This window comes from Curtobacterium sp. P97, assembly GCF_023712445.1.
Taxonomy (GTDB): domain Bacteria; phylum Actinomycetota; class Actinomycetes; order Actinomycetales; family Microbacteriaceae; genus Curtobacterium.
Genome location: NZ_JAMAYF010000001.1, coordinates 230,685 through 285,434 on the forward strand (window position 1 = coordinate 230,685; position 54,750 = coordinate 285,434).

Sequence of the window (54,750 nt, forward strand, 5' to 3'; positions counted from 1 at the left end):
GTGTTCTTGAAGACCGACAGGTTGATGCCGGCGGGGAAGGAGGCGATGTCCTTCGCGCCCTCGGGTGCCGGGAAGGGCACCACGCCGAAGTCGTCGGCGGACATGCCGTTCGACGTGATCGTGGCGTTCGCGTTGTTCTGCGTCAGCATCATCGCGGCCTTCTTGTTCGCGAAGTCCGACACCGCCTGCGTGCCGTTGTCGTACTGCGCGTTCGAGGTGTTGACCGCCTTGTCGGACTGCATCAGGTCGAGGTAGCGCTTGATGCCGTCGACGTTCGCCTTCTGGGTGAAGGTCGGGTTGCCGTCCTCGTCGAACCACTCGCCGCCGTTCTGCGCCGAGTTGATGAAGGCGAAGTGCGCGTTCTCGGTGTACGAGCCACCGGCGATGGTGAAGCCGTACTTGCCGTCGGTGGTGAGCTTCTTCGCGTCGGCGGTCAGCTCCTCCCACGTGGTGGGTGCCTCGAGGCCGGCGTCCTTGAACATCTGCTTGTTGTAGTACAGGCCGTAGGCGAGGCCGTAGAGCGGGACGCTCGTGACGGTCTTGCCCGGAGCACCACCGGTGGACAGCGCGACCTTGCCGAACTTGTCGGCACCGCCGATCGCCTCCATCTCCGAGTCACCGAACTCCTGGAAGGCGCCGGTGGCCTGGAGCGACGTCGCCCAGGTGTTGCCGATGTTGACCACGTCCGGGCCCTGGCCCGAGGTGACGGCGGTGGTGATCTTCGTCTGCAGGTCGTTCCAGCCGATGACCTGGAGGTCCACCTTGATCCCGGTCTCCTTGGTGAACTTCTCGAGGACGGGGGTGAGCACCTCCTTGTCGTTCTGCAGGGACGTGCCCTGGTTGGACGCCCAGTACGTGAGCGTCTTCGAGTCGCCGGAGGAACCGGACGACCCGGAGGAGCAGGCCGCCAGGCCGGTCACGGTGAGTGCCGCGGCCGCGGTGATGGCCAGTGCGCGGATGGCAGTGCGCATGACTCTCTACTTTCTCGTCGTTGAGATGGTGCGAAGGGGTGTACGTGTCGGGTGCTGCTGTGTGCGTGCCGGTCGACGTCGCCGTCACCGGCGTGCGGGGTCGTCCCGATGCCCTGCCCGGGTGTGCCGTCGTCCGCGGACGGACGCCGGCGCGTCCGGTCAGGACAGGGTCGACTCCGCCGGGTCCCAGCCCTCGGGGAGGGTCGGGGAGGGTGCGACGGTGCTCTCCACGAGCACCGTCTCACCACGTTCTGCCGCCTCGGCGATGGAGACCATCACGTCGAGGACGTGGAAGGCGAGGTCGCCGGGGACCCGGTTCTCCTCACCCGCACGGAGGGAGCGGGCCAGGTCGACCACGCCCGTCCCCCGCGAGTAGGTGGACCCGACGGCGGGGATCGTCTCGGGCTCGTCGGCACCGAGCACGTACAGCTCGGTGTCGCCGTCGAAGTCGTTCGGGTCCGGGAACACGACGGTCCCCGTCTCCCCCGCGATCTCGACGAAGCCGGTGCGGCCACGGTCGGACTCGAACGAGAACACGCTCTGCGCGCTCCCGCCGTCCTCGAACTGGATCAGCGCCGAGTGGTTCGTCGGCACGTCGACGGGGAACTCCGTCCCGGCCTTCGGACCCGAGCCGATCGTGCGGGTGGCACGGGACCTCGACGCGGTGGCGGTGACCTTCGCGACGGGGCCGAACGCCTGCACGAGCGTGGTGATGTAGTACGGGCCGATGTCGAACAACGGGCCGGCGCCGTCCGCGAACAGGAACTCGGGGCTCGGGTGCCACGACTCGGGCCCGGGGCTCTGGAAGAGGGTCAGACCGTTCAGCGGCGTGCCGATCCGACCGTCGCGGATCGTCCGGAGGGCGGTCTGCAGTCCGGCGCCGAGGAACGTGTCCGGCGCGACGCTGACGGTCCTGCCGGCGGCGCGCGCCGCGTCCCGGAGCTCGGCCGCGCTGGAGCGGTCGAGCGCGTAGGGCTTCTCGCCCCAGACGTGCTTGCCCGCGGCGAGGGCGCGGAGGGCGACCTCGACGTGCGCGGCCGGGATGGTCAGGTTCACGACGATCTCGACGTCGTCGTCGGCGAGGAGCTCCTCCACCGATCCCGATCCGGCGACGCCCCACTTCTCGGCCTGGGCGGCGGCACGTGCCTCGTCGATGTCGGCGATGAACCGGACCTCGACGTCGGGGAAGACCGTGAGGTTCGACAGGTACTGGTCGGAGATGACCCCGGCCCCGATGACGCCGACCCCGACCGGGCCGGTGCGGTGCGCGGCGTCGTCGGACTGCTGCGCGCCCGCCGCGGTCGTCGTGTCGGTCATGCGCGGACCCCCTGCAGGAACGTGTACGAGTCGGCGACGGCCTGGAACACGTCGCCCTCGTGGCCGTCGAGCTCGACGACGTGCTGGGCGTCCGGCGCCGCGGCGACGATGTCGCGGATCGGCATGACGCCGTTGCCCACCGCGACCTGCTTCTCGTCGTCGTGCGAGCCGTCGCCGTCCTTGACGTGCAGGAACTGCACCTTGTCGCCGTACTTGCCGAGGATCGCGACCGGGTCGTCGCCACCGACCGTCACCCAGTAGGTGTCGAGCTCGAGGACGACGTCGTCGGACAGCGCGTCGGCGAAGACCTCGTAGGCGCTCACGCCGTCGATGCGGTTCGAGAACTCGAACGCGTGGTTGTGGTAGCCGAGCACGAGTCCGTGGTCGGCGGCGCGGGGAGCCAGTGCGCTGAGTTCGCGGGCGACGGCCTCGACGTCCTCGCGGGTCGTCCAGCGGGCCTCGTCGATGTGCGGGTCGATGAGCGTCCCCAGCCCGACCGTGACGCTGGCGTGGAGGATGCGCTCGAGGTCCTGCTCCCCAGCGTCCAGCAGACGGGCGTGGCCGCTCGGTGCCTGCAGGCCAGCGGCCGCCAGGGCGTCGCGCAGTTCCTCGGCGCGGTCGACGAAGCCGAAGGCCTCGACGTTCGTGTAGCCGATGGACGCGATGCGCTGGAGCGTGCCCGGCAGGTCCGCCGAGAGGGCGTCCCGCACCGTGTAGAGCTGGACCGACAGGGGTTGTGTCACCAGGGGTTCTCCTCGTCGAGATGGTGGATCGTCAGTGATCGAGCGTCACACTATGGCCGCTTCTGTCGGCGGTCAAGCAGAAGTTGCGAAGTCCTCGACAGTCTTCGTTGCGTGGCGCGTTCGATGTGTGCTTCACTCCCGACATGATCGACTTCACCCGGACGGCAGCGTCGCCGCCGGTCGGAGCGAGCGAACTCTTCCAGATCCTCCGCGACGGTGTGCCGCGGACCCGGGCGGAGCTCGCCGCCCTGACGGGACTCGCGCGCTCGACGATCGCCGTGCGCCTGGACGCCCTCGTCGACGTGGGGCTCGTGGGCCCCGTGGAGACCGCCGCGTCGACCGGCGGCCGTCCCCCCGCCCAGGTCGCCCTCGTCCCGCGCGCACGCCTCGTCGTGGCCGCCGACCTCGGTGCCTCGCACGGGCGGGTCGCCGTGACCGACCTCGTCGGGGCCCCGCTGGCGACGCGGGAGGCCGCGATCGACATCGCCGCCGGCCCGGTCCCCACCCTCACGTGGCTGGTCGAGACCGTCGACGAACTGCTCGACGAGGTCGGTCGGCGGCGCGACGACGTCGTCGCGATCGGCATCGGCGTCCCCGGCCCGGTCGAGTTCTCCACCGGGCGCCCGGCGAACCCGCCGATCATGCCGGGCTGGGACGGCTTCGACGTCCCCGGATGGTTGCGCGGCCACGTCGCCGCGCACGTGCTGGTCGACAACGACGTGAACATCGCCGCGCTCGGCGAACGGGCGTACGGCTGGCCGGACCTGGACCACCTGTTGTTCGTGAAGGTCGCGACCGGCATCGGCTCGGGCATCGTCTCCGACGGGCAGCTCCGCCGGGGCGCGCAGGGCACCGCGGGCGACATCGGTCACGTGCGCGTGTCCCGCGCGGGCGACGTGCCGTGCCACTGCGGCAACACCGGCTGCCTCGAGGCCGTCGCCTCCGGCCCGGCCATCGCCCGCGCCCTGCGGGCGAAGGGTCACGACGTGCACACCAGCGGCGACGTCATCGACCTGGTGAACCGTTCGGAACTCGACGCGATCGGGGCCGTCCGACAGGCCGGCCGGGACATCGGCGAGGTCCTCGCGACCTGTGTCTCGCTCGTCAACCCGTCCGTGATCACGCTCGGCGGCTCCATCACCCGTGCCGGGGAGCACCTGCTCGCCGGTGTCCGCGAGGTCGTCTACGCCCGCTCGATGCCCCTCGCCACCGAGCACCTCGTGATCGCGCAGTCCCGTGCGGGCTCCGTCGCCGCACTGCAGGGCGCAGCCGTGCTCGCCCTCGACTACGCGCTCTCTCCCGCCGGCGTCGACGAGCTCGTCGCCCCCGCCGAGGGCCGTCAGCTCGTCTCCTGAGGGCGGACGCCGCGCGCGTCGGTTCGCGCCGTGTCGGCCCGCGGGGTGACAATCGTCCGGTGACGATCGTGCAGCCCACCCTGTGGGGCGACCTGGACCCCGGTCTGGAGGCCCTCCCCGCCTCCGCCGCGCCGGCCACGTCCGCCGTGCGGTCGGCTGCACGCGACGCTGCTCCCGTCGGTCGTCCTGCCGCGGGCCCGCGATCCGCGCCCGGTGGCCACGACGCGTTCACCGCGCTCCGCGGGCACACCGAGCGGATCGTCGCGCACTCGTCCGACCGGGTGGCGTGGCTCCGCGCCCGCGCGATGGGCATCACCGCGACCGACGTCGCACGGCTCGCGTCGCTGCGCGCGGTCGAGACCGTCGTCGCCGAGAAGCGGTACGGCTCCCGGTTCTCGGGCAACGCCTGGACCGAGCACGGCAAGGACCGTGAGCCCGTGATCGCCGCCTGGGTCGCGGCCACGCACGGCATCGAGCCGTCGGCCCACCTCTTCCACGCGAGCGCGAACCGCGCGCACCTGGCGACCCCGGACGGCGTCGGCCACGACGCGTCCGACCGACTCGTGCTCGCCGAGATCAAGACCACGGGCAAGGGCTGGCGGAGCATCCCCCGGCACTACCTGCGCCAGGTCTGGTGGCAGCAGTACGTCCTGGGGGCCGACCGCACCCTGTTCGTGTGGGAGCGCCACGACGACTTCGTGCCCGTCGCCGACGAACCCGAGTGCCGGTGGGTCGACCGCGACGACGACCAGATCCGCGGGCTCGTCCAGCTCGCGGACCTCGTGCTCGACAAGCTCCGGACGTTCCGGGTCTAGACCCGCAGCAGACGCAGCCGGCTCATCCCCACCACGAGGATCCCCATGAGCCCGATGAACACCGCGACGCCGAGGCAGTACAGCGCCACGACGCCGTAGCCCTGCGCAGGGTCCAGGAACGGGTACGGGACCCACCCGTCGGTCGCGCCGCGGACGAGCACCACGACGAGCCAGACCGCCGGGTAGACCAGGAACCACCAGACGTGCCGGAGGAGCAGCCGCGCCCGGTCGGAGAACACCAGCCAGTCGAGCACGGCGTACAGCGGGATCACCTTGTGCAGCACGTCGTTCGACCACGGCACCGTGTTCGACACCGAGGCCCCGACGAGCAGCGTGTTGTAGACGACGCCCGTCGTGGCGATGTACACCGTCGCCGCACCCCGGAACCCGGTGAGCAGCAGGTTGCTGCGCTGCCGTCGCGCTGCTGCCACGAGGGTCAGCGCGAAGGCCACCGCGACGATGAGGTTCGACTGGATCGTGAAGTAGCCGAAGAAGTTCCAGAACCGGTAGTCCGGCGTCCGGGAGGTCACGAGCCACTGCGCGAGGACCGCAGCGACGACCGCGATCACGGCGACGAGCCGGAGGGAGTTCACGAGGGTCCGCACGAGGCCACGGTATCCGGTCGGACCCCCGGGAACGCAGGAGGACCCGCACCGATCGGTGCGGGTCCTCCTGGCCTGATCAGTCGATCAGATGGCGTTGACGTCGAGCGGGATGCCCGGTCCGAACGTCGTCGAGACGGCGCCCTTCATGATGTAGCGGCCCTTCGACGCGGACGGCTTGAGGCGGACGATCTCCTCGAGCGCGGCCGAGATGTTCTCGTCGAGCTGCTCCGGCGTGAACGAGGCCTTGCCGACGACGAAGTGCACGTTGGCGTGCTTGTCGACGCGGAACTCGATCTTGCCGCCCTTGATGTCGTTGACGGCCTGCGCCACGTTCGGGGTCACGGTGCCGGTCTTCGGGTTGGGCATGAGGCCACGCGGGCCGAGCACCTTGCCGAGACGACCGACCTTGCCCATGAGCTCCGGCGTCGCGACGGCGGAGTCGAACGCGGTGTAGCCCTCGGCCACCTTCGCGATGAGCTCGTCGCCACCGACCTCGTCGGCACCGGCGGCGATGGCGGCCTCGGCCGCAGCGCCCACGGCGAAGACGATGACGCGGGCGGTCTTGCCCGTGCCGTGCGGCAGGATGACCGTGCCGCGGACCATCTGGTCGGCCTTGCGCGGGTCGACGCCGAGCTTCAGCGCGACCTCGACCGTGGAGTCGGTCTTCGCCGAGCCGGTCTCCTTCGCGAGGGCGACTGCCTCGGTCGGGGTGTAGAACTTGTCGGCCTCGATCTTCGCGGCCGCGGCCTGGTAGGCCTTGGACTTCTTCGCCATGGTGTTCTCCTCAGGAGCTACGTGGTTGACGAGCCGGCGAGGCTCTCCCACGGAAAGGGGTCGGGGTGTGTGGGGCGCTGAGGCTTACGCCTCGACCGTGATGCCCATCGAACGAGCGGTGCCGGCGATGATCTTCGCGGCCTGCTCGATGTCGTTGGCGTTCAGGTCGGCCTGCTTGGTCTCGGCGATCTGACGGACCTGGTCCATCGAGATCTTCGCGACCTTGACCGTGTGCGGGGTCGAGGACCCCTTCTGCACACCCGCGGCCTTCTTGATCAGCTCTGCGGCCGGCGGCGTCTTGAGGACGAACGTGAACGAACGGTCCTCGTAGACGGTGATCTCGACCGGCACGACGTTCCCGCGCTGCGACTCGGTCGCGGCGTTGTACGCCTTGCAGAACTCCATGATGTTCACGCCGTGCTGACCGAGCGCAGGACCGATCGGCGGGGCCGGGTTGGCGGCGCCCGCGTTGATCTGCAGCTTGATGAGGCCCGTGACCTTCTTCTTCGGTGCCATGTTGTGCTTCCTCCTGGAATCGAACGCACGGGGATCCGTGCACTCTCCCGCTGGCCCGGCGGATCCGGACCGCGGTGAAGCCCCGCATGCCACAGCATGCGGGGCCAAACCTCAGTAGCGTACTACAGCTTGGTGACCTGGTCGAAGCTGAGCTCGACCGGGGTCTCGCGCTCGAACAGCGAGACGAGGACGGTGAGCTTGCCGCTCTCCGGCTTGATCTCGGAGATCGAACCCGGCAGGCCCGCGAACGAGCCTTCCTTGATGGTGATCGTCTCGCCGATCTCGAAGTCGACCTCGGCCTGCGGCTGCGCCTGTGCGGCACCGCCGGACTTCGCGCCGCCCTTGGTCGGTGCGGCCTCGGCGACCTGCACGAGCGACTTCAGCATGCCGAACGCCTCGTCGAAGCGGAGCGGCGTCGGGTTGTGGGCGTTGCCGACGAAGCCGGTGACACCGGGGGTGTGGCGGACGACCGACCACGAGTCCTCGTTGAGGTCCATGCGGACGAGCACGTACGAGGGGATCCGGACGCGGGTGACCAGCTTGCGCTGCCCGTTCTTGATCTCGACGACGTCCTCCATCGGGACCTCGACCTGGTAGATCGAGTCCTCCATCGACATCGAGATCATGCGGTTCTCGATGTTCGACTTCACGCGGCGCTCGAAGCCCGCGTAGGAGTGGATGACGTACCACTTGCCCGGCTTCATCCGCAGTTCGGCCTTGAAGGCGTCGTACGGGTCGACCTCGGCGGGCTCGTCGTCGACCTCGTCGGCGTCGAGGGCCTCGTCCGCGGCGAGCGTCTCGTTCGCCTCGGCTGCGGAGGCGTCCTCGAGCTCGGTCTCCTCCTCGTCCTCGACCGCCTCGACGGCGGCCTCGGCCTCGTCGGCGGAGTCGATGTCGAGCGCGTCGTCGACGACGGCGTCCGCCTCGGGGTCGCGGGACTCGGCCAGCGCCGTGAGCGCCTCGTCGATGGAGGTGTCCACCGTGCCGTCGTCCGGCTCGTCGCTCGTCCCGAGGGACTCGGCGTCCTCGTCCTCGACGGAGATCGCACGCTCCTCGGCGGACTCGACCGAACGGCCCTCGGCGGTCTCGACGTCGCCTTCCTGGTTCTCCTCGACCTCGGAGGACTGCTCGGCAGCCGTGGCGAGGTCGATGTCGTCGCGGGAGTAGTCAGACACTGCGGTTCTTTCCGTTCGGTGGTGCGGATCGGGTGAGTGGCCGGAGCGGTTCGCGTCCGTCGCCGTCTCGGGCGACCGTACTCCTGTCGGGGTCCGGCCAGGTGAACGGACGCAGCAGACCAGCCGTCAGGCCGGTCGGCGACGGGTCAGGCCGTGGGACCGTTGCCGAAGACGTAACCGACGCCGAGACCGAAGACGAAGTCGAGGATCGACACCAGGATCATCATCACGACGACGAAGACGAGCACGACGCCGGTGTAGCTGAAGAGCTCCTTGCGAGTCGGCGTGACGACCTTGCGGAGTTCGCCGATGACCTGGCGGATGAAGAGGACGACGGCAGCGATCGGGCCACCACGCTGAGCACGGTCGGCCTTGGCCTTCGCGACGACGTCGTCCGCCGTCGTCTCCATGTCCTTGCTCGCCACCTTCACACCTTCCAGACTTGCAGGGCGGACAGGACTCGAACCTGCAACCTGCGGTTTTGGAGACCGCTGCTCTACCAATTGAGCCACCGCCCTGTAGGGGTCGGAACCCCCTGGGGCACGTCCCGTCACCGTTCCGTGCGCCGGTGGTCGAGTGTACGGGAGTCCGTCACACGCTGTCCACTCGGCCGCTCCCCCCGGCGTGCCGCGCCGGTAGGCTGGCGGCCGTGAGCACCGCAGCCCCCGGCCCCGGCCCCGAGTCCACCGCCCCCGAGACCGCGACGGACTCCGTCGCCGCGACCTCCGACCGTCCGCGCATCGCGTCGCGCATCGCCGCGATCGCCGAGTCCGCGACGCTCAAGGTCGATGCGAAGGCCAAGGCGCTCAAGGCCGCCGGTCGTCCGGTGATCTCGTTCGCGGCGGGCGAGCCGGACTTCGCGACGCCGCAGCACGTGGTCGACGCCGCCGTCCTGGCCGTCCAGGACCCCGCGAACCACCGCTACACGCCCGCGACGGGCCTGCCCGAGCTCAAGCGGGCGATCGCCGAGAAGACCGCGCGCGAGTCCGGCGTCACCGTCGACCCGTCGCAGGTCATCGTCACCAACGGCGGGAAGCAGGCCGTCTACCAGGCCTTCCAGACCATCGTGGACGAGGGCGACGAAGTCCTGCTCCCCGCCCCCTACTGGACCACCTACCCCGAGGCGATCCGCCTGGCCGGGGGCACCCCGGTCGAGGTCTTCGCGGGCAGCGACCAGGACTACCTCGTCACGGTCGAGCAGCTCGAGGCAGCGCGCACGCCGAAGACCAAGGCGCTGCTGTTCTGCTCCCCCTCGAACCCCACCGGCTCGGTGTACTCGGCCGAGCAGACGAAGGCCATCGGCGAGTGGGCGCTCGAGCACGGCATCTGGGTGATCAGCGACGAGATCTACCAGGACCTGGTCTACGACGACGTCGCCTTCACGGGCATCCTCGGCGCGGTACCGGCCCTCGCCGACACCACCATCCTCGTCAACGGCGTCGCGAAGACGTACGCCATGACCGGGTGGCGCGTCGGGTGGTCCATCGGCCCGGCCGACGCCGTGAAGGCCGCGTCCAACCTGCAGTCGCACCTGTCGTCGAACGTGGCGAACGTGTCGCAGCGTGCCGCGATCGCAGCCCTCACCGGCCCGCAGGAGCCCGTCGCGGCGATGCGCGAGGCCTTCGACCGCCGCCGTCGCGCGATCGTCCAGGGGCTCAACGCGATCCCGGGCTTCGTCACCCCGACCCCGAAGGGCGCCTTCTACGTCTACCCCGACGTCACGGCGCTGCTCGGCCGCGAGTGGGCGGGTTCGACCCCCACGACCACGCTCGAGCTCGCGGACCTGATCCTCGAGCACGCCGAGGTCGCGGTCGTCCCGGGCGAGGCCTTCGGCCCCTCCGGCTACATCCGGATGTCCTACGCCCTCGGCGACGACGACATCGCCGAGGGCGTCCGGCGCCTGGCGGCGTTCTTCTCCGCGTAGGCCCCGTCGCGTCTCGCGAGACTGCGATGGCCGGGAGGCCCGGCGTGCGTCCGTCGGTCAGCTCGCGCCGAGCAGGTCCCCCACCACGACCGGCTCCGGGACCAGCGAGACGCCGAAGCGGTTCAGGACGGTCACCTGGACGTACCGCGCGAGCTCGGCGACCTGGGCTGCGGTGGCACCCCCGCGGTTGGTGAGCGCCAGGGTGTGCTTCGACGAGATCGCGGCGTGCGACCCGGGGACCGCGTACCCGCGGTGCACCCCCGCGTGCTCGATGAGCCACGCGGCGCTGAGCTTCACGTCGTCGCCGGCCGGCCAACGAGGGGCCTCCGGCGGCAGCGTCTCGGCGAACCCGGCCGACACGATCGGGTTCGTGAAGAACGAGCCGGCGCTCCACGTGTCCGGGTCGGCGTCGTCGAGCACCATCCCCTTGGACGACCGCAGGCGCAGCACCGTCGTCCGGATGGTCATCGGGTCGACCGGGGTGCCGAGTTCGACGCCGAGCGAGCCGGCCAGCTGGGCGTAACGGACGGGCACGCCCTCGTCCACGGTGGCGCCGAGCCGGAACTCGACCGTCAGCACCACGCCTCGTCGCCCGTGCTTGAGCGTCGAGGTGCGGTAGCCGAGCGCCAGCTCGGCCGCGTCCACCCACGCGCGTTCCCCCGTCGACGCGTCGAGGAACTCGATGCGGGAGAGCACGTCGGAGAGCTCGACCCCGTAGGCGCCGATGTTCTGCACGGGGGCGGCACCGACCGTGCCCGGGATGCCGCTGAGGGCCTCCAAGCCGGTCCAACCGTTCTCGACGGTCGTCGCGACGAACCGGTCCCACGGCTCACCGGCCGCGACGCGGACGGTGACGCCGTCCTCGTCGGGCTCGGCGTCGACACCGCGCGTCCGGACGAGCACGACGGTGCCGGCGAAGCCGTCGTCGGCGACGAGCAGGTTGCTGCCGCCACCGACGACGAGCCACTCGTCGTCCTGCCACGCGGTGTGCGCGTGCACGACGAGCTCGTCGGTCGTGTCCGCGACCAGGAGCGTCGCCGCAGGACCTCCCACACGGAACGTGGTGAGGTCGGCCAGTCGCGTCGACACGCTCAGCGGAACACCACCGTGACCTGCGCCTTGCCGAGCACGGTCTGCCCGGCGGCGGTCACGGTGAGGTCGATGCGCTGCGGACGCCCCTGGTCGTCGACGGTGCCGACCTTCGCGACGACGCCGACGGTCGCGCCCTCCTCGGGGTCGACGACGACGGGGCGGGTGAATCGGACGCCGTAGCGCTGGACCCAGCCGCGGTCGCCGAGCCACTCGGCGACGGGCTGGACGGCGAGCCCCATCGTCAGCATGCCGTGCGCGAGCACGCCGGGGAGCCCGACGGAGGCGGCGACGTCGTCGCGGTAGTGGATCGGGTTGAAGTCGCCCGAGGCACCGGCGTAGCGGACGAGCGCGTCGCGGGTGAGGTGGACCTCGCGCTCGGCGACGACGGTGCCGACCTCGAGCGCGGTGGCGGGTGCGGTGGTCATGCGTCGTCTCCTCGGACCACGAGGGTGGAGGTCGCGGTGACGACGTGCTCCCCCGAGGCGTCCTGCATCGTGCTCTCGGCGGTCACCATGGCGTTGCCGCCGAGGGTCTTCACGCTGGTGACGGTGAGCGTGGCGGTCAGCTCGTCGCCCGCGACGATCGGCCGGTCGTAGGTGAAGGACTGCTCACCGTGCACGACGCGGGAGAAGTCGATGCCGGCGTCCGGCTCGGCCAGGAGCTGGGCGAGCGTCGCCTCCTGCACGACGACGGCGAAGGTCGGCGGGGCGACCACGTCGGTGTAGCCGGCGGCGCGGGCGGCGTCGGGCTCGTGGTGGACCGGGTTCGTCGCGAACACGGCGCGCGAGAACTCGCGCACCTTCTCACGACCGACCAGGTAGGGCTGGGCCGGCGGGAACGTCCTGCCGACGAGCTCGGGGTTCACTGACACGCGTGGGAGTCTACCGAGCACGCTCGACACACGCCCTCTCCCTGAGCATGCATCGGCTATGCTCGCCGCACGGTGTCCGGGGGGACGCCGGGTACGACTCCGGGGACGGGGAGGGACTCATGGAGCACACGACGCAGTACGCGGTCCACACGGGCGACCGGTGCACCGCCATGGAGGTCGCCGGCGCGGCACTCCGACAGACCGGGCACCGGGTCGAGTCGACCGGGGGCACGATCACCGCGACGATCGGCAACCGGCTGCTGACGATCCTGCTCGGCGCCCTCGTGCACCCGGCGCGGGAGTTCCGGCGGTACGAGCTCTCGACGACCGTCACGGGGACGTCGACCACGATCACGCTCCGGCACGCCCAGCACGCCACGGCGGTGTCCGGGGGCGGCATCGGCGCGGGGCGTCGGCGGAGCGCCCGGCAGCAGGTGGAGGCGACGCTCGAACGGGCCCTCCGGGGGGCGGGAGTGCTGACCACTCCCCCGCGCTGAGGCGATTGCGGAACGTCACAGCGCGGCAGGGGCGGGCACACCCGCCGAGAACGGGCGCGCCTGATGAGGACAGTCGTACCTGGCGAGAACGGGCGTACCTGGTCTGCCAGGAATCCTCGGCATGCTCGATCCCACTCGGTACAGCGCCCGCGATGGGAAGGATCGGGCGGAGCGACGGGCCTCGGATCAGACCGATGACGCCCCGAGCCGACGCGCCCCGAGACCGACGCAGCCCGGGAACGACGCGCCCCGGGAACGACGAAAGCCCGGCGATCTGGCCGCCGGGCCTGTGGTAGCGAGGACGGGACTTGAACCCGTGACCCCACGATTATGAGTCGTGTGCTCTAACCAACTGAGCTACCCCGCCGGAGATCCGGAGCGACAACAGCTCCGGGTCGGAGCCCCGAGTCAGGATTGAACTGACGACCCCTTCCTTACCATGGAAGTGCTCTACCACTGAGCTATCGGGGCGAGTGCCGCTCGGCGGCACCAGACGAGCGTAGCAGACGTGCGACGGTGGTCGGGAACCGGACGTGTCGCCCGGGCGTGCCGCCGCTCCTCCGCTAGTTCGCGTTGGCGCGGAGCCAGGTCAGCGGGTCCACCGGGACGCCACCGACGTGGATCTCCAGGTGCAGGTGCGGACCGGTCGAGTTCCCGGTCGACCCGACCTCGCCGAGCTCGTCGCCGACGGCGACCTCCTGCCCGGTGACGACCTTGAACGTGCCGTCCTTCATGTGGCCGTACACGCTGACGAACTGCTTGCCGTCGACGTCGTGCTGCACCCACACGTCGTTGCCGAAGCCGCCGTCGTGCGCCTGCACCTTGATGACCGTGCCCGCGGCGACGGAGCGGATCGGGGTCCCCTCGCCCGGGGCGAAGTCGACGCCCATGTGGTTCGTCGAGCAGAACGAGCAGCCCTCGACCTGACGACCGCCGAAGCCCGACGTGATCGGCACCCCGGTCAGGAACGGCCACTGGATCGAGCCGTTCGGGTCGTTCGAGAATGACGACGCGTCGACGTTCTTGTACTGCGTGGCGGACGTCACCGAGTACTGGTCGCGGGTGGTCTCGGCGTCCACGGCACCGTTGCCCACGCTGAGGGACTGTGCTCCGCCGGTGGCGGTGGCGCGAGCCGCGGTGGTGTCCGCCGGCGGCACCCAGAGCGCCTGCGCCGGCAGCGACGTCGACACGACCAGCCCGGCGGCGAACAGCAGTGCACCGACGGCGGTGACCCGCGAGGCGTTCCGGCGGAAGGCGTCACCGCGCGTGCTGCCCGTGGACACCGACGACGCCGAGGCGCTGCTGATGTGTCGGGTCGCACGGTCGACGCGGACGGCCGGGGCGGTGCGCCGTGCACGGCCGCGGCCGGCCTCCGGAGCCCTGCCGCCGGACGTCGGGGCGGTCGCGGGACGTCGCGCTCCCGACGGACGGACCGCATCGACGACCGGGGTCGGGGCGCGCGCGGCGTCCGCCGCCGGTGCGACGTCGGGCGAGACCGGCGCGGGCGGCGTGACCGCTCCGGCGGACGGTGCCGGCCGGACCGGTGAGGCCGGCGCGAGGTCGATCGGGGAGACCGGGGCTGCGGGCGTCGTCGGGGCGACGAGCTCGTCGAACGACGGCGCGTCGACCGGGGACTGCGGAGCCGCTGCGGAGCGCGGGGTGCTGGTCGCAGCCGCTCGACGCTCGGCCTCGATGCGTGCGCGTCGCGTCAGGTGCACGACCGGCTCGGTCTCGGTGCGGGTGGGCGTCTGCGCAGTCGTGGAGGCGTGGGGCATGTGTTCGAGGCTGATCCTGATCGGGGCACGGGGCGCTCGTGTGTAACGAGCAGATAACGGGACTGGAGCACGCTAGCAGGGGCCGTCGCGCACCGCCAGTCGTCTGCACGACCGTGCACCGTCCGCGAGCGGTGCCCCACCGGACCCTGCCGGCGCCCGGCGAGTGCGCCTCCGGGCCGTCAGTCGGCGAGCACCTCGGACTCGAGCCGACGGACCAGGGACTCCAGCTGGTCGGCGACGGCGGGGGCCGCGAACAGGAAGGAGCGCGTGCCGCCGGCCTCCCAGATCCGGACGCTCGCTCCGGCCTCGGCGGCGACGAGCGACCCCGCCGCCATGTCCCACGGGTTGATGCCGCGCTCGTAGTACGCGTCGACGGTGCCGGCCCCGACCGCGCAGCAGTCGAGCGACGCCGCTCCCGCGCGACGGACGTCCCGCACCTCGCCGATCAGGCCGGCCAGCACCGCGACCTGCTCACGCCGACGGTCGGCGGTGTAGCCGAAGCCCGTCGCGACGAGCGTCTCCGCGAGGGACGACGGGGTCGACACGCGGAGCGGGACGCCGTCGCGTGTCGCGCCCTCGCCGGACACCGCCCGGAACACGGTGCCGGTCGCCGGCGCCACGACGATCCCCGCGAGCGCCTCCCACTGCGTCGGGTCCGCGCTCCCCCGCACGACGCCGATGCTCACCCCGTACTGCTCACTGCCGTAGAGGTAGTTGACCGTGCCGTCGATCGGGTCGACCACCCAGGTGATCCCCGTGGACCCGGCACCGGAGCCGGACTCCTCGCCGTGGAAGGCGTCGTCGGGACGCGCCTCGGCGATCCGCGTGCGGACGAGGTCCTCGACCTCCCGGTCGGCAGCCGTGACGACGTCGACGATGCTCGACTTCCGGTCGGCGACCTCGACCCCCTCCGCTCGTCGGCGGGCCGCGAGCGCTGCTGCCTCACGGGCGATCGACTCGGCGAGGTCGGCGAACTGGGCGGGAGCGAGGCTGTCGGGCATGGCACCAGCCTGCCGGATCACGCCCCGGAAGGACGCCAGGCCGGGAACGGCAACAGCCCCGTCCGGATCGGACGGGGCTGTTCGCTGTGGCAAGTGAGGGATTCGAACCCCCGAAGGCTACGCCGGCTGATTTACAGTCAGATCCCTTTGGCCGCTTGGGTAACTTGCCGTGTGCGCACCCGACCGGTGTGGTCACCAACCGAAGGCGCGCTGAAGAGCATACCGGACGTCGGAGGGTGCTCGTGACCACCGAACCGGGATCCCGTCGCGCCGTTAGGCTGTCCCGCATGGCAGACAGTTCCTTCGACGTGGTCAGCAAGGTCGACAAGATGGAGGCGGAGAACGCCCTCAACCAGGCCGCCAAGGAGATCGAGCAGCGGTACGACTTCAAGGGCGCCGACGCCTCGATCGCGTTCAGCGGCGAGGACGTCCTCATCAAGGCGAACTCCGAGGAGCGCGCCAAGGCCGTCCTCGACGTGCTGCAGACCAAGGCGATCAAGCGGAACATCTCGTTGAAGAGCCTGGACGCCGGAGACCCCTACCCCTCGGGCAAGGAGTACCGCATCGAGGTGAAGTTCAAGAACGGCATCGAGCAGGACGTCGCCAAGAAGATCGGCGCGTTCCTCCGCGCGAACGCCCCGAAGAGCGTCAAGAGCCAGATCCAGGGCGACGAGCTCCGCGTCTCCTCCAAGAGCCGCGACGACCTGCAGAACACGATCCAGCTCCTCAAGGGTGAAGAGTTCGACGTGCCGCTGCAGTTCATCAACTTCCGCTAGCGCCGCGCCCGTGGAGCACTGGCTCGGCGTTGCGGTCACCGTCCTCCTGGTCCTGCTGGACCTGGCGATCCGCGTCTTCTCGATCATCTACGTCCCCTACAACCGGAAGCCGCAGACCGCGACGGCCTGGTTGCTCGCGATCTTCCTGATCCCCTACATCGGGTTCATCGTCTTCATGGTCATCGGGTCGACGAAGCTGCCGAAGGCACGGCGCGAGAAGCAGACCGAGATCAACGCGTACATCCTCGAGCAGACCGAGGGCATCGAGCGTGTGCGCCGCGACCACCCGTGGCCGCTGTGGCTCGAGTCCGTGACGAAGCTGAACCGCGAGCTGGGCGCCATGCCCCTGGTCGGCGGCAACTCCGCCGAGCTCTACTCCGACTCGTACGAGTCGGTGCAGGAGATGACGCGGGCGATCGACCAGTCCCGGCGCTTCGTGCACGTCGAGTTCTACATCGCGACGATCGACGACACCACCCGGCCGTACTTCGAGGCGCTGGCCCGTGCCCAGGCACGCGGTGTCACCGTGCGGTTCCTGCTCGACCACTGGGCGAGCCGCGGGTACCCGGGCTACAAGGACACGCTCGCGTTCCTCGACCGGGCGAACATCGAGTGGCACCTCATGCTGCCGCTGCAGCCGCTGCAGGGGAAGTTCCAGCGGCCCGACCTGCGCAACCACCGGAAGATCATGGTCATCGACGGCTCGGTGGCCTTCACGGGCTCGCAGAACCTCATCGACCCGTCGTACGACCTGCAGTCGCACATCGAGAAGGGCATGGTCTACAAGGACCTGTTCGCCCGGTTCGAGGGTCCCGTCGTCGCGGGACTCAACGCCCTGTTCGTGACGGACTGGTACAGCGAGACCGACGAGCTCCTGCTCCGCGAGAGCGACCCCGTCCAGCGCGCCGACCGCGGCGACGCGCTCGACTGCCAGGTCGTACCGTCCGGGCCCGGCTTCGACGGTGAGAACAACCTGCGCCTGTTCAACGCGCTGCTGTACTCCGCACAGGAGAAGGTGTCCATCACCTCGCCCTACTTCGTCCCCGACGACTCGATGCTCTACGCGATCACCACGACCGCCCAGCGCGGGGTCGAGGTCGAGCTCTTCGTCGGCGAGATGGGTGACCACGCGATGACGTGGCACGCACAGCGCTCCTACTACGAGGAGCTCCTGCGCGCCGGTGTCCGGATCTGGCTCTACCGGGCGCCGACGATCCTGCACGCGAAGCACTTCACCATCGACGACGACGTCTCCGTCATCGGGTCGAGCAACATGGACATGCGGTCGTTCAGCCTCAACCTCGAGGTCTCGGTGATGGTGCGCGGCAGCCGGTTCGTCGATGCGCTCCGCGATGTGCAGGCCGCGTACAAGGACGCGTCGTTCGAGCTCACCCTGGACGCGTGGCTCGAGCGCCCGCGCCGGTCCCAGGTCCTCGACAACGTCGCGCGGCTCACCGCCGCCCTGCAGTAGGGACCCACGGCCGGGAGGATCGGCGACCGCCCGCCTCCCCGGTCAGGGCGCTGCCGGCACCAGACGGGTGAGGCGAGCGACCACGCGCTCGAGCGGTCCACTCCCGAGGAACGTGCGCCACAGCATCGCGAACAGCACCGAGCCGATCGCGAACCCCGCCCACACCGTGCCCGACTCCGGGTACTCCGGCAGCAGCGCGATCACGACGAGGTGCCCGGCGTAGACCGTCAGCGGCATCGACCCCACCGCGGCGAGCGGGAACGCGATCCGCGAGACCGTCCGGCCGCGGCCGTCGAACACCAGGGTGCACAGGGCGAGCACCGCCACCGCGACCCCGGCGGTCCCGACGACGTCGACGACCGACGACGAGTGGTCGCGCGGGGACAGCAGCAGCTGCGCGAGCGCCACGGCTCCCCCGCTGCCGTCCGGCGCCCACGGGACCCCGGGGAACGCCTCGACCCCGGCGTCGACCGGGACCGGCGCCAGGACGTTGCCGACCACGTAGGCCGCGACGGCGACCAGCAGCCCGGACGCGAGGAGCGCGACGTGCGCACGCCGCGCCTCCGGTCCGACCCTGGCGACCGCGAGACCGACCAGGACGTACGCCAGGAAGGTGACCACCGGGTAGACCAGCCCGAGTTGCACCTCCCACATGCCGGCGCCGGCGTAGAACGGTGCCGACGCGAGCGCGACCACGGGCGACAGCAGCGCGCACACCGCCGCGGCGACGAGCAACCAGCCCGGTCGCCACCGGAGCGCCGGCAGCACCAGCAGGAAGAGCGCGCCGTACGTGGGCAGGATGACGTAGACGGGTGTGCCGAGCGCCATCAGCAGGAGCCCGACCGCGACCACCGCCACGGCCCGGATCGCCAGCCGTGCCCGGATCCGCCCGATGGCCGGTGGTCCTGGCGGATCCGTCCGTCCGCTCGTCAGACCGATCGAGACGCCCGCGAGCACCGCGAACAGGGTGGAGGGCCGTCCGTGCGCCACGGCGGACCACGTGCCGGGGTCACCCCAGTCCACGGCCTCGGCGATGCCGCCGACGTGGGCCGCCATCATGCCGAGGAGCGCGAGCGCCCGCGCCACGTCGACGCCCTGCAGACGACCGGGCGCGACGAGCACGCCCCGCATCGCGGCGGGCGGTGCGGGGCGTGACGCGGTCATCGTGCTGCGGTCAGCTCGTGGGCGAGGGCGTGCGTCGGAGCGAGACGTCGACCATCTCGTCGCGCGGGACGACCTTGATGCGCTCGCGACCCTCCGCGGCGCCCAGGGCCTGCTCGTGCTCGTCGAGGGCGTGCCAGCCGTCGAGGTCGGTGTAGTCCACGCCGCGCTCGCGGAGCAGTGCCGGGACCGCCTCGGGCGACGGGTCGGCCGGCGTCCACCACGAGGCCTGGTCGTTGACGATGTGCTGGACGGTCTCCATCGCGTCGGACTTGGTGTGCCCGATCAGGCCGACCGGGCCTCGCTTGATCCACCCGGTCGCGTAGACGCCCGGGAGCGGCGAGCCGTCCTCGTCGAGCACCTGGCCCTCGCGGTTCGGGATGACGCCGGTCTTCTCGTCGAAGGGCACACCGGGCAGCGGGGAGCCGAAGTAGCCCACCGCTCGGTACACGGCCTGCACGGGGAGCTCGCGGACCTCGCCGGTGCCCTCGACGCCGCCCTCGCCGTTCGGCCGGGTGCGCTCGTACCGCAGTGCCGTGACGTGGCCGTCCTCGCCGACGATCTCGACGGGCTTCGCCCAGAAGTGCAGGTGGAGCCGGCGACTGGCCTGCCCGACCTCACGCGTGCGCCACTGCTCCAGGACACGGTTCATCACCATGACCTGCTTGTTGGTCTGGATCGCGGTGAGCGATGCCTCGTCGTGGTCGAAGTCCTCGTCGTACACGACCATGTCGACGTCGCGGAGCTCACCGAGCTCGCGGAGCTCCAGCGGCGTGAACTTCACCTGCGCCGGACCGCGTCGTCCGAACACGTGCACGTCGGTGACCGGGCTCGCCTGCAGCCCCTCGTACACGTTCGCCGGGATCTCGGTGGGCAGCAGGTCGTCGGCGTGCTTCGCGAGGATGCGGGACACGTCGAGCGCGACGTTGCCGTTGCCGATCACCGCGACGCTCGACGCCGTGAGCGGCCACGTGCGCGGCACGTCCGGGTGCCCGTCGAACCAGCTGACGAAGTCCGCGGCACCGTGGGAGCCGTCGAGGTCGACCCCGGGGACGTCGAGCTCGGCGTCCTTGATCGCGCCGGTCGAGAACAGCACGGCGTTGTAGTGCTGCTTGAGGTCGTCGAGGGTGATGTCCTCCCCGAAGCGCACGTTGCCGAAGAGTCGGACGACTCCGCGGTCGAGGACGTCCCGCAGGGCGTTGACGATGCCCTTGATGCGCGGGTGGTCCGGTGCGACGCCGTAGCGGACCAGGCCGTAGGGCGCGGGGAGCTGCTCGAAGAGGTCGATCGACACGTCGGTGCCGTGCGCCTCGCGCAGCAGGATGTCCGCGGCGTAGATGCCGGCGGGACCGGCGCCGACGATGGCGATTCGCAGGGTGGGCACTGATGTCTCCAGTTCGTTCGGGCGGGTGCTCCCGATGGGCCTCGGTGGGCCCTCGTGTCAGCGGCTGCGTTCGACGACGGACTCGGCGAAGCGGGTCAGCGCGCGCTTCACGGTGCCGTCGGGCAGCGGTTCCAGGGCCTCGACCGCCTCCTCCGCCCAACGGACGGCGACGGCGCGGGTGGCGGTGGTGGCTTCGTGCTCGCGCAGCGCGGCGACGGCCGACCGGTACGGCGCGGAGTCCACGGCGTCGTCGGGGGCGTCCTTCACGTCGTGCTCGATCCGGGCGAGCAGGTCGGCCGCGCCGTCGTCGGCGGCGGCCAGGCGACGCAGCTGCAGCAGCGGCAGGGTGTCCACGCCGGCGCGCAGGTCGTTGCCGGCGATCTTGCCGGTGCGGTCCTTCGCCGGGGCGAGGTCGATGACGTCGTCGACGAGCTGGAAGGCGACGCCGACCTTCTCGCCGAAGGTCCCGACGGCGTGCAGGTAGGCGCGGTCGGCTCCGGAGAACATCACGCCGGCGCGGGCCGCGGTGGCGATCAGCGAGCCCGTCTTGTCGCTGAGCACCTGGATGTAGTGCTCGACCGGGTCGTCCCCGGGCTGCGGGCCCGTCGTCTCGTGCAGCTGCCCCATGCAGAGGCGCTGGAAGGTCTCCGCCTGCATCCGGATGCCCTCGGTCCCGAGGTCGGCGGTGATCAGGCTGGCACGTGCGAAGAGCAGGTCGCCGGTCAGGATCGCGACGTTGTTGCCGTAGGTCACGTGCGCCGCCGGGACCCCCCGGCGGACCGGGGCCTCGTCCATGACGTCGTCGTGGTACAGCGACGCCAGGTGGGTGGTCTCGATGCTCACCGCGGCCTTGACCACCGCGTCGGTCACCCCGTTGCCCAGCTGCGCGATGAGCAGCGTCAGCGTCGGCCGGATGCGCTTGCCGCCCGCCGAGAGCAGGTAGCGGCTCGTGGTGTCCGCCAGGGTGTCGGTCGAGCGCATGGCCTCCTCGAGGCCCTGCTCGACGAGCTCGAGCCCGTCGTCGACCGCGCTGATGAAGCGGCGCTCGGACGGGGTCGCGAACAACCGCTCGCCGATGCCCAGCGAGGCGCGGAGGCTCGGTGCGCGGCGTGCGACCGGGACGCTCGGGTTCAAGTGCTGCTCCGTGTTCGGGGTCGGGTGACCGGTCAGGCGTCGCCGGGTTCGACGCTCGGCTGCTCGCCGGTGTGCTGGTGCTCGCGACGGGCCTTCGCCCGGCGGGCGACGGACTCGCGGACCGTGCCCGCGACGGGCTTGCGGCCGCGGTGCAGCGCCACGATGCCCGCGGTCAGGTTGCGGTGGGCGACCATCGTGAAGCCGACGCCGCGCAGCCACTGGCTGAGGACCTGCTGGTCGGGCCACGCCTCGATCGACTCGGCCAGGTAGCGGTAGGCCGCCGGGTTGCTGCTCGACAGCCGCGCGATGCCCGGGAGCACGCGCTTGAGGTACGCGCCGTAGCCGAAGCGCAGGAGCGCCACGGGCGGCGTGGAGAACTCGCAGATGACCAGTCGGCCCCCGGGCTTGAGCACCCGGAGCATCTCGGTGATCGCCTGCATCGGGTCGTTGACGTTGCGCAGGCCGAAGGAGATCGTCACCGCGTCGAACGAGTCGTCGTCGAACGGCAGGTGCTCCGCGTCACCCTCGACGAACGTGATCTCCGGGTGCCGCTCGCGCCCGACCGCGATCATGCCCGCCGACAGGTCGAGCGCCGTGACGTCGGCGCCCTTCTTCGCGAACGCCGCTGCGCTCGTGCCCGTCCCGGCCGCGATGTCGAGCACCCGCTCGCCCGGCTGGGGGTCGACCGCACGGACCGTCGCGACGCGCCACAGCGGGGCGTTGCCCGCCGAGAGGATGTCGTTCGTGAGGTCGTACTTCGCGGCGACGTCGTCGAACATGGCCGCCACCTCGTCCGGCCGCTTGCTCAGGTCCGCTCTGCTCACCGCACCATCCTAGAGGTCGCGGCCCCGGGCTGCCCGGACGCCCGGCCGGGGTCCGGCGGGTCGCTGCGCGCGTACGATCGGTCCGTGACCCGAACCACCACGGCGGCCCCCTCGCTCACGGTCTCGACCCGGATCCTCGACGACCCGGGGGACGTCCTGCGCCACACCCTGCGGGACGCGCCGCTGGCGTTCGTCCGGAGCGGTGACGGCATCGTCGGGATCGGCGAAGCGCTCCGGTTCACGTTCTCCGGAGCCGACCGCATGCGGCAGGCGTCGGCGGTGTGGCGTGACCTGGTGCAGGGCGCCACGGTGGACGACCCCGTGCAGCTGCGCGGCACCGGGCTGGTCGCGTTCGGGTCCTTCGCGTTCGCCGACGACTCCGCCGAGCAGAGCGTGCTCGTCGTGCCGCGCGTGGTGATCGGCAAGCGCCGCGGCAAGGCCTGGCTCACCGCCGTCGACACGACACCGGACCCGCAGCCCCTCGCGTTCTCGCGGACCTCGGTGCCGGTGCCGGCCGTCGGCGGGCACGTCTCGGTCGCCTTCGGCCCCGGCCGGGTCGACGAGGACGCCTACGCCGCGTCCGTCGCGGACGCCGTCCGTCGGATCACCGCAGGCGAGGCCGAGAAGGTCGTCCTGGCGCGCGACCTGGTCGGCACGCTGCCCGCCGGTGCCGACCGACGGGCGGTCCTGCTCGACCTGGCGGCGGCCTACCCGCAGTGCGTCACCTTCGCCGTCGACGGACTCGTCGGAGCGACCCCGGAGACCCTCGCCCGGACCGACGGCACGGAGCTGTCGGCGCGGGTGCTCGCCGGGAGCGCCGCGCGCGGCGACGACCCGGTGTCCGACCGGGCCGCGGCCGAGGCCCTGGCGTCGAGCGCGAAGGACGTCGAGGAGCACGGCTTCGCGATCACCAGCCTGCTGCAGGCGCTCCGGACCGTCGCCACCGACGTCCGCGCGGACCCCGAGCCGTTCCGGCTCCAGCTGCCGAACCTGTGGCACCTGGCCACCGACGTCCGCGCGACCCTGCCGGTCGGCACCACCTCGCTCGACGTCGCCGACGCCCTGCACCCGACCGCGGCCGTGGCGGGCACCCCCACCGACGTCGCCGTCCGACTGGTCGCCGAGCTCGAGGGCGTCGACCGCGGTCGCTACGCGGGGCCGGTCGGCTGGCTCGGCGCGAACGGCGACGGCGAGTGGATGCTCGCGCTCCGCAGCGCCCGGATCGACGACGACGGGACCGTGCGCGCGTGGGCCGGCGCGGGGATCGTCGCGGGGTCGGACCCGGCGCGCGAGGTCGCCGAGACCGCCCTGAAGTTCCGTCCGATCCGCGACGCGCTCGCCTGACCCCTGACCCCTGACCCCTGGCCTTCGGTCCCTGGCCCCCGTGGTCAGTCGGTCAGCGGCACCTCGACCACCAGGCGCTGGGCCGGATCGGTGAGTGCACCCTCGAGGTCGCCCCACGTCCCGGCCCGTCGGTAGGACCAGCCGAGACCGGTCACGACACGCTCGACGTCGACGTGCTGCGGTGTCGTCATCATGCGGCGCATGTCCTGCTCCGGGGTGGTCGCGGCGACCTCCAGCCCGCGGAAGATCGCACCGCCACCGTCGTTGCCGACGACGACCTGGACGCGGTGCGTCGGCTCCTCGGTCCCGGTGACGAACGCCCCGAGGTCGTGCAGGAAGGTCAGGTCGCCGACGAGCACCCGCGTGGTGCCGACGGAGTCGGGCGTCCGTTCGAGCGCGGCCGCGATGCCGAGTGCGGTCGAGACCGTGCCGTCGATACCGGCGAGACCGCGGTTGGCGTGCACCCGGACCTTCTTGCCCGGGACGTGCGCGTCGGCGACACGGATGAGCTGCGAGGCACCGAGGACGAGCCGGTCGTGCGGCCAGGTGGCGCCCCAGACGGCGTCGACCAGCATGGTGCGGTCGACGGGCCTGCGACGCAGGGCGACCTCGTCGCGCAGGTACCGGTTGCGCTCGGCGCGGTCCCCCGACCGCTTCGCGTCGAGGTCCGGACCGGCGTCACCGTCCCCGAGGAGCGCGCGACTGGTCGTCACCCACCGCCCGACCCACGCGCGGTGTCCCGGGGTGGTGCGGCCCGTCACGCGCACGTCGGACACGAAGGTGGTCGCGGCTTCCGGCCGGGAGGCACGGGCCGGGTCGAACGGGTCGGCCCCGGGTCCGCGGACCACGATCGTCTCGACGTCGGCCCGCTGCAGCAGGGCCGGGACCTCGCGACTGAGCGTCGGGTGTCCGAGGACGACCGCGCGACGGACCGCTCCGCCGAGCTCGGGGTCGCGCAGCAGCTCGCGGTAGGCGACGACCAGGTTGCGCCCGAACCGCGCGCCGCTCGACACCTCGGCCAGCAGCGGCGCACCGAGCTCCCAGGCGATCCGTTCGGCGTCCTCGCCGGCGTCGTGTCCGGCGATGACGACCGTCGCGGGTGCGTCGTCCGGCGCGAGTTCGACGACCGGCAGTCCGGCGTGCACCCGACGACGGGCGTGGTCGGTGTCGACCTCGTCGTGCGGCACGGCGGCGACGTCCTCGGCACGCAGCCCGGCGGAGAGCGGTTCGCGGAACGCGACGTTCAGCTGGACGGGACCGGGCTGCCCGGTGTGCCCGGCGGCGACGGCGACGGCCTCCCGGGCGAGCGTCCGGACGGCGTCCGCGTCGACAGCGCCGTCCGCGGTGGGCGCCTGCACGTCGCGCACGAAGGACACGGCAGGGCCGAACATGCCCGGCTGGACCGTGGTCTGGTTGCTGCCGAGGCCCCGCAGCTCGTCCGGCCGGTCGGCGGAGAGGACGACCATCGGCACGCCGGAGTGGTGCGCCTCGAGCACGGCAGGGTGCAGGTTGGCGACGGCGGTGCCCGAGGTCGTGACGACCGCGGCCGGACGGCCGGACTCGACGGCGAGCCCGAGGGCGAAGAACCCGGCGGTCCGCTCGTCGAGCCGGACGTGCACCGTCGTGCCGCCCGCGCGCTCGAGCGCGACCGCCGCGAGGGCGAGCGCCTGCGACCGGGAGCCCGGGCTGACGACGACGTCGGTCACCCCGGCACGGGCGAGTTCCCGCAGGAGTGCCAGGGCGAAGTCGGTGGCAGCGCTGCCGGACCCCGCGGACCCGTCAGCGATCGGCGGGGCGGTCGTCGTCTCGTTCGTCGCGGTCGCGTCGTTCATCGCGGAACTGGTCCTCGAGGTCTCGGAGGGTTTCGTCGTCCTGGTCCGTTCCGGTGCGGAGTGTCCCGGGGCCGCGCGGGCCGCCGAGGAAGTCGGGGTCGTCTTCGGGTCCACGGTACCGGGGCGTCGGCCCCGGGGTGGCGGGCGCCCGGCCGAGCACGAACCACAGCAGGCCACCGAGCACCGGGAGGACGAGCACGAGGAGGATCCACCACCCGCGCCGCAGGGAGCGGATGCGCTGCCGCGGCATGGTCGCGCAGTCGATGACCGCGTAGACCGTGAAGGCCACGGCGGCGACGGCGATGATCAACCACAGACGGACCATGCGACGACTCTAGGCAGCGCGCCTGGGACCGGGCTGCCCGTCAGCCGGTGCACGAACGACGCCACGTAGGATCATAGGGTGAAAGCGTGGCTCGTCTACACCCTTGCCCGACTCGGCATCTTCGCCGCGGCGCTGGCGGTCCTGTTCGTCATCGGCCTGCGGTGGTACTGGGCGGCGATCGGCGCCGCGCTGATCGGTCTGCTCGTGTCGTACATCGCGCTGCCCGGGCTCCGCGGTCGGGTGACCTCGGACATCGCCGCTCGCCGGGGTCGACCGGAGCGGGACGCCGACTCGGACTTCGAGGACGACTTCGTCGACGCCGCCGACACCGACGCGGCCGACACCGGTGCGCCCGCCGCCGACCGAGCGGTCTCGGACGCCGACCGGCACCGCGCGCGTCGCGAGCACGACGAGGACTAGTCCCGGTCCTCGTCGTTCGGGCGGGCGGTCGAGCGACCGAGGTCGAGCGGCGGACCGACCTCGGTCCCCGCGTCCGACGCTGCTACGGCAGGAGGACCAGGGTCAGGCCGAGCACCACGCCGTAGGCGAGCGACGCGAACGACGACAGCTGCAGCGCCGTGATGAGCTCGCGGGGCTTGCGGGACGAGACGCCGATCGCGAGCGCGGGGAGCGCGAGCAGGAGCGAGAAGTACGCGAAGCCGGTGCGGAAGTACAGCAGCACGAACCAGAGCAGCACCACGTACGGCAGCATCAGGAACAGGCCGAACAGGACCCGTGCGACGGGTCGGCCGACCACGACGGCGAGCGTGCGCTTGCCGGCCTGTCGGTCCTCGTCCACGTCGCGGATGTTGTTGACCATGAGCACGGCGCAGGCGAAGAACCCGGCGGCCACCGCAGCCGCCCAGCCGCTCGTGGTGACCGCCTGGATCTGCACGTACTGGGTGCCGAGCACGGCGACCAACCCGAAGAACACGAAGACGAAGACCTCGCCGAGGGCGTTGTAGCCGTAGGGCTTCTTCCCGCCCGTGTAGTACCAGGCCGCGACGATCGCCGCCGCCCCGACGAGGAGCAGCCACCACGTGCCGGTGAGCAGCACGATCACCAGTCCGGCGACCGCAGCCAGTCCGAAGAACGTGAGCGCGACCGTGAGCACGGTGCGCGGCTTCGCCAGCCCCGCACCCGTGAGCCGGGCCGGGCCGACGCGGAACTCGTCGGTGCCCCGGACGCCGTCCGAGTAGTCGTTGCTGTAGTTCACGCCGATCTGCAGGAACAGCGCGACCGCGAGCGCGAGCAGGGCGACCGCCAGGTGGTGGTCGCGGCCGAGGTACGACCCGAAGTCGCCCGGTTCACCGGAGTCGACGAACGCGACGCCGGTGCCGAGCACGACCGGCACGACGCCGAGCGTGAGGGTCCGGAGCCGGGCGCCGCCGATCCAGTCGCTCGCGGTCGCCCGCTGCTTCGTGCGCTGCGGTGCCGCGGCCTTCGCCGGGTTGCCGCTGCGGCCCTTGACCGGGGTCCTGTTCTTCGTACGTGCCACGGCCGACCATCGTATCCGTGACCGCTAGGGGGTCGGTGCGCCCCCGCGGTCCGCGAGTGCCCGGACGGCCCGGCGGTCGGGCTTGCCGGACGCGAGCATCGGCACCGCGTCGACGACCAGGACCTCCGCGGGACGGGCCGCACGGCCCAGGGTCTCCGCGACGTGGGCGCGGACCTCGTCGAGGTCGAGCGGACGTTCCGTGACGACGACGGGCACCTCGCCCCACTCCCCGGACGTGCGCCGCGTGACGACCGCGGCGTCCTGGCCCGCGAGCTCGCGCACGCGCCGTTCCACCGCCCCGAGCGGGACCTTCTCGCCACCGGACACGATGACGTCGTCGAGCCGCCCGAGCACCCGCAGCCGTCCGTCGTCGTCGGTGGTCGCAGCGTCGCCGGTCCGGTACCAGCGGTGGCCGTCGCGCTCGACGAAGGTCCGGGCCGTGCGCTCGGGGTCGTCGAGGTACCCCTCGGCGAGCATCGGGCCGGCCAGTTCGAGGGCGCCGTCGACGAGTTCCGCGCGGACCGTCCCGAACGGCGTGCCGTCGTACACGCAGCCACCGCTCGTCTCGCTCGCGCCGTACGTCGTGACGACCCGGACACCGGCGTCGAGGGCACGCTGCTGGAGCGGTGCGGGCGTGGCCTGGCCCCCGACGAGCACGGCGTCGAAGCGGGTCGCGGCGGCGGTGGCGCGGGGGTCGTCGAGCACGCGGGCGAGCTGCACCGGGACGAGCGAGGTGTAGCGCCGCGGCGCCTCGGGACCGACGTCGAGCCGGTCCACCGCGTCGGCGAACGCCCGGCCGTCGAAGTGTCCCGGCGGGAGGACGACGGGCGTCGTGCCCGCCGTGACCGATCGGGTCAGCACGTTGAGCCCGGCGATGTAGTGCGTCGGCAGCGCGAGCAGCCACCGGCCGGGCCCGCCGAGCGTCGCGTCGGCGGACGCGGCGCCCGCGAGCAGCGCCTCCGACGACAGTGCCACGCGCTTGCCGGTCCCGGTGGAACCGCTCGTCTCGACCACCAGGGCGACCCGGCGGGCGACGTGCGACGGCGGGCGCGTGGGCAGCGCCGGGCCGTCCTCGGCGACGGGGAGCAGCGCGGGTCCGCCGGCGAGGGCAGCCTCCAGGCCGCGCAGCACCGCCGACGGGTCGGACGCGCCGACGGCGACCAGCGCGCGGTTCACCGGTGGGCCCGCGGGGTCAGTAGTGCCACGGGAAGGACGTCCACTCCGGCGGGCGCTTCTCGAGGAAGGCATCGCGGCCCTCGACCGCCTCGTCGGAGGCGTAGGCGAGGCGCGTCGCCTCGCCCGCGAAGACCTGCTGGCCGACCATGCCGTCGTCCACGGCGTTGAACGCGTACTTGAGCATGCGGATGGCGGTCGGGGACTTGCCGAGGATCGTCTCGCCCCACCGGATCGCCTCGCGTTCGAGGTCCTCGTGCCGGACCACCCTGTTCACCGCGCCCATCTCGTACGCGCGCTGCGCCGAGTACTCCTCCGCGAGGAAGAAGACCTCGCGCGCGAGCTTCTGGCCGATCTGGCGGGCGTAGTAGGCGCTGCCGTACCCGCCGTCGAAGGACCCCACGTCGGCGTCGGTCTGCTTGAACCGGCCGTGCTCCGCGCTCGCGATCGTCAGGTCCGCGACGGCGTGCAGCGAGTGCCCGCCGCCGGCGGCCCACCCGGGCACGACGGCGATGACGACCTTCGGCATCATGCGGATGAGGCGCTGGACCTCGAGGATGTGGAGCCGCCCCATCGACGCCTGGGCGGCAGCGGGGTCGACGCCCTCCGGCGGGGCGCCCTCGTCGCCGACGTACTGGTAGCCGCTGCGGCCGCGGATGCGCTGGTCACCGCCGGAGCAGAAGGCCCAGCCCCCGTCCTTCGGGCTCGGGCCGTTGCCCGTGAGCAGGACGACACCGACGCGGGGGTCCTGTCGCGCGTCGTCGAGGGCGCGGTACAGCTCGTCGACGGTGCGGGGGCGGAAGGCGTTGCGGACCTCGGGCCGGTCGAACGCGACGCGGACGATGCCCTGCGAGACGTGCTTGTGGTACGTGATGTCGGTGAAGTGCTCAGCGACCGGTGCGGCGGTCCAGACGTCGGGGTCGAACAGGTCGGAGACGGGAGCAGCCATGTGCCCACCGTATCGCCGGCGCCCGGCGCCGGCCCGCGCCCGAGGCGGGCCGTGGTGCGGTGCCGTCCCGCGCTAGGTGCCCGAGAGGGCCTCGGGCACGAGGACGACGAGCAGCACGATGAGGATGACCGGGTTCGCGAAGAAGGCGAGCACGACCCCGATCGCGCCGTACCAACGGCCGAACGACCCGACCGCGGCGATGAAGCCGAGCACCGCAGCGATGAGGGTGAGGAAGACCACCACGAAGCAGATGCCGAACGCGAAGGTGGTGTCGCCGCCCATGAAGACCGCGAACGCACTCGCGTCGACCGCGGCGGAGACGACGGCGAGCCCGAGGGCGATCTTGCCGACGATCGGGTTCCGACGCCGCCGGGCGGACCGTTCGAGGGCCCGGGCGTCGACGGTGTTCCGCTGCATCAGCCGCTCGAAGTCGCCCGTGTCACCGGACCGGCTCCCGGCGCTCGCTGTCGGCCGTGTCGTCCCGGGGGCGGCGGCACGCTGCGGCGCCGTCGGTCGCGCGGCACCGGAGCGCTGCACTGCCGAGCGCTGGGCTGCGGCACGTTGGGCCGCCGCGCGCTGGGCCGCGGTCGGCTGCGCGGCCGCACGCGGCGCTGCTGCACGCTGCGCGGCTGCGCGCTGCTGCGGATCCGACGCCACCGGCCCTCCCTCTCTCGGTCCCCTCACGGACGCGCCACGGTGGTCCGTGACGACGCCGGCGCTGGGCCGACCGGTGCATGCTAGTGCCCGGCCCTGGCGGTCGGCTCCGAGGAACCGGCGGGAGCGCTGGACGCGCGACCAGCCCCTGCCGCCCACCGCGTCCGGGCACCGCACCTGCCCGTGCGCGAGGATGGGGTGTGCTCCCCGACCTCGCCGACCTGACCGCCGACGCCCACGTCGTCGCACTCCCGATGCGCGTCCGCTTCCGCGGCATCACCGTCCGCGAGGCCCTGGTGCTCCGCGGACCCACCGGGTGGACCGAGTTCTCGCCCTTCGTCGAGTACGACGACCGGGAGGCGACCGCGTGGCTCCGGAGCACGATCGACTTCGGGTGGACCGAGCACGACCCCGCCGCCGACGCCGTGCCCGTCAACGCCACGGTGCCCGCCGTCGGACCGGACGCGGTCGCCGACCTCCTGGCCCGCTACCCCGGCTGCACGACCGCGAAGGTCAAGGTCGCCGAGCCCGGCACGAGCACCGACGACGACGTCGCCCGCGTCGCCGAGGTCCGTCGGCTGATGGGGCCGGAAGCGGCCGTCCGGGTGGACGCCAACGGGCTCTGGTCCGTCGACCAGGCCGTCGAGGCCCTCGAACGACTCGCGCCGTACGGACTCCAGTACGCCGAACAGCCGTGCCGGTCGGTGCCGGAACTCGCTGAGCTCCGACGCCGGATCGCGGGACTCGACGTGCCTGTGGCCGCGGACGAGAGCGTGCGCCGGGCCTCGGACCCGCTCGCCGTCGCCCGGGCGGGGGCGGCGGACGTGCTCGTCGTGAAGGCCCAGCCCCTCGGCGGGGTCACCGCGGCACGGGCGATCGTGGCCGAGGCGGGGCTGCCGTGCGTCGTGTCGAGTGCGCTCGACACCTCCGTGGGGCTCGGGACCGGGGCGTTCCTCGCGGCGGCGGCTATGAGCCCCGGCTACGCCGCCGGGCTCGGGACGGCGGCCATGTTCGAGACGGACGTCACCGACACGCCCCTGCTGCCGGTCGACGGTCGCGTGCCGGTCCGCCGTGCGGAGGTGTCGCGGGAGCTGCTGGAGCGGAACGCGGCATCGCCGGAGCGGACGGCGTGGTGGCTCGCGCGGCTGGAGCGCGTCCACGCCCTGCTCGCCGCCGCGTAGACCGGGCTGCCGCGGGCGACGACGAGGGAGCAACCGACCGAACGGTGTCCGGGCGGCGACGAGCGCGCAGGACGTGCCGCTCACGTCCGCCGGACGGGCGAGACTCGTCGGCCTCGACCCCGAGCGTGACAGATCGTGCGCATTCACGCGAGGCAGGAACGCCCGGACACGACGGACGGGAGGCGCGGTGCCCGATGGCACCGCGCCACCCGTCCGTCCCGGGGTCGCCGCCGCAGCGACGCCCGGTCGGCCTCACAGGCCGGAGTAGCTGTGCAAGCCCTTGAAGAAGACGTTGACGACCGAGAAGTTGAACATCACCGCGGCGAACCCGATGAGCGCCAGCCACGACGACCGCGCACCGCGCCACCCGCGGGTCGCACGCGCGTGGATGTACCCGGCGTAGACCACCCAGATGATGAAGGTCCAGACCTCCTTGGTGTCCCACCCCCAGTACCGGCCCCAGGCGCGCTCGGCCCAGACCGCACCCGCGATGAGCGTGAAGGTCCACAGCACGAAGCCGACGAGCAGCACGCGGTAGGTCAGGACCTCGAGCCGTTCGGCGTCGGGGAGCGTCTCCATGAAGCGGAGCTGCTTCGACGCGGGACGACCCTGGCGGTACGTCTGCACGAGCTGCGCCACGGCGAGCCCGGCGCCGAGGGCGAAGAAGCCCGTCCCGGCGATCGCGACGAAGACGTGGATGACCAACCAGTACGACTGCAGCGCGGGCTGGAGCGGCACGACGGGCACCCAGTAGTTCACGGTCGCGATGCCGAGCAGGATGATCGTCAGACCGGTGATGAACACACCGAGGAACTTCAGGTTCTGCCAGAGCTGCACGAGCAGGAAGATCAGCGTGATGAGCGCCGTGCCCGTGAGCGAGAACTCGAACATGTTGCCCCACGGGACACGGTCGGCCGCGATGCCGCGCAGGACCGTGGCACCGACGTGCAGCACGAGCGCGAGGATCGTCATCGCCATGCCGACCCGCTCGAACTTCGTCCCGCCGCCGCCGGGGCGACCCCGGTCGGCCTCGACCTTCTCGAGCACGACCGTCCCGCCCTGCACCGTCGCGACGGTGCGCGCGGCGGGCGCTGCCGGCGCAGCAGCCGAGGCGGACGCCACCTGACCCGACCGCTTCGCCATGTCGAGCGCGAACGAGATGAACGCGATGACGTAGACCGCCATCGCGGAGTACGTCAGGACGACCGAGTAGGTCGCGAGGTTGGTCGTCATGTCCGGGTTCACGCAGGGATCCTAACTCCGAGGTCCGACAGGTGCCTCTTGGCGATGTCGTCGACGGCGCGCTCGAGGTTGGGGTCCTCGCCGCGCGCCAGACCGGCGTACTCGAGGTCGTACTCGCCGTGCTCGGCTCCCCGGCGCGGGACCGCCTTCACCCACACGCGGCGGCGGGGCACGAACAGCGAGGTGAGCAGGCCGAGCACCGCGAGCACCGCGAACCCGGCGACGAACGCCTGCGAGGGGTCGTGGTGCACGTCGAGCGAGACGTAGCGCTTCACGCCGTCGAAGGTGATCGAGCCGGTACCGTCCGGCAGGGTCTTCGTCTGACCGGGCTTCAGCTCGATGCTCGGGGTCGTCGACTGCCGCCCGGCGATCTGCTCGAGACCGCTGGTGTCGAGCGAGTACACGCTCTGCGGGACGCCGCTGTCGAGACCGAGGTCGCCGCGGTACACCTGCAGGGTCAGGAGCGGGTTCTGCGCGTCCGGGTAGGCACTGGCGAACGCGCCGGTCGACAGCTTCGACGCCGTCGGGTAGAAGAACCCGACGAGCCCGAGCTGCGACGGCGAGGCGTCGGGCACCTTGATGACGCCGGTGGACGTGTAGTTCGCGTCCTCGGGCAGGAACGGCACGACGTCCTGGAACGCCACGTTCCCCTTGCCGTCGCGGATCGTGACCTGCATCGCGTAGCCGTTGCCGAGCAGGTAGACGTTCGTGCCACCGACCGACAGCGGGTCGTTCACGCCGATGCGACCGGTCTTCGGCTCCTGGCCCTTCTCGCGGCTCGTCACCGTCGCCGAGTAGTCCAGTGCCTGGCCGAGGGCGTCGAGGTTCTTCTCCTCGTACGTCGTGGTGAACTTGTCGAGCGTCAGGTTGTAGCCCTGCAGGTCGGTCTGCCGGAACCAGCGGCCGGGGTTGAACGAGTCGTAGGAGCCGAGGACGTTCGAGAACGTCTGCCCCTCGACCAGGAGTCGCTGCCCGGTGTAGCTGAAGCCACCGCCGAGGCCGACCGCCACGAGCACGCCGACGAGCGCCGCGTGGAAGACGAGGTTGCCGGTCTCGCGCAGGTACCCGCGCTCCGCGCTCACGGAGTCGCCGAACCGCTCGACCCGGTAGCCGGACCGCTTGAGCAGTGCCGCCGCGCGCGTCACGGCCTCGTCGACGGACGGGAGGCTCGTGGTCGCGTCCGCCTCGACCGGGACGGACCGGTAGCCGGCGAGTCGGCCGAGACGCACCGGCGTCCTCGGCGGTCGCGTCCGGAGCGCCTGCCAGTGGTGCTTCGTGCGCGGGACGATGCACCCGATGAGCGAGACGAACAGCAGCAGGTAGATCGCCGAGAACCACACCGAGGTGTAGGTGTCGAAGACCTGCAGTGTGTCGAGCACGGGGAAGAGCTGCGGGTGGTCCGCCTTGTACTGCACGACGCCGTTCGGGTCGGCGGTGCGCTGCGGCACGAGGGATCCCGGGATCGCCGCGAGCGCCAGGAGCATGAGCAGGAAGAGCGCCGTGCGCATGCTCGTCAGCTGCCGCCAGAAGAAGCGGACGTAGCCGACGAACCCGAGCTTCGGCTGCGTCGGGCCGTCGTCCGCTCCGGGGGCCGGTGCGGCACTGTCGACGTGGTCGGACGGCCGCATCGGGTCGGCGCCCGCGGACACGTCGTCCGCGGACCCCGGTCCGCTACCCGACTGCTCGGGGGTGGTGTCGCGCTCAGACCGCGGGGACAAAGCTCTGGATCACCGCCCCGAGGCTCGACATGACGGCCGACCAGATGCCGGTGACCATGAGCAGACCGATGACGATCAGGATCGCTCCTCCGATGATGTTGACGGTGCGCATGTGACGCTTCACGATGCGGATCGCGCCGGTCGCCCACCCGGCGCCGAGCGCGACGAGGACGAACGGGATGCCGAGCCCGAGGCAGTACGCGACGCCGAGCCACATGCCCTGCCACGCGCTGCCGGACTGCACGCTGAGCAGGTTGATCGCTGCGAGCGTCGGCCCGAGGCACGGGGTCCAGCCGAGGCCGAACACGATGCCGAGCAGCGGCGCCCCGACCAGGCCCGTCGCGGGGGTCCACGACGGCTTGATCGAGCGCTGCAGGAAGGTGAAGCGTCCGATGAACACCAGGCCCATCGCGATCACGACGACACCGAGGACCTGCGTGATGAGGTCACGCCACCGGACGAGCCAGAAGCCGAGCGCACCGAAGACCGTCGTGTATGCGACGAACACCGCGGTGAAGCCGAGCACGAAGAGCACGACGCCGAGCACGACCCGACCGCGGCGCTGCCCACCCTCGGCGATCCCGCCGACGTACCCGAGGTAGCCCGGTACGAGCGGGAGCACGCACGGGGAGAGGAACGACACGAGCCCGGCCAGTGCTGCCACGGGCAACGCGACCAGCATCTGGCCGCTCAGGATCGCGTCCGCGAAGGGGTTGCCGGGCACGGGTCAGGACGCCTTGCCGTCGAGCTCGTCGCTGACCAGGGTCTGCAGGATGCTCTTGCCGTCGATCGCGCCGAGGACGCGGGCGGCGACGCGGCCCTGCTTGTCGAGGACGATCGTGGCGGGCACGGCGTTCGGAGCGATCTGCCCGGACAGCGCGAGCTGCACGGTGCCGTCGCGGGCGTCGAGGACGGTCGGGTAGTCGACGCCGAAGGTGCGCTCGAACGCCGCCGCCGTGCCCTCCTCGTCACGCACGTTGACGCCCACGAAGACCACGTCGTCGTCGGCGTACTGGTCGTGCACCTGGTTGAGGTACTTCGCCTCGGCCCGGCACGGCGGGCAGCCGGCGTACCAGAAGTTGAGCACGACGACCTTGCCGCGGAGCTCCTCCGCCGAGACGGTGTCGCCGTCGGTGTCCTTCGTCGTGAAGTCGACCGGGGCGCTCCGCTCGTCCGTCGCGACCTCGGTCACCGCACCGGTGCCGGAGATGTAGTTCTGGGTGGTGCCGCTGCCGTACTGGCGGGACAGGTCGTCGTTCGACGACGAGCACCCGGCGAGCGCCAGGGCTGCGATCACCGCCGAGGCCGCGACGGCGGCGATCCGGCTGCGTGCGGACATCAGACTGCTCCTTCGTCGACCGCGGACGCACGCAGGGACTGCGCGGGGTCCGCGTACCCGACCTCGGCGAAGCGACCGGACGAGGTGGCGGGCACACGCTCGAGGGTCGTGATGCTGGACAGGTCGCACCGACGCTTGCGCGGGTCGTGCCAGAGCGGCTCCCCCGCGAGCTTGCGGTGCACGGTCCAGATGGGGAGCTGGTGGCTGACGAGGACGACGTCGCCGCCGTCGACGCTCTCCCAGGCGGAGGCGACCGCGGCGAGCATGCGGTTCGCGATGGACTCGTAGGCCTCGCCCCAGCTCGGCCGGAACGGGTTCGCGATCCAGGGCCACTCCGCAGGGCGTCCGATGGAGCGCTTCGTGAAGCCGGGGCGCTGGCCCTCGTAGCGGTTCGTGGGCTCGATCAGGCGCTCGTCGAGCGAGACCTCGAGCCCGTAGGCGGCGGCCCAGGGCGCCGCGGACTCCTGCGTGCGCTGCAAGGGCGACGCGACGATCCGTCGGACGTCGACCCCGGCGTCGTGCCAGGCGGTCGCCGACGCACCGGCCATCCGGGCGCCGAGTTCGCTGAGCCCGAAGCCGGGCAACCGGCCGTAGAGCACGCGCCCCGGGTTGTGGACCTCGCCGTGCCGGACGAGGTGGATCCGTGTCGCGGGCATGGGTTCCAGTCTAGGTCGCTCCACCGTCATCACCCGCCCCACAGCGGATTCACCGGATGTGCGACCGTTCAGCCCCTGCGACCGTTCGGCGCTGCCCGGTCGCTGCCGTCAGCCCAGCCGTCCGGTCAGTCGGCCGTGCAGTGCCACCGACCCGGTGTTCAGGTTCACGACCTCGACGGTCGAGCCGTGCCGCGCGTACCGCTGCTCCACGCCGTCGAGTGCCGCGACGGTGCTGGCGTCGAACACGTGCGCGCCCGACATGTCCACGATCACCCGCTCCGGGTCCTCGGCGTAGGAGAACCGCGTCACCAGGTCGTTGGACGACGCGAAGAACAGGGCACCGTGCACGCGGTACCGCACGGTGCGCTCGTCGACCGGCTCGCGCACCACGGACACGACGTGCGCCGCGCGACGGGCGAAGACGAGGGCCGCGACGACCACGCCCACCAGCACACCCGTCGCGAGGTTCTGGGTGACGACGACCACCACGACGGTCACGACCATGACCGCCGTCTCGCCGAGCGGCATCCGCCCGAGCGTGCGGGGCCGGACGCTGTGCCAGTCGAAGGTCGCGACGCAGACCATGAGCATCACGGCCGTCAGGGCCGCCATCGGGATCTGCGCGACGAGGTCGTGCAGCGCGATGGTCAGGACGAGCACCGCCGCGCCCGCCGTGAAGGTCGACACCCGGGTCCGGGCGCCGGCGGTCTTCACGTTGATCACGGTCTGGCCGATCATCGCGCAGCCACCCGTGCCGCCGAAGAACGCCGAGGCGATGTTGGCGATGCCCTGGCCCCACGACTCGCGCCAGCCGCTGGACCGGGTCTCGGTCAGGGAGTCGACGAGCTGCGCGGTCAGGAGCGTCTCGATGAGGCCGACGATCGCGACCCCGAACGCGTACGGCGCGATGATCTGCAGGGTCTCGAGCGACAGCGGGACCGTGATGCCGCCGAACCCGGGCAGCGCGGTCGGCAGGGAGCCCTCGTCGCCGACCGTCGGCACCGCGACCCCGAACACGATCGTGATCGCCGTGACCACGACGACCGCGATCAACGGCGCGGGGACGGCCTTGGTCAGGAAGGGGAACGCGACGATGATGCCGATGCCGAGCGCCGTCAGCGGCCAGACCACGAACGGGACGTCGTCGCCGAGGAGGTTGGGCAACTGCGCCGTGAAGATCAGGATCGCCAGCGCGTTGACGAAGGCCACGTTGACGCTGCGCGGGATGAAGCGCATCAGTCGGGCCACCCCGAGGAAGCCGAGCACCAGCTGGACCACACCGCCGAGCACCACCGCGGGGACGAGGTAGGCGACGCCGTGGTCGCGCACGAGCGGAGCGATCACGAGCGCGACCGATCCGGCGGCGGCCGAGATCATCGCGGGTCGCCCGCCGACGATCGAGATGACCACCGCGATGACGACGCTCGAGAAGAGGCCGACGGCCGGGTCGACCCCGGCGACGACCGAGAAGGAGATGGCTTCGGGGATGAGGGCGAGCGCCGTGACCACGCCGGCCAGGACCTCACGGGTGAGGAGCCGGGGCGACCGGAGCGCGGTGAGGACGGTGGGTGCCGCGGGGGCGAGCGGTGCGAGGGACATCGCCAGCGACCATACCCTGACGTGAGGGGAGGGTTGCGCCGGGCAGACGAGCACTCCGAGCGATCTCGCGCGGCGGTCTGCCACCATGGCTCCCGTGCACGCGATCGACTCCCCCGCCCCGACGCCGGGCGACACCATGCACATCGGTGAGCTCGCCGAGCGCGCCGGCATGTCCCTGCGGACGATCCGGCACTACGACGAGGTCGGGCTGCTCGTGCCGAGCGGACGGACCACCGGAGGGTTCCGGGTCTACACGGCGCAGGACCTCGAGCGACTGCTCGTCATCCGTCGGATGAAGCCGCTCGGGTTCTCGCTGGACGAGATGGCAGAGCTCCTGCGCGTCGTCGACGCCCTCGCCGACGCCGGACCCGAGGACCAGCCGGCACTCGCCGCCCGCCTCGACGCGTCGCTCGAGGACGCCCGCACCCGGCACGCGAAGCTCGTCGAACGGGCCGGCATGGCTGAGGAGTTCATCGGCACGCTCAGCACGCTGCGCGCCACGCTCCCCTGAGCCCCGGACGACACCCGGCAAGCGGACGACACCAGCCGGTCACCGCTCGACCTGCAGCTCCCCGGCCTCGATCAGCCGTGCCCGCTCACGCCGAGCCGCTCGCCACTCCTCCTGACGACGCAGCAACTCGTCGTGCTCCCAGATGAGACGCCGCGCCTTCCACGGGCGGAACCGGTACCGACGGCGCACCCGCTGCCGCCACTCCTCCCGACGTCGTCCGACCAGCGCCAGGACCGGGTCCTCAATCGTCATGCCTCCCCCTTCCGGTGATGAGTCCGAGTACCAGCGTTCCGAAGACGGCGTCGTCCCCGCGAAGGATCTGCATGTCGTACATCGCGTTCGCCCCGACGTCACCGACCTCCGACCGGCCGACGTCGCCGTCGCACACCTGGTCGACCGTCCACACGAACCGCGCCCAGGCCCGGTCGCGTTCCTCGCGCCCGACGTCCCGCCGCCACCGCACCAGCGCCCAGACGCCTCCCACGGCCGCGCCGACCAACGTCAGCACCGACCCGACCGCAGCCGCGACCACCGCCGCCACCGCGACGGGCGGCCAGGCCGCGAGCCCCGCTCCCGTTGCCGTCATCCGGGATCCCCTCTCGACTCGCGACCCGACCACACGGACGACGCTACGGACGTGCCGGGGCCGAACCGCGCCTCCCGGCCGACGCTGTGGAGAGAACGGACCGGGACCCCACCTGTGGAGGAGGCCGTAGACTCGACGACCGTGATCGAACGCACCCGCATCGCCGACCTCGCCGCCCTCCCCGACGGCCCCGTTGCCGTCGCCGGCTGGGTGGAGACCGTCCGCGACCAGAAGAAGGTCCAGTTCGTCGTCCTCCGCGACGAGACCGGCGCCGCGCAGCTGGTGAACCCCGCCACGCGCGAGGCCGAGGACGGCGACGACGACGCCCAGGCCCGGCTCACCGTCACGAACGAGGTCTCCGGGCTCGCGCACGGCACCTTCGTGCACGTCCGCGGCACCCTGAAGCACGACGAGCGCGTGAAGCTCGGCGGGCTCGAGGTCAAGGTCGGCTCGCTCGAGGTGGTCAGCGCCGCGAAGCCGGAGACGCCCATCGCGGACGACTCCTCGCTCGACAAGCGTCTCGACTGGCGCTTCCTCGACCTGCGCAACCGCAAGCAGAACCTGATCTTCCGCATCCAGACGACGCTGGAGCACGCGTTCCGCACCTACTGGGTCGAGCGCGACTACATCGAGATCCACACCCCGAAGCTGATGGCGTCGGCGTCCGAGTCGCGCGCCGAGCTCTTCCAGCTCGAGTACTTCGAGACCACCGCCTACCTGGCGCAGTCCCCGCAGAACTTCAAGCAGATGGCGCAGCCCGCCGGCTTCGGCGCGGTGTTCGAGATCGCGGACGCGTTCCGTGCGGACCCGTCCTTCACGAGCCGTCACGCCACCGAGTTCACGAGCGTCGACGCCGAGATCTCGTGGGTCGAGTCGCACGCCGACGTCATGGCGATGCACGAGGAGCTCCTCGTCGCGGGCTTCACCGCCGTCAAGGACAAGTACGGCAAGGAGATCGAGGAGGTCTTCGGCTTCGAGTTCGTCGTCCCGACCGCTCCGTTCCCCCGCGTCACCCTGGCCGAGGCCCGGAAGATCGTCGCCGACAGCGGACACGACGTCGTGCGGGCGGACGGCGACCTGGACCCCGAGGGCGAGCGTCGCGTCAGCGCCTGGGCGAAGGAGACGCACGGCTCGGAGTTCGTGTTCGTCACGGACTACGACGCCTCGATCCGCCCGTACTACCACATGCGTCACGCCGACGACCCGACGCTCACGAACAGCTACGACCTGCTGTTCAACGGCGCCGAGATCTCCACGGGTGCCCAGCGTGAGCACCGCGTCGACGTGCTCGAGGCGCAGGCCGTCGAGAAGGGCCTCGACCCCGAGGAGCTCGGCTGGTACCTCGACTTCTTCCGCTACGGCGTCCCGCCGCACGGCGGCTTCGGCATGGGCCTCGCCCGCGTGCTCATGCTCGCCCTGCACGAGCCGTCCATCCGCGAGGTCACCTACCTGTTCCGCGGACCGACGCGCCTGACCCCGTAGTCACCACCGACGACGACGACGGCCACCCTCCGACAGGAGGGTGGCCGTCGTCACGTGCGGGCAGGGAGGCGCGGGTCAGCTCTCCCAGTCGATGGCCGCCCGCCCCGTGACGAGCTCGCGGATCTCCGCTGCCGCCGCCTGGTGCTCCGGGTGGAACTGGTACTCGTCGAGACCGGCGAGGTCGTCGAAGGTCGCCACGACGGCCAGGTCCTGGTTCTTCCCCGGGTAGGCCACGTTGTCGACGACCTCGAGCGACCGGATCGAGCCGATCGTGCCGACGAGCCCGGTCAGGAGCTCGCGGACGTGCTCGATCGTCGCGGTGCGGTCGAGGTCCTCGCGGACGGTCCAGGAGACGACATGGTGGATCATGCGCTGGCCTCGGCCTTCTCTGCCTTCTCTGCCTTCTCGAGGGCACCGTGCAGCCGGTCGGCGTCCACGTGCCAGTTGCTGTGGACCCGGCCGTCGACGAGGACGACCGGGATGTCCTCGGCGTACTCCTCGCGCAGCGCGTCGTCGTCGAGGATCGACCGCTCCTCGAGGGTCACACCGGGGTGGGCGGCCACGACCTGCTCCACGACCGGACGGGCGTCGTCGCAGAGGTGGCAGCCGGGCTTCGTCAGGAACGTCACGGCGGGCATGTCCCCACGATAACGCGCCCGGGAACACGAAAGCCCCGGCGGACCGGGGCTTCGGGTGCAAGTACTGGACTTACTTCTTGTTGCGACGCTGGTGACGCGTCTTGCGAAGGAGCTTGCGGTGCTTCTTCTTCGCCATGCGCTTGCGACGCTTCTTGATGACAGAACCCATAGTGGACCTCGCTCGGAACGATGCAGATGTGTGGACACCGGGCCCGAAGAGACCGCGGAAAATCAACCCGGCCGAGTCTAGCGGAGCGCAGCGGTCCTGTCGAACGGGCGCGCGCCGGGCCGACCTCAGCCGACGTCGGCGATGCCGCCGCGCAGGAGTTCGGCGACCGCCGACTCCGGGACGCGGAAGGACCGGCCGAACCGGATCGCGGGGAGCTCCCCCGCGTGCACCATGCGGTACACCGTCATCTTCGAGACGCGCATCATCTCGGCCACCTCAGCGACGGTGAGGAAGCGCACGTCGTCGAAACTGCCGGTCATGGTCCGCCTTCGGGTTCCCGCGGATCGCGCGGGGTCGGTGTGACCAGTGTGGTCAAGGGCGAGTGTAGGGGCGCGTGGGACCACGTGTCCAGGAGACTCCGAGCGGACGCTCGACCGTGCTGCGCGAGGGGTCTCCCACCCGTCGGTCAGTCGTCCTCACCGCGGCGCGTGAAGCGCTTCCGGCTGCGGTCGACGACACGCTCCCAGCCCTGCTGCGCACCCGAGAACGCGGCGGTCGCTCGGTGCGAGGCCTCCGCCATGACGCGACCCAGCTCGGTGCCGACCTCGACGGTGGACCGCGCTGCGGTGCCGGTCCGGCGGAACGAGACCGGCTGCCCGTCGAGCGTCCACGAGGTCGTCGCCGGGGTACCGTCCGCGTCGACCGCTCCCGTGAAGGGGACGACCCACTCCTCGAGCCGGACGAGCGGCTCCGGGTCGAGCCGGTAGAAGCGGTGCTGGCCCTCCTCACGGCTGGAGACGAGACCGTGGTCGCGCAGGACGCGGAGGTGCTTCGACACGGTCGGCTGGCTGACGCCGATCTTCTCGACGAGCTGCCCGACGCTGAGTTCGCCGCCGGTGGCGTCCGAGCCGTACGCCGTCAGCAGCGCCCCGAGCAGCTCGCGCCGGGTCGGGTCCGCCACGACGGTGAAGATGTCGGCCATGCGGCAAGGCTAGCCGGACCCGTACGCATGTACCATGACCGCTGACCTGCCCACGGCTCCGGAGGCACAGGATGCTCGACCGCACCGAGCCGCTCAACCGGCACACGCCGACGAGCGGGGTGAGACGGCGTCTGGACGGTGCCCTCGGCGTCCTCCGGTCGTCGCCGTCGCGACTCGCGATCCTGGTGTTCGTCGCGCTGATCCTCATCTTCACGACCCTGTTCATGACGCCCTGGGCGGCTGCGGACCGGACCCCGACGCACTTCGCGGACGCACTGTTCACGGCGGCGTCGGTCGTCTGCGTGACCGGGCTGGCGACGGTCGACATGGCCACGCACTGGTCGGTCTTCGGCAAGGTGCTCATCGTCGTCGGGACCCAGATCGGCGCCGTCGGCGTCCTCACCTTCGCCTCGATCCTCGGCCTGGTCGTGACACGACGGCTGGGGCTCCGCGCCAAGCTCATCGCCGCCGGCGACTCGAACCCGCTCCGCACGCACTCCGGCGCCGTCCCCGAGGGGCAGGCCGTGCGGCTCGGGGAGGTCGGCACGCTCCTGCTCACCGTGGCGGTGAGCACCCTGACGATCGAGATCGCGATCGGCGTGCTCCTGCTGCCGTCCACGCTCGCCGCCGGCTACCCGTTCTGGACCGCCGTCGGGGACGCCTTCTACTACTCGGCGATGGCCTTCACGAACACGGGCTTCTCGCCGAACGCCGAGGGGCTCACCCCCTTCGCGAACGACTACTGGTTCCTGTCGCTCCTCATGGTCGCGGTCGTGGCGGGCTCGATCGGGTTCCCGGTGATCCGGGCCGTCACCAAGCAGTTCCGCACCCCGCGGCGGTGGCCCATCCACGTGAAGCTCACGCTGGCCACCAGCGCGGTGCTGCTCGTCCTCGGCGCGGTCGTCTACACGGCGCTCGAGGCCTCGAACCCCCGCACGCTCGGGGACGCCGGCGCCGGACACACCGCGTTCCAGGCGCTGTTCTTCTCGACGATGACGCGGTCCGGCGGGTTCGCCACGATCGACGTCGAGCAGATGCACGGCGCCAGCCTGCTCGTCACCGACATGCTCATGTTCATCGGTGGCGGTTCGGCGTCGACCGCCGGCGGCATCAAGGTGACGACGCTGGCGGTGCTCTTCCTGGCCGCGGTCGCCGAGGCCCGCGGGCGCCAGGGCATGGAGGCGTTCGGGCGCCGCATCCCCGGTGACGTCCTGCGCGTCGCCGTCGCGGTCGTGCTCTGGGGGGCGACGATCGTCGCCGTCATGACCGTGGTCCTGCTGCAGATCACCGGCGACTCGCTCGACCGCGTGCTCTTCGAGGTCATCTCCGCCTTCGCGACCTGCGGCCTGAGCTCCGGCATCTCCGCCGAGCTCCCGGAGGCGGGCAAGTACGTCCTCGCCGCCACGATGTTCCTGGGCCGGGTCGGTACAGTGACCATCGCCGCCGCGCTGGCCGCAAGCCAGAGCCGGCAGTTGTTCCGCCGCCCCGAGGAGAGGCCGATCGTTGGCTGACCGCCGTCCCCGCGCCGACCGTCGCGCACCCCACCCCGTCACCGGGGCCGTCAGCCACGACGCCCCCGTGCTCGTCCTCGGCCTCGGCCGCTTCGGCGCCGCCACCGCCGGTCAGCTCGAGCGCCAGCACCGCGAGGTCCTGGTCGTCGACACCGACGCCGGCCTCGTCCAGAAGTGGTCGGACCGCGTCACCCACGCCGTGCAGGCGGACGCGACGGACATCGACGCCCTGCGGCAGATCGGCGCGCAGGACTTCGCGATCGCGGTCGTGGCCGTCGGGTCGCACCTCGAGTCGAGCGTGCTCATCACCTCGAACCTCGTCGACCTCGGCATCCCGCAGATCTGGGCGAAGGCCGTCAGCCGCTCGCACGGCACGATCCTGTCCCGCATCGGGGCGAACCACGTCGTGTACCCGGAGCGCGAGGCCGGCGAACGGACCGCGCACCTGGTGTCCGGTCGGATGCTCGACTTCATCGAGTTCGACGACGACTTCGCGGTCGTCAAGATGTTCCCGCCGCGCGCCGTGCGCGGCAAGGACCTCGCCACGACCGTCATCCGGACCCGGCACGGCCTCACGGTGCTCGGCATCAAGTCGCCGGGCAGGGCGTTCGTGCCGGCAACCCCGGACAGCGTCATCGGCGAGGACGACGTCATCATCGTCTCGGGGACCGAGACCGACCTGGAGCGCTTCGCCGCGCTCGAGTAGCGACCCGACGTCGGACGGACCGACCGGCACCCGCGGTCAGGACGCGGCGATCTCCTCGGCCCGGGCGATCGCGGCGCGCGACGCGCGGGTGAAGGTGCCGGCGAGGTCGGCCTCCTGCAGGACGGCGACCGCGCGCTCGGTGGTGCCCTTCGGACTGGTGACGGCGCGGCGCAGGTCGGCGGGCTCCCGCCCGGACGCGGCGAGGAGTTCGACGGCTCCCCGCACGGTCCCCTGCACCATCGTCGCGGCCTGCTCCGGGGTGAACCCGAGCGCCTCGGCGGCCTGCTGCCACTGCTCGACGAGCAGGAACACGTACGCGGGCCCCGATCCGGAGACGGCGGACAGGGCGTCGAGCTGCGACTCCGGCACCTCGATGACCTGTCCGGACGCGGCGAACACGCTCGAGGCGATCCCGACCGCGTCGTCGTCGGCCGTGGACCCGGCGCTGATACCGGTGACCCCGTGGCCGACGCCGATCGGGGTGTTCGGCAGCGCCCGGACCACACGGACGCCCGCCGGGACACGCGCCTCCATCGAGGCGAGCGTGGTGCCGACCGCGACGCTCACGACCACCGCACCGGGGTGGAGCGACGCGGCGACCTCGTCGAGGACCTCGCCGATCATGTAGGGCTTGACCCCGAGGACGACGAGCCCGGCCCCGCGGACGGCCTGCCGGTTCGCGTCCGGGTCGGTCTCCGTCGCCGACGCCTCGAGCCCACGCTCGCGCCATGCCGCCGCCGACGCTCCGGACCGGGTGGTGAGCGTCACGGTCGCGGGGTCGAGGCCGGCGGCGAGCAGTCCCTCGAGGACGCTGCCGGACATGGAGCCGACGCCGAGCATGGCGGTGCGGGGCAGTTCGATCGTCATGGTCCCGACCCTACCCAGCGCCCACGCCTAGGATCGGTCCGTCAGGGGGCCGCCTGCGGTGCGGGCCCGGTGCACGGCAGGGAGAAGGGACACCCGTGAGCGCTTCGGGAGGCACGAGGGCGATCGTCGCCGCACTCGCCGCGAACGTCGGCATCGCGATCGTGAAGTTCGTCGCGGCCGCGATCAGCGGGTCCGCCGCGATGCTCGCCGAGGGCGTGCACTCCCTCGCCGACTCCGCGAACCAGCTCCTGCTCCTGCTCGGCGGCCGCCGTGCCCGCCGCGCAGCCGACCAGGAGCACCCGTTCGGCCACGGCCGCGAACGGTACGTGTACGCGTTCGTCGTCTCGATCATCCTGTTCACCATCGGCGGCGTGTTCTCGTTGTACGAGGGCATCGAGAAGCTCGCCGACCCGCACCCGATCACGAACTGGTGGCTCCCCGTCGCCGTGCTCGTCGTCGCGATCGGCCTCGAGGGCTTCTCGCTCCGCACCGCCCTGCGCGAGGCCCGTCCGCACAAGGGCTCGCAGTCGTGGGTGCAGTTCGTGCGTCGGGCGAAGGCCCCGGAGCTCCCCGTGGTCATGCTGGAGGACACCGCGGCGCTGACCGGTCTCGTGTTCGCACTGCTCGGCGTCGGGCTCACCGTGCTCACCGGCAACGGGGTGTTCGACGCGATCGGCACGGTCCTCATCGCCCTGCTCCTCATCGCGGTCGCCGTCGTGCTCGGCATCGAGACGAAGAGCCTGCTCGTCGGCGAGGGCGCGAGCGTCGCCGACGTGGAGCGCATCAGGGCCGCCGTGCTCGACGGTCCCGAGGTCGAGTCGATCGTGCACCTCAAGACGCTGTACCTCGGGCCGGACGAGCTCATGGTCGGCATGAAGGTCGCGGTCGACGGGGACCGTCGGCTCGGCGACGTGGCCGCGGGCATCGACACCGTCGAGCAGCGCATCCGCGCCGCGGTGCCGGTCGCCCGCGTGATCTACGTCGAGCCGGACGTCCTCCGGACCGGGCCGCGGCCGCCCACCGAAGCGATCGTCATCCGCGCCGCCGACTGAGCGCAGGCCCGTCGAGGCAGGCCTGTCCGGACAGAGCCGTCCGGGCAGGGCCGTCAGCGGCGCTCGTGGAAGAACGCATCGAGCAGGTCGGCACAGGCCTGCTCGCGCACGCCCGCGACGACCTCGGCACGGTGCGGCAACCGCCGGTCCCGCGCGATGTCGTAGACGCTGCCGCTCGCCCCGGCCTTCGGGTCCCAGGCACCGAACACGATCCTCGGCACGCGCGCGGCCAGTGCGGCACCGGCGCACATCGGGCACGGCTCGAGCGTGACGACCAGGGTGTGCTCGGCGAGGTGCCAGTCCCCCGTCGCCTCGGCCGCCGCCCGCAGCGCGAGCACCTCGGCGTGGGCGGTCGGGTCCTGCCGGGCCTCGCGTTCGTTCCGGCCGACCGCGACGACCTCGCCCGCAGCGTCGAGGACGACGGCACCGACCGGCACGTCCCCGGTCGACAGGCAGGCACGCGCCTCGTCGAGCGCTCGGTCCATCGCCGCGGTGAACGGTCGTCCGGCTGGGTGCTCCACGCGTCGATCCTGCCCCATCGGCACGGTACGCTCGACACCATGCGAGTCCACGTCGCCGACCACCCGCTCATCACCCACAAGCTCTCGGTGCTCCGCGACCGGACCACACCCTCCCCGACCTTCCGTGCGTTGACGGAGGAGCTCGTGACGCTGCTCGCCTACGAGGCCACGCGCAGCGTCCGGGTCACCGCCACGCCGATCGACACCCCCGTCGCGCACACGATGGGTGTCGCGATCGCGAAGCCCCGTCCGCTCGTCGTGCCGATCCTGCGCGCCGGGCTCGGCATGCTCGAGGGCATGGTCAAGCTCGTCCCCACCGCCGAGGTCGGCTTCCTCGGCATGGCCCGCAACGAGGACACGCTCGAGCCGCAGACCTACGCGGAGCGCCTGCCCGACGACCTGTCCGGTCGGCAGTGCTTCGTGCTCGACCCGATGCTGGCGACCGGTGGCACGCTGGCCGCCGCCATCGACTTCCTCTTCGACCGCGGCGCGGAGGAGGTCACGTGCGTCTGCATCCTCGGCGCACCCGAGGGCCTGGCCGCCGTCGAGCAGGCCGTCGGTGACCGCAACGTGAGCATCGTCCTCGGCGCCCTCGACGAGAAGCTCGACGAGAACGGCTACATCGTCCCGGGTCTCGGCGACGCGGGCGACCGCCTGTACGGCCTGGCCGAGTAGCACCCGCTCCCCCGACGCCCCCGTCGACCCGGCTCCGGCCGTGTCGACGGGGGCGTCTCGCGTCTTCGGCGCTCGCGCGGGACGGTGTCGTCGTGGCGAGACGCCGCCGACTCGACGAGACACCGCCGCTTCCGGGTGCGTCTCGCGCGAAGGGCGGCGTCTCGCGCGAGAAGCGGCGTCTCGCGCGCAGACCGCGTCACGCGCACCGCGCCCCGCCCACGCGACGGCGGACGGGAGGCCCGTGGCGGGCCGGCAGCGCGCCTCCCGTCCGGCAGCGGGGTCCGCCCGACCACCGCCTGTCCGCTCTCGTCACCGTCCGTGCGGACGGTTGACAGCGCCTTGGTATACCGCGGATACTCGTCCCATGACTGCAACCGTGTCCTCCCGAGTCCTCTCCGAGGCCCTGGGGAACGCCGGCACCATGATGCCGGCGTCGGCGGTCATGCGTTGTCGAATGTGTGCCTGATCGGTACCCGTTCCAGCCGGATCCCCCGCGACACCACCCCGGTCGCGCGCGTGTGATCCCCGGGTGACAGCACCTCGGCGACGCCCCCACACCGCGTCCCGTCGGAGCGCAGACCACCCGTACCTCCCGGGAGGCCCCGGTCCACCGCAGGACCGCTGGGCGACACGGCGATCAGCCGTACCCGGACCGACGCACTCGACACCGCACGGTGCACCGCACCGCAGCCCCGCCCGGAGAACCGCCATGTCGCTCACGATCCCCCAGCCCCGCACCGCCCTCCGTCCCGCCACCACGGTGCCGACCGACCTCGGCACGGTCACGCCGATCCGTCCGCGTCGCACGCCCGTCGCCCCGCCGGTACCGAGCGGGATCCCGACGAGCCCGGTCGTCGCACCGCAGCGGAACCGGGCGCTCCCCGAGGGCACCGAGGCGCGTGGCTTCGCGCTCTACGTCGGCATCGACGAGGCCGCGGCCGCTGCCGCCGGGACGAGCCTCGCGGCCGTGGTCGAGCAGCTCAAGGCCCTCACCGCCCAGCTCGTCCCGTCGTCGGAGACCTACGCCGCCGTCGCCGTCGCCGCCGAGGGGTCCGGGGGCCGCGACGTGGACGTGGTCCGTCTCGCGCTGCAGGACCGCTCCGCCGTGGCCGCCCGCAAGCAGGCCGAGAAGCCCGAGCCCGAGGAGACCGGTGTCGTCATCGACATCTCCCGGAAGCGCGTGACGCTCGACGGCGAAGCCGCTCCCCTGACCTACAAGGAGTTCGAGCTCCTGCAGTTCCTCGTGCTGCGCGAGGGCCAGACCGTCGACCGTGCCGCGATCATCGAGGGCCTGTGGTCCGACGACGAGGACGAGACCCCGAACGAGCGCACCATCGACGTGCACGTGCGTCGGCTGCGCTCGAAGCTCGGTGCGTTCGAGGAGATCGTGCGGACCGTGCGCGGCGTCGGCTACCGCTTCGACCGGCACGCCGACGTCGCGGTGCGCTACGCCTCGACGCCGTCGCCCGACCTCTTCTGATCTGCTCCGACGACGTTCGGCGAACTCGCAGCGAACGGAGCCCGGACACGCTGGCGCGCCGTTACCTCGCCGTTATACAGTCGGAGTCGCAGGCAGTGTTTGCTGTGGCACCGCCTGCGGAATGTGATTGCAGGACACTCTTGGTGCAAGGGAGAGGGCCGGTCGCTCAGAAGGCGACCGGCCCTCGTCACGTCCCGGCCCTCGTCACATCCCGGCCCTCGTCACATCCCGGCCCGGTCCGCTGTCCCCCGCGACCCGACCGGTGTCACACGCCCCTCGGTAGTGTGGACCGACCGTACGACCGGAGGGACGACGACCGTGGACGACGTACGCCGCAGCGACAAGGCGACCGCCGTCGCGGCCTGGGAAGCCCTGTTCCGGGCACAGGTGACCGTGATGCGCGCACTCAACACCGACTTCCCGGGCGGTGAGATCTCCTTCAACGAGTACGACGTCTGCTTCAACCTGTCGACGCAGCCCGGACGACGCTGCCGGATGCGCGACCTGACCGGTCACCTGCTCCTGACACAGCCGAGCGTGAGCCGCCTGGTCGACCGCCTCGCCTCGCGCGGCATCGTCGAGAAGCAACCCGACCCGTCGGATGCGCGCGGCGTGATCGTCGCCCTCACGGCACACGGCTTCGACGTCTACCGCTCGGTGGCGGTGCAGCACGCGCAGACCATCGCCGACCAGGTCGGAGCCGGACTCGACGACGACGAACTCCGCACCCTCACGGAGCTGTGCACGAAGCTGCGCACCGCAGCCGGCGGTACCGGTCCCCGTCCCCGTCCGTCCGAGGCGGTGTCCGCGTGAGCGGCGCGGTCGTCTGGCTGCGCGAGGATCTCCGGCTCGGCGACAACCCGGCGCTCCGTGCCGCGATCGACCACGGCGGCCCGGTCACCGTCGTGGTCGTGCTCGACGAGGAGTCCGCGGGCATCCGTCCCGTCGGCGCCGCGAGCCGCTGGTGGCTCCACCACTCCCTCGCCGCCCTCGACGCCGAACTGCGGTCCCGGCACTCGCGGCTCGTCCTGCGCCGTGGCAGTGCCGCGCGGGTGATCCCCGAGGTGGTCGCGCAGGCCGGGGCGGACGCCGTCTACTGGAACCGTCGGTACGGCAGGGTCGAGCGCGATCTCGATGCGGGGATCAAGAGCGCCCTGACGGACGACGGCACGGAGGCCCACAGCTTCGCGGCGAACCTGCTCTGGGAGCCGTGGACGGTGCTCACCGGTCAGGGCGAGCCGTTCAAGGTGTTCACCCCGTTCTGGCGAGCGGCACAGGCCATGCCCGAACCGCGGCACCCGCTGCCGAAGCCGCGCGACCTGCCCGCTCCCGCGGACGTGGACTCCGACGACCTCGACGACTGGGCCCTGCTGCCGACGGAGCCGGACTGGGCCGGCGGCCTCCGCGACGCGTGGGAGCCCGGCGAGGCGGGGGCGCACCGCAAGCTCGAGCAGTTCGTGCACGACGCGCTCGAGGACTACGACCAGCGTGACGAGCCCGCGATGGCGGCGACCAGCGACCTGTCGCCGCACCTGCGCTGGGGCGAGGTCAGCCCGTACCAGGTGTGGCACCGCCTGCACGGCGAGCTCGAGCCCGAGCAGCGCCGCCAGGCCCCGGCGTTCCTCCGCCAGCTCGCGTGGCGGGAGTTCAACTGGAACGAGTACTTCCACTGCGACGACATCGCGACCGTGAACGTCCGCCGCGAGTTCGACGCGTTCCCGTGGCGTGACGTCGACGACGACGAGCTCGACCGCTGGCGGCACGGGCGGACGGGCTTCGACCTCGTCGACGCCGGCATGCGGGAGCTCTGGCACTCGGGGGCGATGCACAACCGCGTCCGGCTGGCCGCGGCGAGCTTCCTCGTGAAGAACCTGCTCGTCGACTGGCGCATCGGCGAGCAGTGGTTCTGGGACACCCTGGTCGACGCCGACCCGGCGAACAACGCGGGCAACTGGCAGTGGGTCGCGGGCTCGGGCTTCGACGCCGCGCCGTACTTCCGCGTGTTCAACCCCGACCGGCAGATGGAACGCTTCGACCCGCACAAGGAGTACGTGCGGCGCTGGGTCCCCGCGGACGAGGAACGCCCCGAGCCGATGGTGGACCTCAAGGCCTCCCGGCAACGTGCACTGGACGCCTACGACCAGATGCGTCGCGCATGACGGTCCCGCGCGACGTGCTCGCCGAGGTCGACGCCCTGTTCGCCGCGCGGGTCGCCGACCGGGTCGCGCCGAGCAGCGTCTGGGGCGTGTTCGACCGGGAGGGCCTGGTCGCGTCCGGAGGACACGGTGACCGAGGCGACGGGAGCGCGCCCGACGCCGACACCGTCTACCGGATCGCGTCGTGCACCAAGAGCGTGACCGCGGCGACGCTGCTCACCCTGGTCGCCGAGGGGTCCGTCGCCCTCGACGACCCGATCACCACCGCCGTACCCGCGTTCGCCGAGGTCGCCCTCCCGTCGCCGGACGCCCCGGTGCCGACGCTCCGGATGCTCCTGACGATGTCCGGCGGGCTGCCGACCGACGACCCGTGGGCGGACCGGCAGGAGTCGATCGACGACGACGCCCTCGATGCCGTCCTCCGGGCAGGGCTGCTGTTCGACTCCGTCCCGGGCACCCGGTTCGCGTACTCGAACACCGGTTACGCCCTGCTCGGGCGCGCGATCGCCCGAGCAGCCGGCACGCCGTACGCCCGGGCGGTGACGGACCGCGTGCTCCGGCCGCTCGGACTGACCGACACCGTGTTCAGCGCCGCCGAGGCGCGCGGTTTCGTCGTCGTCGGCCAGCGCGACGACGACGGGTCGTGGACCCCGCAGCCGATGACCGGGCCGGGCGCGTTCTCGCCCATCGGCGGACTCTTCTCGACCGTCCGCGACCTGGCGCGGTGGGCCCGGTACCTCGCGTCGGCGTCCACCGCAGCGCCGGAGGACGGGCCGGTCTCCCCCGCGGACCGTCGCGCGATGCAGCAGGCGATGCGGATCGTGCCGTCCTCGGTGGTGCCCGCGGCGAAGCGACCGACGGCGTACGGGTTCGGACTGTTCGTGGAGCAGGACGACCGCGCGGGTGAGATCGTGTCGCACTCCGGCGGCTACCCCGGCTTCTCCGCGCACGTCCGGTGGTCGGTGGAGCACGGCCTCGGCGTGGTCGCGTTCGAGAACGCCACGCAGGCGAAGGTCTCAGCGCCGGCCGAGCGGGCACTCGACCTGCTGCTCGCCGCGGCGCTCGACGCCGATTCGGCGGCGCCGGCGGCCGCCACCACCACGAGCGGATCAGCAGCCGCGCCGGGCGTCCGTCAGACCACGGAGGCCACGCACACCGCGCGTCGGGCCGTCACCACGCTGCTGCAGGCCTGGGCGGACCCCGCCGTCGACGACGACAGCGCGGCAGACCTGGGCGCCGCCGTCTGCACGCCGAACGTCCCCCTCGACCGCCCGTGGACCGCTCGACGGCGCGCCCTGCTCGAGTCCGCGCACGCCGTCGGTGCAGACCTCGCCGCCGCACCGGTCGACGAGCAGTCCTCGGTGCCGTCGCACCTGCGCTGGTGGCTGCCCGGCAGCGCCGGCCGTCTGCGGATCGAGATCCGGCTCGCCCCCCTCGCGGCGGGTCGGGTGCAGAGCCTGACGGTGACGCCGGAGCGTGCCGAGGACTGAACCACGCGGACCGGCCGGTGATCGGCTAACATTTCAGGTGATCGTGTGCGCACGGTCGCCGACCGATCACTCGACCTCGCGGGAGACGCCATGCCCAGGAGACCCGACCCGACCCTGAAGCCCGCGATCGTCGCGAAGGTCGCCCGGCACCTGCAGGACACCAAGCTCGAGGACGCCTCCGTCCGCAGCCTCGGCCGGGTGCTCGGCACGAGCGCGTACCCGATCGTGTACCACTTCGGTTCGCGGGAGTCCCTGATCGACGCCGTGGTCGACCACCTGTCCGTCGACCAGGACCGGGCGCTCGACCCCGCCGCCGAGCCGTGCGCGCTCACCGACCACCTGCTCGCCGTCTTCGGCGGGCTCGACACCCCGGAGCGGCGACTCGCAGCCCGTCTGACGTTCGAGCTCGGCTGCGTCGAGGGCCTCGACGGCCGTGACCGCCAGCAGCGACTCCACCGACGACGGGTCGACGAGCTCGCGGCCTGGTGCCGTGCGCACGGCCGGTGCGGCACGGACGCCGAGCGGACCGCCCGGGCGGTGGTCGCTGCGGCACGCGGTGCCCAGTGGAGCGCACTCGTCGACCCCGACCGCTCGGACGTGGACGGCGCGCTGCGGGCGATCGCCGAGGAGCTCGCGTCGTCCTTCCGCCTGGCGGCCGCCTGACGGCCACACGGCACGACGGACGGACCGGCACCGTCGGATCGAGCGGCACCGTCGGACGGACCGGCACCGTCGGACGGACCGGCGCCGACGGACCGACCGGCACCGTCGGACGGATCGGCACCGTCGGACGGATCGGCACCGTCGGACGGATCGGCACCGACAGACGGACGGGAGGCGCGGTGCCAGCGGGCACCGCGCCTCCCGTCCGTCAGCCGGTCAGCACGTGACCGGCAGCCGCGTCACAGGGTGACGAACGACTGCGACTTGGCGTTCGCGAAGCGAGCCGCGACGTTCTCCCAGTCGACGATGTTCCACACGGCCTTGACGTAGTCGGCCTTGACGTTGAGGTAGTCGAGGTAGAAGGCGTGCTCCCACATGTCGAGCATGAAGATCGGCACGACGCCCAGCGGCACGTTGGCCTGCTGGTCGAAGAGCTGGAAGGTCACGAGCTTCTGACCGACCTGGTCCCACGCGAGCACCGACCAGCCGGAGCCCTGGATGCCGTTGGCGACGGCGGCGAACTGCGCCTGGAACTGCTCGAACGAGCCGAAGAACTCGTCGATGGCGGCGGCGAGCTCGCCCTCCGGGACCTTCGTGTCGGGGCCCAGGTTGGTCCAGAAGATCGAGTGGTTGACGTGGCCGCCGAGGTGGAACGCGAGGTCCTTCTCGAGCTTGTTGATCGCACCGAAGTTGCCGGACTCGCGCGCCTCGCCGAGCTGCTGCAGCGCGGTGTTCGCACCGGTCACGTAGGCCTGGTGGTGCTTGTCGTGGTGCAGCTGCATGATCTTGCCGCTGATGTGCGGCTCGAGGGCGGCGTAGTCGTACGGCAGCTCGGGCAGGGTGTACTCGGCCATTCGAGGTCCTTTCGATCTGGGGTTGGTGGAGCGGGCTCCGCGGCTCAGGAGAGCCGGGAACGTTCGGAGAGGGAGTGGAACTCCCGGTTGTGGTAGACGAGCGGCTCACCGTGCGCCTGACCCACCACGATGTCGAGCACCTCGGCGACGACGACGGTGGACGAGCCGATCTCGGTCGTCGATCGCGGTCGGCACCGCAGCGCCGTCGCGGCGGCGGGCAGGTACCGGTCCCCGGTCGGCAACGTGCCCCACATCGGGTCGTCCGCTGCGGGGCTGCCGGTCGCGGCGAACCGCTTGGCGAGGCCCACGCTGAGCGAGTCCACGAGGTGCACGACGAAGACGTCTGCGCCGAGCACGACGCCGGCCGAGCCGGACTTGGTCGACAGCGAGAAGACGAGCACGGGTGGGTCGACCGCGACGCTCGCGACGCTGGAGGCGGTCAGGCCCGTGGGACCGTCCGGCCCCTCGGCGGTGATGACCGCGACACCGGCGGGGTGTCCGCGGAAGGCGGCCTTGTACGCGTCGGCGGTCGTGGCCGGGGCTTCGTCGGGCATGGCAGTCGTGGTGTTCCTCCGGGTGGGATCGGCCGCGGCTGCGCGGCCACCTCCCAACGTAGGACCTCGACCGGGTTTCCGGTCAACGATTCCCAACTTCGTCCGATCCCGGGCGCGCCGGACGACCCGGCTCAGTCGCGCTTGAGCATGACCACGGAGGCC

Annotated in this window: 61 protein-coding genes and 4 tRNA genes (2 of these 65 running past the window's edge); 20 read left to right on the forward strand and 45 right to left on the reverse strand. The window is 71.9% G+C overall.

Annotated elements, in window-relative coordinates:
* The 3 genes from M3677_RS00995 to M3677_RS01005 all read right to left on the reverse strand — a co-directional run.
* Nucleotides 1–971: the 5' portion of a sugar ABC transporter substrate-binding protein gene (locus M3677_RS00995; RefSeq protein WP_066655227.1), read on the reverse strand. Its footprint begins 331 nt before the window's first position; the window shows 971 of its 1,302 coding nt (coding positions 1–971); it begins with the start codon at nt 969–971; its stop codon lies off the left edge, out of view.
* A gap of 159 nt (nt 972–1,130) precedes the next feature.
* A complete protein-coding gene (locus M3677_RS01000) occupies nt 1,131–2,288 on the reverse strand; it encodes a Gfo/Idh/MocA family protein (protein WP_251159573.1) in 1,158 nt (385 codons plus the stop codon).
* Complete coding sequence (locus M3677_RS01005; RefSeq protein WP_066655229.1) at nt 2,285–3,031, reverse strand: sugar phosphate isomerase/epimerase; 747 nt, start codon at nt 3,029–3,031, stop codon at nt 2,285–2,287. The genes M3677_RS01000 and M3677_RS01005 overlap by 4 nt, the downstream gene beginning before the upstream one ends.
* Before the next feature lie 143 nt (nt 3,032–3,174).
* Between M3677_RS01005 and M3677_RS01010 the strand changes: the two genes are divergently transcribed.
* Nucleotides 3,175–4,386 carry an ROK family transcriptional regulator gene (locus tag M3677_RS01010; RefSeq protein ID WP_066655230.1) on the forward strand — a complete coding sequence of 404 codons (1,212 nt, stop codon included), beginning with the start codon at nt 3,175–3,177 and terminating at the stop codon, nt 4,384–4,386.
* Nucleotides 4,387–4,445: 59 nt separating this feature from the next.
* The gene (locus tag M3677_RS01015) at nt 4,446–5,201 is read left to right on the forward strand and encodes a YqaJ viral recombinase family protein (protein WP_308201951.1); all 756 of its coding nucleotides are present in this window, start codon (nt 4,446–4,448) and stop codon (nt 5,199–5,201) included.
* Here the strand turns inward: M3677_RS01015 and M3677_RS01020 are convergent.
* From M3677_RS01020 to M3677_RS01045, 6 genes are all read right to left on the reverse strand, one after another.
* Nucleotides 5,198–5,806: a Pr6Pr family membrane protein gene (locus M3677_RS01020; RefSeq protein WP_251159574.1), complete on the reverse strand. Its 609-nt coding sequence runs from the start codon at nt 5,804–5,806 to the stop codon at nt 5,198–5,200. The two genes, M3677_RS01015 and M3677_RS01020, sit on opposite strands and share 4 nt — an antisense overlap.
* Nucleotides 5,807–5,890: 84 nt before the next feature.
* Entirely contained in the window at nt 5,891–6,580 is a 690-nt protein-coding gene (gene rplA, locus M3677_RS01025) for a 50S ribosomal protein L1 (protein WP_066655236.1), read from the reverse strand.
* A gap of 84 nt (nt 6,581–6,664) precedes the next feature.
* Entirely contained in the window at nt 6,665–7,096 is a 432-nt protein-coding gene (gene rplK, locus M3677_RS01030; RefSeq protein ID WP_017888638.1) for a 50S ribosomal protein L11, read from the reverse strand.
* A gap of 122 nt (nt 7,097–7,218) precedes the next feature.
* Nucleotides 7,219–8,271, reverse strand: a complete 1,053-nt coding sequence (nusG, locus tag M3677_RS01035; protein ID WP_209685055.1) for a transcription termination/antitermination protein NusG — start codon at nt 8,269–8,271, stop codon at nt 7,219–7,221.
* 146 nt (nt 8,272–8,417) lie between these two features.
* Nucleotides 8,418–8,696: a preprotein translocase subunit SecE gene (secE, locus tag M3677_RS01040; RefSeq protein ID WP_066658449.1), complete on the reverse strand. Its 279-nt coding sequence runs from the start codon at nt 8,694–8,696 to the stop codon at nt 8,418–8,420.
* A gap of 20 nt (nt 8,697–8,716) precedes the next feature.
* A tRNA-Trp gene (locus M3677_RS01045) sits at nt 8,717–8,789 on the reverse strand.
* Between the two features lie 221 nt (nt 8,790–9,010).
* On the opposite strand from M3677_RS01045, the gene M3677_RS01050 reads away from it, so the two are divergent.
* Nucleotides 9,011–10,195: a pyridoxal phosphate-dependent aminotransferase gene (locus M3677_RS01050; RefSeq protein WP_251159649.1), complete on the forward strand. Its 1,185-nt coding sequence runs from the start codon at nt 9,011–9,013 to the stop codon at nt 10,193–10,195.
* 57 nt (nt 10,196–10,252) lie between these two features.
* Here the strand turns inward: M3677_RS01050 and M3677_RS01055 are convergent, their stop codons facing one another.
* From M3677_RS01055 to M3677_RS01065, 3 genes are read right to left on the reverse strand one after another with little or no spacing between them, the layout of a single operon-like run.
* Entirely contained in the window at nt 10,253–11,290 is a 1,038-nt protein-coding gene (locus tag M3677_RS01055) for a UDP-N-acetylmuramate dehydrogenase (protein WP_251159650.1), read from the reverse strand.
* Nucleotides 11,287–11,712, reverse strand: coding sequence for a MaoC/PaaZ C-terminal domain-containing protein (locus tag M3677_RS01060; protein WP_251159575.1), 426 nt, complete (start codon nt 11,710–11,712; stop codon nt 11,287–11,289). The genes M3677_RS01055 and M3677_RS01060 overlap by 4 nt, the downstream gene beginning before the upstream one ends.
* A complete protein-coding gene (locus tag M3677_RS01065) occupies nt 11,709–12,158 on the reverse strand; it encodes a MaoC family dehydratase N-terminal domain-containing protein (protein WP_251159576.1) in 450 nt (149 codons plus the stop codon). Before M3677_RS01065 ends, M3677_RS01060 begins: the two co-directional genes overlap by 4 nt.
* Before the next feature lie 119 nt (nt 12,159–12,277).
* Between M3677_RS01065 and M3677_RS01070 the strand changes: the two genes are divergently transcribed.
* Nucleotides 12,278–12,655 carry a hypothetical protein gene (locus M3677_RS01070; RefSeq protein ID WP_251159577.1) on the forward strand — a complete coding sequence of 126 codons (378 nt, stop codon included), beginning with the start codon at nt 12,278–12,280 and terminating at the stop codon, nt 12,653–12,655.
* Nucleotides 12,656–12,945: 290 nt separating this feature from the next.
* Here M3677_RS01070 and M3677_RS01075 read toward each other — a convergent pair.
* The 5 genes from M3677_RS01075 to M3677_RS01095 form a co-directional block, all read right to left on the reverse strand.
* Nucleotides 12,946–13,022 (reverse strand) — tRNA-Met (locus tag M3677_RS01075).
* Between the two features lie 32 nt (nt 13,023–13,054).
* Nucleotides 13,055–13,126 (reverse strand) — tRNA-Thr (locus tag M3677_RS01080).
* A gap of 92 nt (nt 13,127–13,218) precedes the next feature.
* Nucleotides 13,219–14,430 carry a peptidoglycan DD-metalloendopeptidase family protein gene (locus M3677_RS01085; protein ID WP_251159578.1) on the reverse strand — a complete coding sequence of 404 codons (1,212 nt, stop codon included), beginning with the start codon at nt 14,428–14,430 and terminating at the stop codon, nt 13,219–13,221.
* A gap of 179 nt (nt 14,431–14,609) precedes the next feature.
* Nucleotides 14,610–15,431 (reverse strand): inositol monophosphatase family protein, encoded by an 822-nt coding sequence (locus tag M3677_RS01090; protein ID WP_066655248.1) that lies wholly within the window; start codon nt 15,429–15,431, stop codon nt 14,610–14,612.
* Between the two features lie 87 nt (nt 15,432–15,518).
* Nucleotides 15,519–15,600 (reverse strand) — tRNA-Tyr (locus M3677_RS01095).
* 118 nt (nt 15,601–15,718) lie between these two features.
* Between M3677_RS01095 and M3677_RS01100 the strand changes: the two genes are divergently transcribed.
* Both M3677_RS01100 and cls read left to right on the forward strand, forming a co-directional pair.
* Nucleotides 15,719–16,207 carry a YajQ family cyclic di-GMP-binding protein gene (locus tag M3677_RS01100; protein WP_066655250.1) on the forward strand — a complete coding sequence of 163 codons (489 nt, stop codon included), beginning with the start codon at nt 15,719–15,721 and terminating at the stop codon, nt 16,205–16,207.
* Nucleotides 16,208–16,217: 10 nt separating this feature from the next.
* Nucleotides 16,218–17,678, forward strand: coding sequence for a cardiolipin synthase (cls, locus tag M3677_RS01105; protein ID WP_251159579.1), 1,461 nt, complete (start codon nt 16,218–16,220; stop codon nt 17,676–17,678).
* Between the two features lie 42 nt (nt 17,679–17,720).
* On the opposite strand, the gene M3677_RS01110 is transcribed toward cls, so the two are convergent.
* Genes M3677_RS01110 through M3677_RS01125 form a run of 4 tightly spaced genes read right to left on the reverse strand, consistent with a single transcriptional unit; the run spans nt 17,721 to nt 22,181 of the window.
* Nucleotides 17,721–18,842, reverse strand: a complete 1,122-nt coding sequence (locus M3677_RS01110) for a heparan-alpha-glucosaminide N-acetyltransferase domain-containing protein (protein ID WP_209685047.1) — start codon at nt 18,840–18,842, stop codon at nt 17,721–17,723.
* Between the two features lie 10 nt (nt 18,843–18,852).
* Nucleotides 18,853–20,223, reverse strand: coding sequence for an FAD-dependent oxidoreductase (locus M3677_RS01115; protein ID WP_066655254.1), 1,371 nt, complete (start codon nt 20,221–20,223; stop codon nt 18,853–18,855).
* Between the two features lie 57 nt (nt 20,224–20,280).
* On the reverse strand, nt 20,281–21,357 hold the full coding sequence (locus tag M3677_RS01120; protein WP_066655261.1) for a polyprenyl synthetase family protein: 1,077 nt from the start codon (nt 21,355–21,357) through the stop codon (nt 20,281–20,283).
* Nucleotides 21,358–21,389: 32 nt separating this feature from the next.
* Entirely contained in the window at nt 21,390–22,181 is a 792-nt protein-coding gene (locus tag M3677_RS01125) for a demethylmenaquinone methyltransferase (protein ID WP_066655267.1), read from the reverse strand.
* Between the two features lie 84 nt (nt 22,182–22,265).
* Between M3677_RS01125 and M3677_RS01130 the strand changes: the two genes are divergently transcribed.
* Complete coding sequence (locus M3677_RS01130; protein WP_066655269.1) at nt 22,266–23,525, forward strand: isochorismate synthase MenF; 1,260 nt, start codon at nt 22,266–22,268, stop codon at nt 23,523–23,525.
* A gap of 44 nt (nt 23,526–23,569) precedes the next feature.
* On the opposite strand, the gene menD is transcribed toward M3677_RS01130, so the two are convergent.
* Nucleotides 23,570–25,357 carry a 2-succinyl-5-enolpyruvyl-6-hydroxy-3-cyclohexene-1-carboxylic-acid synthase gene (gene menD, locus M3677_RS01135; protein ID WP_251159580.1) on the reverse strand — a complete coding sequence of 596 codons (1,788 nt, stop codon included), beginning with the start codon at nt 25,355–25,357 and terminating at the stop codon, nt 23,570–23,572.
* Nucleotides 25,305–25,682: a PLDc N-terminal domain-containing protein gene (locus M3677_RS01140; protein ID WP_251154611.1), complete on the reverse strand. Its 378-nt coding sequence runs from the start codon at nt 25,680–25,682 to the stop codon at nt 25,305–25,307. The genes menD and M3677_RS01140 overlap by 53 nt, the downstream gene beginning before the upstream one ends.
* 78 nt (nt 25,683–25,760) lie before the next feature.
* Here M3677_RS01140 and M3677_RS01145 point away from each other — a divergent pair, with 78 nt between their 5' ends.
* Nucleotides 25,761–26,102, forward strand: coding sequence for a DUF4229 domain-containing protein (locus M3677_RS01145; RefSeq protein ID WP_066655275.1), 342 nt, complete (start codon nt 25,761–25,763; stop codon nt 26,100–26,102).
* A gap of 82 nt (nt 26,103–26,184) precedes the next feature.
* Here M3677_RS01145 and M3677_RS01150 read toward each other — a convergent pair whose 3' ends face one another.
* The 4 genes from M3677_RS01150 to M3677_RS01165 form a co-directional block, all read right to left on the reverse strand.
* Complete coding sequence (locus tag M3677_RS01150; protein WP_235426349.1) at nt 26,185–27,180, reverse strand: 1,4-dihydroxy-2-naphthoate polyprenyltransferase; 996 nt, start codon at nt 27,178–27,180, stop codon at nt 26,185–26,187.
* A 24-nt stretch (nt 27,181–27,204) separates the two neighbouring features.
* Complete coding sequence (locus M3677_RS01155) at nt 27,205–28,356, reverse strand: AMP-binding protein (RefSeq protein WP_251159581.1); 1,152 nt, start codon at nt 28,354–28,356, stop codon at nt 27,205–27,207.
* 16 nt (nt 28,357–28,372) lie between these two features.
* Nucleotides 28,373–29,302 (reverse strand): 1,4-dihydroxy-2-naphthoyl-CoA synthase, encoded by a 930-nt coding sequence (locus M3677_RS01160; RefSeq protein WP_066655279.1) that lies wholly within the window; start codon nt 29,300–29,302, stop codon nt 28,373–28,375.
* 72 nt (nt 29,303–29,374) lie between these two features.
* Nucleotides 29,375–29,719, reverse strand: a complete 345-nt coding sequence (locus tag M3677_RS01165; protein ID WP_251159582.1) for a hypothetical protein — start codon at nt 29,717–29,719, stop codon at nt 29,375–29,377.
* Nucleotides 29,720–30,156: 437 nt separating this feature from the next.
* Here M3677_RS01165 and M3677_RS01170 point away from each other — a divergent pair, with 437 nt between their 5' ends.
* Nucleotides 30,157–31,137: an o-succinylbenzoate synthase gene (locus M3677_RS01170; protein WP_251159583.1), complete on the forward strand. Its 981-nt coding sequence runs from the start codon at nt 30,157–30,159 to the stop codon at nt 31,135–31,137.
* A 252-nt stretch (nt 31,138–31,389) separates the two neighbouring features.
* Here the strand turns inward: M3677_RS01170 and ccsB are convergent, their stop codons facing one another.
* The 6 genes from ccsB to M3677_RS01200 all read right to left on the reverse strand — a co-directional run bounded on the left by ccsB (nt 31,390) and on the right by M3677_RS01200 (nt 37,691).
* Nucleotides 31,390–32,370: a c-type cytochrome biogenesis protein CcsB gene (gene ccsB / locus M3677_RS01175; RefSeq protein WP_209685265.1), complete on the reverse strand. Its 981-nt coding sequence runs from the start codon at nt 32,368–32,370 to the stop codon at nt 31,390–31,392.
* A gap of 8 nt (nt 32,371–32,378) precedes the next feature.
* Nucleotides 32,379–34,007 carry a cytochrome c biogenesis protein ResB gene (locus M3677_RS01180; protein ID WP_066658460.1) on the reverse strand — a complete coding sequence of 543 codons (1,629 nt, stop codon included), beginning with the start codon at nt 34,005–34,007 and terminating at the stop codon, nt 32,379–32,381.
* Nucleotides 34,008–34,080: 73 nt separating this feature from the next.
* Complete coding sequence (locus M3677_RS01185; protein WP_251159651.1) at nt 34,081–34,779, reverse strand: cytochrome c biogenesis CcdA family protein; 699 nt, start codon at nt 34,777–34,779, stop codon at nt 34,081–34,083.
* A gap of 45 nt (nt 34,780–34,824) precedes the next feature.
* Complete coding sequence (locus tag M3677_RS01190) at nt 34,825–35,436, reverse strand: TlpA disulfide reductase family protein (protein WP_066655286.1); 612 nt, start codon at nt 35,434–35,436, stop codon at nt 34,825–34,827.
* Complete coding sequence (locus M3677_RS01195; protein WP_251159584.1) at nt 35,436–36,092, reverse strand: histidine phosphatase family protein; 657 nt, start codon at nt 36,090–36,092, stop codon at nt 35,436–35,438. The genes M3677_RS01190 and M3677_RS01195 overlap by 1 nt, the downstream gene beginning before the upstream one ends.
* A gap of 108 nt (nt 36,093–36,200) precedes the next feature.
* Nucleotides 36,201–37,691, reverse strand: a complete 1,491-nt coding sequence (locus M3677_RS01200) for a SulP family inorganic anion transporter (protein WP_209685042.1) — start codon at nt 37,689–37,691, stop codon at nt 36,201–36,203.
* Between the two features lie 136 nt (nt 37,692–37,827).
* Between M3677_RS01200 and M3677_RS01205 the strand changes: the two genes are divergently transcribed.
* Nucleotides 37,828–38,202 (forward strand): MerR family transcriptional regulator, encoded by a 375-nt coding sequence (locus M3677_RS01205; protein ID WP_251159652.1) that lies wholly within the window; start codon nt 37,828–37,830, stop codon nt 38,200–38,202.
* Nucleotides 38,203–38,241: 39 nt separating this feature from the next.
* Here M3677_RS01205 and M3677_RS01210 read toward each other — a convergent pair whose 3' ends face one another.
* Both M3677_RS01210 and M3677_RS01215 read right to left on the reverse strand, forming a co-directional pair.
* Entirely contained in the window at nt 38,242–38,454 is a 213-nt protein-coding gene (locus tag M3677_RS01210; protein ID WP_251159585.1) for a hypothetical protein, read from the reverse strand.
* On the reverse strand, nt 38,444–38,788 hold the full coding sequence (locus tag M3677_RS01215; protein ID WP_251159586.1) for a hypothetical protein: 345 nt from the start codon (nt 38,786–38,788) through the stop codon (nt 38,444–38,446). Before M3677_RS01215 ends, M3677_RS01210 begins: the two co-directional genes overlap by 11 nt.
* Nucleotides 38,789–38,929: 141 nt before the next feature.
* Here M3677_RS01215 and aspS point away from each other — a divergent pair, with 141 nt between their 5' ends.
* Nucleotides 38,930–40,270: an aspartate--tRNA(Asn) ligase gene (gene aspS, locus M3677_RS01220; RefSeq protein WP_209685038.1), complete on the forward strand. Its 1,341-nt coding sequence runs from the start codon at nt 38,930–38,932 to the stop codon at nt 40,268–40,270.
* A 75-nt stretch (nt 40,271–40,345) separates the two neighbouring features.
* Here the strand turns inward: aspS and M3677_RS01225 are convergent, their stop codons facing one another.
* From M3677_RS01225 to M3677_RS01245, 5 genes are all read right to left on the reverse strand, one after another.
* Nucleotides 40,346–40,639 (reverse strand): Dabb family protein, encoded by a 294-nt coding sequence (locus M3677_RS01225; protein ID WP_251159587.1) that lies wholly within the window; start codon nt 40,637–40,639, stop codon nt 40,346–40,348.
* Nucleotides 40,636–40,908, reverse strand: coding sequence for a glutaredoxin family protein (locus M3677_RS01230; RefSeq protein WP_251159588.1), 273 nt, complete (start codon nt 40,906–40,908; stop codon nt 40,636–40,638). Before M3677_RS01230 ends, M3677_RS01225 begins: the two co-directional genes overlap by 4 nt.
* A gap of 70 nt (nt 40,909–40,978) precedes the next feature.
* Entirely contained in the window at nt 40,979–41,077 is a 99-nt protein-coding gene (locus M3677_RS01235; protein WP_003792170.1) for an AURKAIP1/COX24 domain-containing protein, read from the reverse strand.
* Nucleotides 41,078–41,202: 125 nt separating this feature from the next.
* A complete protein-coding gene (locus tag M3677_RS01240) occupies nt 41,203–41,397 on the reverse strand; it encodes a helix-turn-helix domain-containing protein (protein ID WP_058729786.1) in 195 nt (64 codons plus the stop codon).
* A gap of 146 nt (nt 41,398–41,543) precedes the next feature.
* Entirely contained in the window at nt 41,544–42,059 is a 516-nt protein-coding gene (locus tag M3677_RS01245; protein WP_066655298.1) for a helix-turn-helix transcriptional regulator, read from the reverse strand.
* 71 nt (nt 42,060–42,130) lie between these two features.
* Here M3677_RS01245 and M3677_RS01250 point away from each other — a divergent pair, with 71 nt between their 5' ends.
* Both M3677_RS01250 and M3677_RS01255 read left to right on the forward strand, forming a co-directional pair.
* Nucleotides 42,131–43,570 carry a TrkH family potassium uptake protein gene (locus M3677_RS01250; RefSeq protein ID WP_066655299.1) on the forward strand — a complete coding sequence of 480 codons (1,440 nt, stop codon included), beginning with the start codon at nt 42,131–42,133 and terminating at the stop codon, nt 43,568–43,570.
* A gap of 67 nt (nt 43,571–43,637) precedes the next feature.
* A complete protein-coding gene (locus M3677_RS01255; protein ID WP_066655303.1) occupies nt 43,638–44,276 on the forward strand; it encodes a TrkA family potassium uptake protein in 639 nt (212 codons plus the stop codon).
* 36 nt (nt 44,277–44,312) lie between these two features.
* Here the strand turns inward: M3677_RS01255 and proC are convergent, their stop codons facing one another.
* Nucleotides 44,313–45,143, reverse strand: a complete 831-nt coding sequence (gene proC / locus M3677_RS01260) for a pyrroline-5-carboxylate reductase (RefSeq protein ID WP_251159589.1) — start codon at nt 45,141–45,143, stop codon at nt 44,313–44,315.
* A gap of 95 nt (nt 45,144–45,238) precedes the next feature.
* Here proC and M3677_RS01265 point away from each other — a divergent pair, with 95 nt between their 5' ends.
* Nucleotides 45,239–46,195, forward strand: coding sequence for a cation diffusion facilitator family transporter (locus M3677_RS01265; RefSeq protein WP_066655306.1), 957 nt, complete (start codon nt 45,239–45,241; stop codon nt 46,193–46,195).
* A 53-nt stretch (nt 46,196–46,248) separates the two neighbouring features.
* Here the strand turns inward: M3677_RS01265 and M3677_RS01270 are convergent, their stop codons facing one another.
* Nucleotides 46,249–46,680, reverse strand: a complete 432-nt coding sequence (locus M3677_RS01270) for a nucleoside deaminase (RefSeq protein WP_251159653.1) — start codon at nt 46,678–46,680, stop codon at nt 46,249–46,251.
* Nucleotides 46,681–46,755: 75 nt separating this feature from the next.
* Between M3677_RS01270 and upp the strand changes: the two genes are divergently transcribed.
* From upp to M3677_RS01300, 6 genes are all read left to right on the forward strand, one after another.
* Complete coding sequence (gene upp / locus M3677_RS01275) at nt 46,756–47,391, forward strand: uracil phosphoribosyltransferase (RefSeq protein ID WP_066655308.1); 636 nt, start codon at nt 46,756–46,758, stop codon at nt 47,389–47,391.
* A gap of 709 nt (nt 47,392–48,100) precedes the next feature.
* Nucleotides 48,101–48,871: a winged helix-turn-helix domain-containing protein gene (locus M3677_RS01280; RefSeq protein ID WP_144411342.1), complete on the forward strand. Its 771-nt coding sequence runs from the start codon at nt 48,101–48,103 to the stop codon at nt 48,869–48,871.
* 318 nt (nt 48,872–49,189) lie between these two features.
* Complete coding sequence (locus M3677_RS01285) at nt 49,190–49,684, forward strand: MarR family winged helix-turn-helix transcriptional regulator (RefSeq protein WP_251159590.1); 495 nt, start codon at nt 49,190–49,192, stop codon at nt 49,682–49,684.
* Nucleotides 49,681–51,030: a deoxyribodipyrimidine photo-lyase gene (locus M3677_RS01290; protein ID WP_251159591.1), complete on the forward strand. Its 1,350-nt coding sequence runs from the start codon at nt 49,681–49,683 to the stop codon at nt 51,028–51,030. Before M3677_RS01285 ends, M3677_RS01290 begins: the two co-directional genes overlap by 4 nt.
* Nucleotides 51,027–52,517 (forward strand): serine hydrolase, encoded by a 1,491-nt coding sequence (locus M3677_RS01295; RefSeq protein WP_251159592.1) that lies wholly within the window; start codon nt 51,027–51,029, stop codon nt 52,515–52,517. The genes M3677_RS01290 and M3677_RS01295 overlap by 4 nt, the downstream gene beginning before the upstream one ends.
* Nucleotides 52,518–52,607: 90 nt before the next feature.
* Nucleotides 52,608–53,180 carry a hypothetical protein gene (locus M3677_RS01300; protein ID WP_251159593.1) on the forward strand — a complete coding sequence of 191 codons (573 nt, stop codon included), beginning with the start codon at nt 52,608–52,610 and terminating at the stop codon, nt 53,178–53,180.
* A gap of 239 nt (nt 53,181–53,419) precedes the next feature.
* Here M3677_RS01300 and M3677_RS01305 read toward each other — a convergent pair whose 3' ends face one another.
* The 3 genes from M3677_RS01305 to M3677_RS01315 all read right to left on the reverse strand — a co-directional run.
* Complete coding sequence (locus M3677_RS01305; protein ID WP_065960721.1) at nt 53,420–54,034, reverse strand: superoxide dismutase; 615 nt, start codon at nt 54,032–54,034, stop codon at nt 53,420–53,422.
* Nucleotides 54,035–54,078: 44 nt separating this feature from the next.
* Nucleotides 54,079–54,588: a flavin reductase family protein gene (locus M3677_RS01310; protein WP_066655321.1), complete on the reverse strand. Its 510-nt coding sequence runs from the start codon at nt 54,586–54,588 to the stop codon at nt 54,079–54,081.
* A 131-nt stretch (nt 54,589–54,719) separates the two neighbouring features.
* A protein-coding gene (locus M3677_RS01315; RefSeq protein ID WP_066658484.1) for an MFS transporter crosses the window boundary here: on the reverse strand, nt 54,720–54,750 show its final stretch. 1,493 nt of this gene lie beyond the right edge of the window; the window shows 31 of its 1,524 coding nt (coding positions 1,494–1,524); its start codon lies off the right edge, out of view; it ends in the stop codon at nt 54,720–54,722.

Bases quoted from the DNA above. Each gene is read 5' to 3' on its own strand.
- M3677_RS01000 (WP_251159573.1), bottom strand. From the start codon at position 2,288: ATGACCGACACGACGACCGCGGCGGGCGCGCAGCAGTCCGACGACGCC.
- M3677_RS01010 (WP_066655230.1), top strand. From the start codon at position 3,175: ATGATCGACTTCACCCGGACGGCAGCGTCGCCGCCGGTCGGAGCGAGC.
- rplA (WP_066655236.1), bottom strand. From the start codon at position 6,580: ATGGCGAAGAAGTCCAAGGCCTACCAGGCCGCGGCCGCGAAGATCGAG.
- rplK (WP_017888638.1), bottom strand. From the start codon at position 7,096: ATGGCACCGAAGAAGAAGGTCACGGGCCTCATCAAGCTGCAGATCAAC.
- M3677_RS01060 (WP_251159575.1), bottom strand. From the start codon at position 11,712: ATGACCACCGCACCCGCCACCGCGCTCGAGGTCGGCACCGTCGTCGCC.
- M3677_RS01070 (WP_251159577.1), top strand. From the start codon at position 12,278: ATGGAGCACACGACGCAGTACGCGGTCCACACGGGCGACCGGTGCACC.
- M3677_RS01085 (WP_251159578.1), bottom strand. From the start codon at position 14,430: ATGCCCCACGCCTCCACGACTGCGCAGACGCCCACCCGCACCGAGACC.
- M3677_RS01090 (WP_066655248.1), bottom strand. From the start codon at position 15,431: ATGCCCGACAGCCTCGCTCCCGCCCAGTTCGCCGACCTCGCCGAGTCG.
- M3677_RS01100 (WP_066655250.1), top strand. From the start codon at position 15,719: ATGGCAGACAGTTCCTTCGACGTGGTCAGCAAGGTCGACAAGATGGAG.
- M3677_RS01110 (WP_209685047.1), bottom strand. From the start codon at position 18,842: ATGACCGCGTCACGCCCCGCACCGCCCGCCGCGATGCGGGGCGTGCTC.
- menD (WP_251159580.1), bottom strand. From the start codon at position 25,357: ATGAACGACGCGACCGCGACGAACGAGACGACGACCGCCCCGCCGATC.
- M3677_RS01140 (WP_251154611.1), bottom strand. From the start codon at position 25,682: ATGGTCCGTCTGTGGTTGATCATCGCCGTCGCCGCCGTGGCCTTCACG.
- M3677_RS01160 (WP_066655279.1), bottom strand. From the start codon at position 29,302: ATGGCTGCTCCCGTCTCCGACCTGTTCGACCCCGACGTCTGGACCGCC.
- M3677_RS01165 (WP_251159582.1), bottom strand. From the start codon at position 29,719: ATGCAGCGGAACACCGTCGACGCCCGGGCCCTCGAACGGTCCGCCCGG.
- ccsB (WP_209685265.1), bottom strand. From the start codon at position 32,370: ATGACGACCAACCTCGCGACCTACTCGGTCGTCCTGACGTACTCCGCG.
- M3677_RS01180 (WP_066658460.1), bottom strand. From the start codon at position 34,007: ATGCGGCCGTCCGACCACGTCGACAGTGCCGCACCGGCCCCCGGAGCG.
- M3677_RS01185 (WP_251159651.1), bottom strand. From the start codon at position 34,779: ATGCTGGTCGCGTTGCCCGTGGCAGCACTGGCCGGGCTCGTGTCGTTC.
- M3677_RS01190 (WP_066655286.1), bottom strand. From the start codon at position 35,436: ATGTCCGCACGCAGCCGGATCGCCGCCGTCGCGGCCTCGGCGGTGATC.
- M3677_RS01195 (WP_251159584.1), bottom strand. From the start codon at position 36,092: ATGCCCGCGACACGGATCCACCTCGTCCGGCACGGCGAGGTCCACAAC.
- M3677_RS01200 (WP_209685042.1), bottom strand. From the start codon at position 37,691: ATGTCCCTCGCACCGCTCGCCCCCGCGGCACCCACCGTCCTCACCGCG.
- M3677_RS01205 (WP_251159652.1), top strand. From the start codon at position 37,828: ATGCACATCGGTGAGCTCGCCGAGCGCGCCGGCATGTCCCTGCGGACG.
- M3677_RS01210 (WP_251159585.1), bottom strand. From the start codon at position 38,454: ATGACGATTGAGGACCCGGTCCTGGCGCTGGTCGGACGACGTCGGGAG.
- M3677_RS01215 (WP_251159586.1), bottom strand. From the start codon at position 38,788: ATGACGGCAACGGGAGCGGGGCTCGCGGCCTGGCCGCCCGTCGCGGTG.
- M3677_RS01225 (WP_251159587.1), bottom strand. From the start codon at position 40,639: ATGATCCACCATGTCGTCTCCTGGACCGTCCGCGAGGACCTCGACCGC.
- M3677_RS01230 (WP_251159588.1), bottom strand. From the start codon at position 40,908: ATGCCCGCCGTGACGTTCCTGACGAAGCCCGGCTGCCACCTCTGCGAC.
- M3677_RS01235 (WP_003792170.1), bottom strand. From the start codon at position 41,077: ATGGGTTCTGTCATCAAGAAGCGTCGCAAGCGCATGGCGAAGAAGAAG.
- M3677_RS01240 (WP_058729786.1), bottom strand. From the start codon at position 41,397: ATGACCGGCAGTTTCGACGACGTGCGCTTCCTCACCGTCGCTGAGGTG.
- M3677_RS01245 (WP_066655298.1), bottom strand. From the start codon at position 42,059: ATGGCCGACATCTTCACCGTCGTGGCGGACCCGACCCGGCGCGAGCTG.
- M3677_RS01250 (WP_066655299.1), top strand. From the start codon at position 42,131: ATGCTCGACCGCACCGAGCCGCTCAACCGGCACACGCCGACGAGCGGG.
- proC (WP_251159589.1), bottom strand. From the start codon at position 45,143: ATGACGATCGAACTGCCCCGCACCGCCATGCTCGGCGTCGGCTCCATG.
- M3677_RS01270 (WP_251159653.1), bottom strand. From the start codon at position 46,680: ATGGACCGAGCGCTCGACGAGGCGCGTGCCTGCCTGTCGACCGGGGAC.
- upp (WP_066655308.1), top strand. From the start codon at position 46,756: ATGCGAGTCCACGTCGCCGACCACCCGCTCATCACCCACAAGCTCTCG.
- M3677_RS01280 (WP_144411342.1), top strand. From the start codon at position 48,101: ATGTCGCTCACGATCCCCCAGCCCCGCACCGCCCTCCGTCCCGCCACC.
- M3677_RS01295 (WP_251159592.1), top strand. From the start codon at position 51,027: ATGACGGTCCCGCGCGACGTGCTCGCCGAGGTCGACGCCCTGTTCGCC.
- M3677_RS01300 (WP_251159593.1), top strand. From the start codon at position 52,608: ATGCCCAGGAGACCCGACCCGACCCTGAAGCCCGCGATCGTCGCGAAG.
- M3677_RS01305 (WP_065960721.1), bottom strand. From the start codon at position 54,034: ATGGCCGAGTACACCCTGCCCGAGCTGCCGTACGACTACGCCGCCCTC.
- M3677_RS01310 (WP_066655321.1), bottom strand. From the start codon at position 54,588: ATGCCCGACGAAGCCCCGGCCACGACCGCCGACGCGTACAAGGCCGCC.